General features: G+C 60.7%; 53 protein-coding genes (1 of these 53 only partly in view). 30 read left to right on the plus strand and 23 right to left on the minus strand.

What is annotated here, in order from left to right:
* Positions 1-190: 190 nt before the first annotated feature.
* From ppa to exaC, 8 genes are all read right to left on the minus strand, one after another.
* A complete protein-coding gene (ppa, locus tag LUB09_RS10785; RefSeq protein WP_003237090.1) occupies positions 191-718 on the minus strand; it encodes an inorganic diphosphatase in 528 nt (175 codons plus the stop codon).
* A 108-nt stretch (positions 719-826) separates the two neighbouring features.
* Entirely contained in the window at positions 827-1,642 is an 816-nt protein-coding gene (locus tag LUB09_RS10790) for a zinc-dependent peptidase (RefSeq protein ID WP_231422550.1), read from the minus strand.
* Positions 1,643-1,648: 6 nt separating this feature from the next.
* Entirely contained in the window at positions 1,649-2,305 is a 657-nt protein-coding gene (locus tag LUB09_RS10795) for a DedA family protein (protein WP_003237086.1), read from the minus strand.
* A 211-nt stretch (positions 2,306-2,516) separates the two neighbouring features.
* Positions 2,517-2,975, minus strand: a complete 459-nt coding sequence (locus tag LUB09_RS10800; RefSeq protein WP_231422551.1) for a GNAT family N-acetyltransferase — start codon at positions 2,973-2,975, stop codon at positions 2,517-2,519.
* 90 nt (positions 2,976-3,065) lie between these two features.
* The gene (eutC, locus tag LUB09_RS10805; RefSeq protein ID WP_231422552.1) at positions 3,066-3,899 is read right to left on the minus strand and encodes an ethanolamine ammonia-lyase subunit EutC; all 834 of its coding nucleotides are present in this window, start codon (positions 3,897-3,899) and stop codon (positions 3,066-3,068) included.
* The gene (locus LUB09_RS10810; protein ID WP_231422553.1) at positions 3,896-5,290 is read right to left on the minus strand and encodes an ethanolamine ammonia-lyase subunit EutB; all 1,395 of its coding nucleotides are present in this window, start codon (positions 5,288-5,290) and stop codon (positions 3,896-3,898) included. Before LUB09_RS10810 ends, eutC begins: the two co-directional genes overlap by 4 nt.
* A gap of 52 nt (positions 5,291-5,342) precedes the next feature.
* Positions 5,343-6,776 (minus strand): ethanolamine permease, encoded by a 1,434-nt coding sequence (eat, locus tag LUB09_RS10815; RefSeq protein ID WP_057010148.1) that lies wholly within the window; start codon positions 6,774-6,776, stop codon positions 5,343-5,345.
* A gap of 196 nt (positions 6,777-6,972) precedes the next feature.
* Positions 6,973-8,493: an acetaldehyde dehydrogenase ExaC gene (exaC, locus tag LUB09_RS10820; protein ID WP_209985236.1), complete on the minus strand. Its 1,521-nt coding sequence runs from the start codon at positions 8,491-8,493 to the stop codon at positions 6,973-6,975.
* Between the two features lie 260 nt (positions 8,494-8,753).
* Here exaC and LUB09_RS10825 point away from each other — a divergent pair, with 260 nt between their 5' ends.
* The 7 genes from LUB09_RS10825 to LUB09_RS10855 all read left to right on the plus strand — a co-directional run bounded on the left by LUB09_RS10825 (position 8,754) and on the right by LUB09_RS10855 (position 19,268).
* The gene (locus LUB09_RS10825; RefSeq protein WP_231422554.1) at positions 8,754-10,649 is read left to right on the plus strand and encodes a sigma-54-dependent Fis family transcriptional regulator; all 1,896 of its coding nucleotides are present in this window, start codon (positions 8,754-8,756) and stop codon (positions 10,647-10,649) included.
* Positions 10,650-10,895: 246 nt separating this feature from the next.
* Positions 10,896-14,228, plus strand: a complete 3,333-nt coding sequence (locus tag LUB09_RS10830; protein ID WP_231422555.1) for a hypothetical protein — start codon at positions 10,896-10,898, stop codon at positions 14,226-14,228.
* A 192-nt stretch (positions 14,229-14,420) separates the two neighbouring features.
* Positions 14,421-15,506 carry a hypothetical protein gene (locus LUB09_RS10835; RefSeq protein WP_231422556.1) on the plus strand — a complete coding sequence of 362 codons (1,086 nt, stop codon included), beginning with the start codon at positions 14,421-14,423 and terminating at the stop codon, positions 15,504-15,506.
* A 343-nt stretch (positions 15,507-15,849) separates the two neighbouring features.
* Positions 15,850-16,902 carry a hypothetical protein gene (locus tag LUB09_RS10840; protein WP_231422557.1) on the plus strand — a complete coding sequence of 351 codons (1,053 nt, stop codon included), beginning with the start codon at positions 15,850-15,852 and terminating at the stop codon, positions 16,900-16,902.
* Positions 16,903-17,015: 113 nt separating this feature from the next.
* Positions 17,016-18,365, plus strand: a complete 1,350-nt coding sequence (mpl, locus tag LUB09_RS10845; RefSeq protein WP_231422558.1) for a UDP-N-acetylmuramate:L-alanyl-gamma-D-glutamyl-meso-diaminopimelate ligase — start codon at positions 17,016-17,018, stop codon at positions 18,363-18,365.
* Positions 18,362-18,991: a flavin prenyltransferase UbiX gene (ubiX, locus tag LUB09_RS10850; protein WP_209985229.1), complete on the plus strand. Its 630-nt coding sequence runs from the start codon at positions 18,362-18,364 to the stop codon at positions 18,989-18,991. The genes mpl and ubiX overlap by 4 nt, the downstream gene beginning before the upstream one ends.
* The gene (locus LUB09_RS10855; RefSeq protein WP_209985226.1) at positions 18,984-19,268 is read left to right on the plus strand and encodes a YceK/YidQ family lipoprotein; all 285 of its coding nucleotides are present in this window, start codon (positions 18,984-18,986) and stop codon (positions 19,266-19,268) included. Before ubiX ends, LUB09_RS10855 begins: the two co-directional genes overlap by 8 nt.
* A 279-nt stretch (positions 19,269-19,547) precedes the next feature.
* On the opposite strand, the gene LUB09_RS10860 is transcribed toward LUB09_RS10855, so the two are convergent.
* The 3 genes from LUB09_RS10860 to LUB09_RS10870 form a co-directional block, all read right to left on the minus strand.
* Entirely contained in the window at positions 19,548-20,189 is a 642-nt protein-coding gene (locus LUB09_RS10860) for an oxidoreductase (protein WP_209985224.1), read from the minus strand.
* Between the two features lie 29 nt (positions 20,190-20,218).
* Positions 20,219-21,937, minus strand: a complete 1,719-nt coding sequence (locus LUB09_RS10865) for a C13 family peptidase (RefSeq protein WP_231422559.1) — start codon at positions 21,935-21,937, stop codon at positions 20,219-20,221.
* A 105-nt stretch (positions 21,938-22,042) separates the two neighbouring features.
* The gene (locus LUB09_RS10870) at positions 22,043-22,498 is read right to left on the minus strand and encodes a MaoC family dehydratase (RefSeq protein WP_209985218.1); all 456 of its coding nucleotides are present in this window, start codon (positions 22,496-22,498) and stop codon (positions 22,043-22,045) included.
* Between the two features lie 186 nt (positions 22,499-22,684).
* Here LUB09_RS10870 and LUB09_RS10875 point away from each other — a divergent pair, with 186 nt between their 5' ends.
* From LUB09_RS10875 to LUB09_RS10885, 3 genes are read left to right on the plus strand one after another with little or no spacing between them, the layout of a single operon-like run.
* Positions 22,685-23,038 carry a CidA/LrgA family protein gene (locus tag LUB09_RS10875; RefSeq protein ID WP_231422560.1) on the plus strand — a complete coding sequence of 118 codons (354 nt, stop codon included), beginning with the start codon at positions 22,685-22,687 and terminating at the stop codon, positions 23,036-23,038.
* The gene (locus LUB09_RS10880; protein ID WP_209985213.1) at positions 23,035-23,751 is read left to right on the plus strand and encodes an LrgB family protein; all 717 of its coding nucleotides are present in this window, start codon (positions 23,035-23,037) and stop codon (positions 23,749-23,751) included. The genes LUB09_RS10875 and LUB09_RS10880 overlap by 4 nt, the downstream gene beginning before the upstream one ends.
* Positions 23,752-23,774: 23 nt before the next feature.
* The gene (locus LUB09_RS10885) at positions 23,775-24,368 is read left to right on the plus strand and encodes an LON peptidase substrate-binding domain-containing protein (RefSeq protein WP_209985199.1); all 594 of its coding nucleotides are present in this window, start codon (positions 23,775-23,777) and stop codon (positions 24,366-24,368) included.
* Here LUB09_RS10885 and LUB09_RS10890 read toward each other — a convergent pair.
* Together LUB09_RS10890 and LUB09_RS10895 are read right to left on the minus strand one after the other, a co-directional pair.
* Positions 24,362-25,678, minus strand: a complete 1,317-nt coding sequence (locus tag LUB09_RS10890; RefSeq protein ID WP_231422561.1) for a bifunctional DedA family/phosphatase PAP2 family protein — start codon at positions 25,676-25,678, stop codon at positions 24,362-24,364. The genes LUB09_RS10885 and LUB09_RS10890 overlap by 7 nt on opposite strands.
* A gap of 162 nt (positions 25,679-25,840) precedes the next feature.
* Entirely contained in the window at positions 25,841-26,539 is a 699-nt protein-coding gene (locus LUB09_RS10895) for a DNA-3-methyladenine glycosylase (RefSeq protein WP_231422562.1), read from the minus strand.
* Positions 26,540-26,714: 175 nt separating this feature from the next.
* On the opposite strand from LUB09_RS10895, the gene LUB09_RS10900 reads away from it, so the two are divergent.
* The 13 genes from LUB09_RS10900 to LUB09_RS10960 all read left to right on the plus strand — a co-directional run bounded on the left by LUB09_RS10900 (position 26,715) and on the right by LUB09_RS10960 (position 39,197).
* The gene (locus tag LUB09_RS10900) at positions 26,715-27,980 is read left to right on the plus strand and encodes a glutamate-5-semialdehyde dehydrogenase (RefSeq protein WP_231422563.1); all 1,266 of its coding nucleotides are present in this window, start codon (positions 26,715-26,717) and stop codon (positions 27,978-27,980) included.
* Positions 27,980-28,624, plus strand: a complete 645-nt coding sequence (gene nadD, locus LUB09_RS10905; protein WP_003237043.1) for a nicotinate-nucleotide adenylyltransferase — start codon at positions 27,980-27,982, stop codon at positions 28,622-28,624. The genes LUB09_RS10900 and nadD overlap by 1 nt, the downstream gene beginning before the upstream one ends.
* A gap of 69 nt (positions 28,625-28,693) precedes the next feature.
* On the plus strand, positions 28,694-29,188 hold the full coding sequence (gene rsfS, locus LUB09_RS10910; protein ID WP_003237041.1) for a ribosome silencing factor: 495 nt from the start codon (positions 28,694-28,696) through the stop codon (positions 29,186-29,188).
* Positions 29,189-29,197: 9 nt separating this feature from the next.
* On the plus strand, positions 29,198-29,665 hold the full coding sequence (gene rlmH, locus LUB09_RS10915; protein WP_003176297.1) for a 23S rRNA (pseudouridine(1915)-N(3))-methyltransferase RlmH: 468 nt from the start codon (positions 29,198-29,200) through the stop codon (positions 29,663-29,665).
* 15 nt (positions 29,666-29,680) lie between these two features.
* Positions 29,681-31,579 carry a penicillin-binding protein 2 gene (gene mrdA / locus LUB09_RS10920; RefSeq protein WP_209985190.1) on the plus strand — a complete coding sequence of 633 codons (1,899 nt, stop codon included), beginning with the start codon at positions 29,681-29,683 and terminating at the stop codon, positions 31,577-31,579.
* A gap of 31 nt (positions 31,580-31,610) precedes the next feature.
* Positions 31,611-32,714 (plus strand): rod shape-determining protein RodA, encoded by a 1,104-nt coding sequence (rodA, locus tag LUB09_RS10925; RefSeq protein WP_057010160.1) that lies wholly within the window; start codon positions 31,611-31,613, stop codon positions 32,712-32,714.
* A 17-nt stretch (positions 32,715-32,731) separates the two neighbouring features.
* The gene (gene mltB / locus LUB09_RS10930; RefSeq protein ID WP_209985187.1) at positions 32,732-33,742 is read left to right on the plus strand and encodes a lytic murein transglycosylase B; all 1,011 of its coding nucleotides are present in this window, start codon (positions 32,732-32,734) and stop codon (positions 33,740-33,742) included.
* Positions 33,742-34,752 carry a septal ring lytic transglycosylase RlpA family protein gene (locus LUB09_RS10935; protein WP_057010129.1) on the plus strand — a complete coding sequence of 337 codons (1,011 nt, stop codon included), beginning with the start codon at positions 33,742-33,744 and terminating at the stop codon, positions 34,750-34,752. The genes mltB and LUB09_RS10935 overlap by 1 nt, the downstream gene beginning before the upstream one ends.
* 178 nt (positions 34,753-34,930) lie before the next feature.
* Complete coding sequence (locus LUB09_RS10940; protein ID WP_065952059.1) at positions 34,931-36,088, plus strand: D-alanyl-D-alanine carboxypeptidase family protein; 1,158 nt, start codon at positions 34,931-34,933, stop codon at positions 36,086-36,088.
* A gap of 85 nt (positions 36,089-36,173) precedes the next feature.
* On the plus strand, positions 36,174-36,449 hold the full coding sequence (locus tag LUB09_RS10945) for a DUF493 domain-containing protein (RefSeq protein WP_003237028.1): 276 nt from the start codon (positions 36,174-36,176) through the stop codon (positions 36,447-36,449).
* A complete protein-coding gene (gene lipB, locus LUB09_RS10950; RefSeq protein ID WP_231422564.1) occupies positions 36,449-37,096 on the plus strand; it encodes a lipoyl(octanoyl) transferase LipB in 648 nt (215 codons plus the stop codon). Before LUB09_RS10945 ends, lipB begins: the two co-directional genes overlap by 1 nt.
* Before the next feature lie 26 nt (positions 37,097-37,122).
* Positions 37,123-38,127 carry a lipoyl synthase gene (gene lipA / locus LUB09_RS10955; RefSeq protein WP_209990517.1) on the plus strand — a complete coding sequence of 335 codons (1,005 nt, stop codon included), beginning with the start codon at positions 37,123-37,125 and terminating at the stop codon, positions 38,125-38,127.
* A 152-nt stretch (positions 38,128-38,279) separates the two neighbouring features.
* Positions 38,280-39,197: a S66 peptidase family protein gene (locus tag LUB09_RS10960; RefSeq protein ID WP_209985181.1), complete on the plus strand. Its 918-nt coding sequence runs from the start codon at positions 38,280-38,282 to the stop codon at positions 39,195-39,197.
* A gap of 115 nt (positions 39,198-39,312) precedes the next feature.
* Here LUB09_RS10960 and LUB09_RS10965 read toward each other — a convergent pair whose 3' ends face one another.
* The 5 genes from LUB09_RS10965 to leuS form a co-directional block, all read right to left on the minus strand.
* Positions 39,313-40,638 carry a lytic murein transglycosylase gene (locus tag LUB09_RS10965; RefSeq protein WP_231422565.1) on the minus strand — a complete coding sequence of 442 codons (1,326 nt, stop codon included), beginning with the start codon at positions 40,636-40,638 and terminating at the stop codon, positions 39,313-39,315.
* Positions 40,639-40,699: 61 nt separating this feature from the next.
* Complete coding sequence (gene arfA / locus LUB09_RS10970) at positions 40,700-40,864, minus strand: alternative ribosome rescue factor ArfA (protein WP_231422566.1); 165 nt, start codon at positions 40,862-40,864, stop codon at positions 40,700-40,702.
* 103 nt (positions 40,865-40,967) lie between these two features.
* Positions 40,968-42,005, minus strand: coding sequence for a DNA polymerase III subunit delta (holA, locus tag LUB09_RS10975; protein WP_003237014.1), 1,038 nt, complete (start codon positions 42,003-42,005; stop codon positions 40,968-40,970).
* Positions 42,006-42,044: 39 nt separating this feature from the next.
* Positions 42,045-42,650: an LPS-assembly lipoprotein LptE gene (locus tag LUB09_RS10980; protein ID WP_209985169.1), complete on the minus strand. Its 606-nt coding sequence runs from the start codon at positions 42,648-42,650 to the stop codon at positions 42,045-42,047.
* Between the two features lie 90 nt (positions 42,651-42,740).
* Positions 42,741-45,347 (minus strand): leucine--tRNA ligase, encoded by a 2,607-nt coding sequence (gene leuS, locus LUB09_RS10985; RefSeq protein ID WP_209985166.1) that lies wholly within the window; start codon positions 45,345-45,347, stop codon positions 42,741-42,743.
* A 262-nt stretch (positions 45,348-45,609) separates the two neighbouring features.
* Here leuS and LUB09_RS10990 point away from each other — a divergent pair, with 262 nt between their 5' ends.
* Entirely contained in the window at positions 45,610-45,927 is a 318-nt protein-coding gene (locus tag LUB09_RS10990; RefSeq protein ID WP_209985163.1) for a hypothetical protein, read from the plus strand.
* Positions 45,928-45,999: 72 nt separating this feature from the next.
* On the plus strand, positions 46,000-46,761 hold the full coding sequence (locus LUB09_RS10995) for a YdcF family protein (RefSeq protein ID WP_209985159.1): 762 nt from the start codon (positions 46,000-46,002) through the stop codon (positions 46,759-46,761).
* Positions 46,762-46,885: 124 nt separating this feature from the next.
* Here LUB09_RS10995 and lnt read toward each other — a convergent pair whose 3' ends face one another.
* From lnt to miaB, 5 genes are all read right to left on the minus strand, one after another.
* Positions 46,886-48,409: an apolipoprotein N-acyltransferase gene (gene lnt / locus LUB09_RS11000; RefSeq protein ID WP_231422567.1), complete on the minus strand. Its 1,524-nt coding sequence runs from the start codon at positions 48,407-48,409 to the stop codon at positions 46,886-46,888.
* Between the two features lie 8 nt (positions 48,410-48,417).
* A complete protein-coding gene (locus LUB09_RS11005) occupies positions 48,418-49,257 on the minus strand; it encodes an HlyC/CorC family transporter (RefSeq protein WP_015373027.1) in 840 nt (279 codons plus the stop codon).
* Positions 49,258-49,302: 45 nt separating this feature from the next.
* On the minus strand, positions 49,303-49,761 hold the full coding sequence (gene ybeY / locus LUB09_RS11010; RefSeq protein WP_209985154.1) for an rRNA maturation RNase YbeY: 459 nt from the start codon (positions 49,759-49,761) through the stop codon (positions 49,303-49,305).
* Positions 49,754-50,758 carry a PhoH family protein gene (locus LUB09_RS11015; RefSeq protein ID WP_231422568.1) on the minus strand — a complete coding sequence of 335 codons (1,005 nt, stop codon included), beginning with the start codon at positions 50,756-50,758 and terminating at the stop codon, positions 49,754-49,756. Before LUB09_RS11015 ends, ybeY begins: the two co-directional genes overlap by 8 nt.
* Positions 50,759-50,975: 217 nt before the next feature.
* Positions 50,976-52,304 carry a tRNA (N6-isopentenyl adenosine(37)-C2)-methylthiotransferase MiaB gene (gene miaB / locus LUB09_RS11020; RefSeq protein ID WP_209985149.1) on the minus strand — a complete coding sequence of 443 codons (1,329 nt, stop codon included), beginning with the start codon at positions 52,302-52,304 and terminating at the stop codon, positions 50,976-50,978.
* A gap of 131 nt (positions 52,305-52,435) precedes the next feature.
* On the opposite strand from miaB, the gene LUB09_RS11025 reads away from it, so the two are divergent.
* The 5 genes from LUB09_RS11025 to LUB09_RS11045 form a co-directional block, all read left to right on the plus strand.
* On the plus strand, positions 52,436-52,762 hold the full coding sequence (locus tag LUB09_RS11025) for a DUF1820 family protein (RefSeq protein WP_003194436.1): 327 nt from the start codon (positions 52,436-52,438) through the stop codon (positions 52,760-52,762).
* Between the two features lie 105 nt (positions 52,763-52,867).
* Positions 52,868-53,722 carry a MurR/RpiR family transcriptional regulator gene (locus LUB09_RS11030; RefSeq protein WP_231422569.1) on the plus strand — a complete coding sequence of 285 codons (855 nt, stop codon included), beginning with the start codon at positions 52,868-52,870 and terminating at the stop codon, positions 53,720-53,722.
* A gap of 74 nt (positions 53,723-53,796) precedes the next feature.
* On the plus strand, positions 53,797-55,074 hold the full coding sequence (locus tag LUB09_RS11035; protein WP_231422570.1) for an oxidoreductase: 1,278 nt from the start codon (positions 53,797-53,799) through the stop codon (positions 55,072-55,074).
* Complete coding sequence (locus tag LUB09_RS11040) at positions 55,019-55,852, plus strand: hypothetical protein (protein WP_231422571.1); 834 nt, start codon at positions 55,019-55,021, stop codon at positions 55,850-55,852. Before LUB09_RS11035 ends, LUB09_RS11040 begins: the two co-directional genes overlap by 56 nt.
* 36 nt (positions 55,853-55,888) lie before the next feature.
* Positions 55,889-56,415 carry the 5' portion of a transporter substrate-binding domain-containing protein gene (locus LUB09_RS11045; protein ID WP_231422572.1) on the plus strand. Its footprint extends 244 nt past the window's final position, so only the first 527 of its 771 coding nucleotides appear in the window; its start codon is at positions 55,889-55,891; its stop codon lies off the right edge, out of view.

Here is a 56,415-nt window from a genome sequence, read left to right on the forward strand (position 1 = left end):
TCGACTTGGTCTACGACCGACAATTTAAAAGCTAGCGTGTAATCGCGTTGGCTGCGCCTTTTTCCCGTATCCATTGAGTCCTCCTGAAGAAAGGTCAGAAGGTGTAAACCTTATTCAGGACGGGACAGCGCTCACAAAAAAGCCCCAAGTGATCGGGGCTTTTTATGGGCGAGGCAATGAAGATCAGGGATCAGCCTTTGTAGGCAGCCACCGACTTCATGATCTCGGCGCGGGCGGCGTCTGCGTTGCCCCAGCCTTCGATCTTCACCCATTTGCCTTTTTCGAGGTCTTTGTAGTTCTCGAAGAAGTGTTTGATCTGCTCCAGCAACAGCGGTGGCAGGTCGGTGTATTCCTTCACGTCCACGTACAGCTGGGACAGCTTGTCGTGTGGCACCGCGATCACCTTGGCGTCGCCGCCGCCGTCGTCGGTCATGTTCAGGATGCCGACCGGGCGGGCGCGGATTACCGAGCCTGGCGTAACCGGGTAAGGGGTCACGACCAGCACGTCGAGGGGATCACCGTCGTCGGCCAGGGTGTTGGGGATGAAACCGTAGTTGGCCGGGTAGAACATCGGGGTGGCCATGAAACGGTCAACGAACAGGCAGTCGCTGTCTTTGTCGATTTCGTATTTGATCGGCGCGTGGTTGGCCGGAATTTCGATGGCGACGTAGATGTCGTTCGGCAGGTCTTTGCCAGCCGGAATCTTGCTGTAGCTCATTGGGCGTTGCCCCCGTAGTTGGCCATTGAACATGGCCGGATTGGCCTAAAAGTGGCGGCGATTATAGGCATATTCTGACGCCGATGCCATGCGCCAGACGTCGTACGGTCATTCAACCGGCGGCTGGTAGCGCGGGTCGTGGGCTTGCAGGTGGCGCAGGCGGGCCAGGGGATCCTGGCGATAAAAGCGGCTGAGTTGGGTGTACACCTGTGGATAACTGTCGACCAGCAAATCCGGGGCACTGAAAAAATATTCGCTGGTGACGGCAAAGAACTCCGCCGGGTTTTCCGCTGCATAGGGATCAATGACCGTCTCGATGTCGGGATCGGCATCCAGTTGGTGATTGAGGTCATCGAAGGCGTCTTGCATCACGCTGGCCCATTCCTGCACGCGCATATTCTTGTGCAGCGGCGGCAGGCCGTTGGCGTCGCCGGTGAGCATATCGAGCTTGTGGGCGAGCTCGTGAATCACCAGGTTGTAGCCTTCCCAATTGCCGCTGGCCAGCACCCCGGGCCAGGCGAGAATCACCGGGCCCTGTTGCCAGGCTTCGCCGCTGTGCTCGCCGTCCCACTCATGCTCCACGCCGCTGGCATCGCGATGGCGCTGGGGGCTGAGGAAGTCGTCGGGGTACAGCACGATTTCGTGGAAGCCTTGATACCAGTCGAGATCGCCCAGGTTCATCAGCGGCAACTGCGCCTGGGCGGCGAGCAGCAGGCGTTGCTCCTGGTGCAGGTCGACGCCGGGCAGGGCGGTGAGGTGTTTGTCGGCAAGGAAGAGGATGCAGGCTTCGCGCAACCACTGATCCTGTTCGGCGGTGAGGCCGTCGAGGAAGGTCAGGTGGCTGCGCACCCGCTGCCAGGTGTCATCGGCGATCGGGTGCCGGGCCAGCAGGCGCCGGCGACGCCAGGCGCTGAGGGACCACATGGCCGGTTACTGCGGCTTGGCTTCGGAGGAAGCGCGACCGAAACGGCTGCGGAACACGCCAATGATCATCGGCACCAGCGACAGCAGGATGATGAACACCACCAGCAGCGACAGGTTCTTCTTGATAAACGGCACGTTGCCGAAGAAGTAGCCCAGGGTCACCAGGCCACCGACCCAGAGAATGGTGCCCAGCACGCTGAACCCGAAGAAACGCGGGTAGGGCATTTTGGCGATGCCGGCCACAAACGGCGCAAAGGTGCGCAGGATCGGCAGGAAGCGCGCCAGGGTCACGGTTTTGCCGCCGTGCTTGTCGTAGAAGTCATGGGTTTTTTGCAGGTAGTCGCGGCGGAAGATCTTCGAGTTCGGGTTGCTGAACAGGCGTTCTCCGGCGGTTCGCCCGATGACATAGTTGGTGCTGTCGCCGAGGATCGCGGCCAGCATCAACAGGCCGCCGAGCAGTACCGGGTCCATGCCGCCACCGGCGGCGACGGCGCCAGCGATAAACAGCAGGGAATCACCCGGCAGGAAGGGCATGACCACCAGGCCCGTTTCGCAAAAAATGACCAGGAACAGAATGGCGTAAATCCACGGACCGTAGTTGGTTACCAGCATGTCGAGGTAAACGTCGAGATGCAGGATCAGGTCAAGCGGGTTGAAATCCATGGATGGCACCTGTGTGAACGGCCCGACTCGGCAGGCCTCTGCGGAGGCTCGGGCAATAAGGCTACAAGTGACTGTCGCATTTCTTACAACCCTGGAAAGGTCCGCATTATACGGATTGAGCGTTGAAAAGCGTGCTGCTTTTGTAGCGGGGCGTGTCGTGGTTGCCAATGTGGGATAGGCACCCACATTGAAGCTGCGAGAGGCTTTGGCGTCAGTCTTGGTTGATCGGCAGAACGTAATTCTTGAACTCGGTGTCTTCGCGAAAGCCGATCGACTCATAGGTTTTCTGCGCCACTTCATTGTCACTGCTGGTCGACACCCGCAGCCGCACCGCGTGGGTTTCCCTGGCCATTTTCTTCGCGGTGCGCATGAGGTTGTCGGCCACCAGTTGCCGGCGCGCATCCTCGGCCACATAGATGTCGTTGAGGATCCACACGCGCTTGAGCGACAGAGAGGAAAAGCTCGGGTACAGCTGGCAGAACCCCAGCAACCGCTTGTCGTCGTCATCGGCCAGCGCCAGGTAAATCACCGACTCTTTACGGCGCAGGCGCTTTTCCAGAAAGTCCCGCGACGAATCCGGAAACGGCAGCGCGCCGTAGAATTCACGGTATTTGACGAACAGCGGGGTCAACAGGTCCAGGTGTTCCAGGGTCGCTTGAGTAATCCGCATGCCAGGCCTCAACTTCCAAAGGATATGACCACAGGAGCGGCCGTGACTTGATGCTGCCTAACGACGCGAAAAAGCGCAATCGTGCCGCGATCAGTCCGTGGGTGGGCTAAGCAGGAAGTTTCCTTTCATCAGGTCGGGATCGTCGGATTCGAGGGTTTGCACTTGCGCCTCGTCCTTGAGATTGACCCCCGACAGCTGCCGGCGACACGCCTCTCGCATCAAGTAAAGCAGGCGATGGGCCGCCATGCCGTAGCTGAGGCCTTCCAGGCGCACGTTGGAAATGCAGTTGCGATTGGCGTCGTTGAGGCCCACCTTGGGGTTGTAGGTGAAATACAGGCCCAGGCTGTCCGGCGAGCTGAGCCCTGGCCGCTCGCCGATCAGGATCACCGTCATTTTGGCGCCGAGCAGCTGGCCGATTTCATCCGCCACGGCCACGCGGCCCTGCTCCACCAGAATAACCGGCGACAGGGACCACCCCTCGGCGTGGGTCTGTTCTTCCATGCGCGTCAGAAACGGCAGCGTATGTTTATGCACCGCCAGCGCCGACAAGCCATCGGCCACCACCACCGCCAGGTCCACGCCGCCGGGATTCGCTGCGGCGTAGTCGCGAAGGTGTTGGGCCGACTCATCACTTAAACGTCGACCCAGGTCCGGCCGTTGCAGGTAGCTGTGGCGGTCGGCGGCGGCGCTGTGCAGTAACAGGCTGTCGCGGCCGCGTTCGGCCAGTTGGCTGCTCAAGCCTGCGTGATCGAAGGGCAGGTGCACCGCATCCCGCGCCTGGGCGTGGGCGAATTGGAAGTCCAGTTGCGCACTGGTGGGCAGGCTGGTGCCGGTGCGGCCCAGAGCGATGCGTGCCGGGGTGAGGCGGCGCAATTGCAGCCACGGGTTGTCAGGCAGGTCGAGTGACACGGGTGGCTCCTTCATCCGAGTTGCGCCAGGGCGTGGCGGAACGCCGGTGGCAGGCTGTTGCCAAACTGCACCTTGCCATCGGCCTGGGTAAAGATGCCCATTTTGGCCAGCCACTGTTCGAATTCCGGCGCTGGCTTTAAACCTAATGTTTGGCGTGCGTACAAGGCATCGTGGAACGAGGTGGTCTGGTAGTTGAGCATGATGTCGTCGGAGCCGGGGATGCCCATGATGAAGTTGATCCCGGCCACGCCCAGCAGGGTCAGCAGGGTGTCCATGTCATCCTGGTCGGCTTCGGCGTGGTTGGTGTAGCAGATGTCGCAGCCCATGGGCACGCCGAGCAACTTGCCGCAGAAGTGGTCTTCAAGGCCGGCGCGGATGATCTGCTTGCCGTTGTACAGGTACTCGGGCCCGATAAAGCCGACCACGGTGTTGACCAGAAACGGCTTGAAATGCCGCGCCACCGCATAAGCGCGGGTTTCGCAGGTTTGCTGGTCGACGCCAAAGTGCGCGTTGGCGGACAAGGCACTGCCCTGGCCGGTTTCGAAATACATCAGGTTCTGGCCCAGGGTGCCGCGCTTGAGGCTCAAGCCTGCGTCGTAACCTTCCTGCAGCACGCTCAGGCTGATGCCGAAGCTGGCGTTGGCCGCCTCGGTGCCGGCAATCGACTGAAACACCAGGTCCAGCGGTACGCCACGGTTGATCGCCTCGATGGAGGTGGTGACGTGGGTCAGCACGCAGGCCTGGGTGGGGATTTCGTAGCGCTGGATGATTGCGTCGAGCATCTCCAGCATGGCGCAGATCGAGGCGGTGCTGTCGGTGGCCGGATTGATGCCGATCATGGCGTCGCCGTTGCCGTAGAGCAGGCCGTCGAGGATGCTCGCGGCGATGCCCGCCGGTTCGTCGGTGGGGTGGTTGGGTTGCAGGCGCGTCGACAGGCGCCCGCGCAGGCCCATGGTGCCGCGAAAGCGGGTGACCACGCGGATCTTCTGCGCCACCAGCACCAGGTCCTGCACGCGCATGATCTTGGAGACCGCCGCGGCCATTTCCGGTGTCAGCCCGGGCGCCAGGGCGCGTAGGGAATGTTCGTCGGCTGCATCGCTGAGCAGCCAGTCGCGCAGGCCGCCCACGGTCAGGTGGCTGACCACGGCAAAGGCTTGTTTGTCGTGGGTGTCGATGATCAGCCGGGTGACTTCGTCGCGTTCATACGGGATCAGCGCTTCTTCGAGAAAGTGCTTGAGCGGGATGTTCGCCAGGGCCATTTGCGCCGCGACCCGTTCACCGTCGTTCTGCGCGGCGACGCCTGCGAGGACGTCACCGGAACGGGCCGGGCTGGCCTTGGCCATCACGTCCTTGAGGCTGTCGAAGCGGTAGGTTTGCGCACCCACCGCGTGGGAAAAACTTGCCATACAGTGTCTCCTTGGCGACGCAGGCAGCGCCCGCGTCGAGGTTTACGGCAGTTCAGTGCAAGGCGGCCTCTGCGGCCTGGATCGCCGCGAATTCTTCTTCGGGCGTGCCTGCTACCAAGTGATGCCGGCTGTAGAAAGCAAAGTAAGCAATTAATACTCCATAGATGATCGCGGCGCCAATCACCACCCGTGGATCCACCAGAAAGCCCGCCACCACGGCCACGCAGGCCAGTACCAGCGCCACGCCCGAGGTGAAGATGCCGCCCGGCGTGCGGTACGGACGGTCCATTTTGGGGCGGCGAATGCGCAGGGTGATGTGTGCGGCCATCATCAGCACGTAGGAAATGGTCGCGCCAAACACGGCCACCAGGATCAGCAAGTCGCCCTGGCCGGTCAGCGACAGGCCAAAGCCGATGATGCCGGGGATCACCAGCGCCAGTACCGGCGCCTTGCTCTTGTTGGTCTCGGACAACTTGCGCGGCAGGTAGCCGGCACGGGACAAGGCAAAAATCTGCCGGGAATAGGCATAGATGATCGAGAAAAAGCTCGCGATCAGTCCTGCCAGCCCGACCAGGTTGACGAAGCTGCCCATCCAGGTCGAACCGCCGTACGCCAGGGCCAGCGCCTCAACCAGCGGGTTGCCGGATTTGACCAGCGCATAGGTGCCGGCGCCGCCCGGCGCAATCACCAGAATCAACAAGGCAAAACTGGTGAGCACCACAATGGCGCCGATCAGGCCGCGCGGCAGGTCGCGCTTGGGGTTGCGGGTTTCTTCGGCGGCCAGCGGCACGCCTTCCACCGCAAGGAAAAACCAGATGGCATAAGGGATCGCAGCCCACACGCCGACGTAGCCGAACGGCAGGAAGCTGCTGGCGCCTCGCGCTTCGGTCACCGGCATGTCCAGCAGGTTGGCGACACTGAAGTGCGGCACCATCGATACCAGAAACACGCCCAGGGCAATGGCGGCGACGGCGGTGATCACAAACATCAGCTTCAGCGCTTCGCCCACGCCGAAGATATGGATGCCGATAAAGAGGATGTAGAACGCCAGATAAATCATCCAGCCGCCAATGCCGAACAGCGACTCGCAATAGGCGCCAATAAACACCGCGATGGCGGCGGGGGCAATGGCGTATTCGATAAGGATGGCGGTGCCGGTAAGGAACCCGCCCCAGGGTCCGAAGGCGCTGCGGGCAAAGCCGTAGCCGCCACCGGCGGTAGGAATCATGGAAGACAGCTCGGCCAGGGAAAAACACATGCACAGGTACATGGTGGCCATCAGCAACGTGGCGAGAAACATGCCGCCCCAGCCACCCTGGGCCAGGCCGAAATTCCAGCCGGCGTAGTCGCCGGAAATCACGTAGGCAACGCCCAGGCCGACCAGCAGCACCCAGCCGGCGGCGCCTTTTTTCAGTTCGCGTTGTTGGAAGTAGTCGCTGTCGACGTTTTCGAAGTCGACGGAGGAGCGAGTGGGTTCGCTGGACATGAGGAAGTACCTTCCATTCTTATTGTTTTTAACTCGGCCTATATAGGCCGAATACACATCGCAAGTACCTGTGGAGATCCAAATGTGGGAGGGGGCTTGCTCCCGATAGCGGTGGGTCAGTGGCACACAGAGTGGCTGACACACTGCAATCGGGAGCAAATCCCCTCCCACAGGGACTTGCATTGCAGTCAGAAAATCAGAAGAAGCCCAGCGGATTAATGTCGTAGCTCACCAGCAAGTTCTTGGTCTGCTGGTAGTGATCCAACATCATCTTGTGGGTCTCACGGCCCACGCCGGACTTTTTGTAACCACCGAATGCCGCATGCGCCGGGTACAGGTGGTAGCAGTTGGTCCACACACGGCCCGCCTTGATCGCGCGGCCCATGCGATACGCGCGGTTGATATCGCGAGTCCACAGACCAGCGCCCAGGCCAAACTCGGTGTCGTTGGCAATGGCCAGGGCTTCGGCTTCGTCCTTGAAGGTGGTGATGCTCACCACCGGGCCGAAGATTTCTTCCTGGAACACACGCATCTTGTTGGTGCCCTTGAGCAGGGTCGGCTGGATGTAATAGCCGCCGGCCATGTCCCCCGCCAGTTTCTCCACCTTGCCACCGGTCAGCAGCTCGGCGCCTTCGCCCTTGGCGATTTCCAGGTAGGACAGAATCTTGTCGAACTGTTGCTCGGATGCCTGGGCGCCGACCATGGTGTCGGTGTCCAGCGGGTCGCCACGTTTGATCGACTCGACCTTTTTCATCACCACTTTCATGAAGTCGTCGTAGATCGACTCTTCCACCAGCGCGCGCGATGGGCAGGTGCACACCTCGCCCTGGTTGAAGAACGCCAGCACCAGGCCTTCAGCGGCTTTCTCGATGAATTGTGGCTCGGCCTTCATGATGTCGGCAAAGAAGATATTCGGCGACTTGCCACCCAGCTCGACGGTGGACGGAATGATGTTCTCGGCCGCCGCATGCATGATGTGCGAGCCCACCGGCGTGGAGCCGGTAAAGGCAATCTTGGCGATGCGCTTGCTGGTGGCCAGGGCTTCGCCGGCTTCCTTGCCGAAACCGTGCACCACGTTCAGCACGCCCGGCGGCAGCAGGTCGCCGATCAGCTCCATCAGCACGTTGATGCCCAGCGGTGTTTGTTCGGCGGGCTTGAGCACCACGCAGTTACCGGCGGCCAGGGCCGGCGCGAGTTTCCAGGCGGCCATCAGCAGCGGGAAGTTCCACGGGATGATCTGCCCGACCACGCCCAACGGTTCATGGAAGTGATAGGCGGCGGTGTGTTCGTTGATTTCGGCGCTGCTGCCTTCCTGGGCGCGGATGCAGCCGGCGAAGTAGCGGAAGTGGTCGGCGGCCAGCGGAATGTCGGCGTTGAGGGTTTCACGCACGGCCTTGCCGTTGTCCCAGGTTTCAGTGATGGCCAGCAGTTCAAGGTTCTGTTCGATGCGGTCGGCGATTTTCAGCAGCACCAGCGAGCGGTCCTGGGCCGAGGTCTTGCCCCAGGCGTCAGCGGCGGCATGGGCGGCGTCCAGCGCCTTGTCGATGTCTTTGGCGGTGGAGCGCGGAAAGTCGGCGATCGGTTTGCCGTTGACCGGCGAGGTGTTGGTGAAATAGTTGCCGTCGACCGGCGCCACGAATTCGCCGCCGATGTAGTTGCCGTATTTGGCCTTGAACGAAACGATGGCGCCTTCGGTGCCGGGGTGTGCGTAACGCATGGTGGGTATCTCCTGACTTTTATGTTTATTGGAGTACAGCGATGTTGCGCGTGATAAAGCGTAGAGCAAAGGTCGGGCCAGCGCGTGGCAGGTCAGGTAAATCAAGGGGTTGGCGTTTGTTGCAAACCGTTGCTGTCACGCAGGCGGTACAGTCGAAGTGACAGTTTGTGCCATAAACGGTACACCCCATGGGCGCGCGATTGCATTGGCTGGATGGCTGGGGGATGCTGGCCGTTCTCACGCAGGGAGAACAATAAAAAATGCGCAACGATCATTTCAGCCGCCATGCCCGACAAGTCATCACCGTGGCCCATGGCCGCGACCCGTCCAGCGATCCTTCCATCGCGCGCTCCTGGCTGCGCTGCCTGGAGGACTACCACCTCGACCCTGCTCAGACTATCGCCCCCACCGTGCTCGAACACGGCCGCTTGCAGGAAAGCCGCGAGCGCCTGCAACAGGTGCTGCACATCGCCGGCAGTGAGATGAACAGCCTGCACCAGCAACTCTCCGGCGCCGGTCACGCGGTGCTGCTCACCGATGCGCGCGGGGTGATCCTCAACTGTGTCACTGCGCCGTCCGAGCGCAGGATTTTCGAGCGCGCCGGACTGTGGCTCGGTGCTGATTGGAGCGAGGCGTGCGAAGGCACCAATGGCATCGGCACTTGCCTGGTGGAGCGCCAGTCCGTAACGATTCACCGCGATGAGCATTTTCGTGGCCGTCACACCGGCCTGACCTGCTCGGCGAGCCCGGTGTTCGACCCCCATGGCGAATTGCTCGCGGTGCTGGATGTGTCATCGGCGCGTGAAGCCGTGTCGCGTCAGAGCCAGTTTCACACGATGGCGCTGGTGAACCTGTCGGCCAAGATGATCGAGAGCTGTTACTTCCTGCGTCATTTTGAGCATCACTGGTTGCTGCGCTTTCATCTGCAGGCCGAGTCAGTGGGCCTGTTCAGTGAGGGGCTGTTGGCGTTCGATGGCGATGGGCGTATCTGCGCGGCCAATCAAAGTGCCCTGAACCTGCTGGGGCATGCTCGCGGCGGTTTGCTCGGGCACCCTGTGGAAGCGCTGTTCGACTGTACGCTTGACCAATTGCTTGGGCGCGCAAGCGCCAATGCCACTGCGAGCTGGCCACTGCGTACCCGTGAGGGTCGTCATCTATTTGCTGCATTGCGTGGTCAACAGCGCAGCGTGCCGACACACGCTGCCAGTCCAGAAGTGCCAAGCCTGCCGGGTATTTGTCTGAGCGATCCCGCGCTGCAGGCGGACTTTGGCAGGGCGCTCAAAGTATTCGAGCGCGATGTACCGCTGCTGATCAATGGCGAAACCGGCTGCGGCAAGGAAGCCTTCGCCAAGGCCGTGCACCAGGCCAGTCGAAGGGCCGATAAGGCGTTTGTCGCCATCAACTGCGGCGCTATCCCGGAAAGCCTGATTGAAAGCGAACTGTTTGGCTACCGAGGCGGCAGCTTCACCGGCGCGCGCAAGGAAGGCATGCCGGGCAAACTGCAAGAGGCCGATGGTGGGACGCTGTTTCTGGATGAAATCGGCGATATGCCCCTTGCTCTGCAGACCCGCCTGTTAAGAGTGCTGGAGGACCGTATCGTGGTGCCCATCGGCGGTGAGCCTCAGGCCGTGGATGTCAGAATCATCAGCGCCACCCACCGCAATCTGCTGGAGCGTGTGCAAGAAGGCAGTTTCCGCGAGGACTTGTATTACCGGCTAAATGGTCTGGAGGTGGCGCTGCCGGCGTTGCGTGATCGTGCTGACAAGTCACAGGTGTTGGATTTTTTGTTGATGCAGGAAGCAGGCGGCCAATCGGTGGAGCTCAGTGCTGCTGCACGTGAGGCATTGTTGACGTTCGCCTGGCCTGGAAACCTGCGTCAGTTACGTACAGTCCTGCGCACACTGTGTGCTCTCTGCGACGATGGGAGGGTGTGTGTAGAAGATCTGCCCATGATTATCCGGCAGGTTCAGCCCGAGGGCGTTGCTGAGGCGAGCACGCAGCGCGCCTTGGGTAACGCAGAGCGCCTTGCTCTGCTGGATGTTCTGGAGCGTCAATGCTGGCACATGACTCATACCGCTGCCTGTTTAGGCGTGAGTAGAAATACGCTTTACAGAAAATTACGAAAGCACGGAATTACCAGGTATTTGGTAACTTAAGCTACAGGTTTTTTAGAATGATCGGCATGTTACTAAGTCATTGAGGTTCATAATGACGTCATCAGCGATTCAGTCACTTTTTGTTATGCCTTGGTAAGCTATTGAATTTATAGTGTGTTAGGCAAATAGGTGCCATCGCTTGAAACTTCAAGGTACATTTGTAGGGCGCGTAGCGTGTAAATTGTAGGTCAAGCGACCACTCAGTGTATGAACGGGGAACTACCGTTTCTACAGCGGAGCAGTCAAATGATTTATAACGAGAATATCGCGGTACCAGTTGTTGCTGTTTATGGTGCTCCTCTTATTGAAACGTGCGCCTCGAATGCTGAAAATAAAATATCGTCGTGGTCATTTTCGAGTGTTCGAAGCGCGGATGACGGCGTTATTCGTAAGAAACGCGGTGCCGAGCAGGATGACACTCTTGGTGCCCGCGCCGTAGCTGATGTCGCAGTGGCAAAAGCATTCGCACGCGGGTCGGCTAACTATGTCTTTCAGACGTCGATAAACCCACCTTATGTTTCAGTTGCTCCGGAGTCCACACTGGGACGCTGGCGTACGACGCTGGAGAGTGCATTAAGCGGCGCTGCTTTCTCGGCATGGGCGAAGGAGCAAGGTCTGGATACGACGAAACTGAGGTTGAGTCCTTTCACTGGAGAGCTTGCAGGCGGCGTCGGCGATAAAGAACATACCTTTTCTCTCACGGACAACTCGGGATGGTCTGAAATCTGCGGAACGCTGTTGTCTATCGCGAACGTCATCGCACCTGAACCTGGCCAAACCCTTGATCTACCCTGGCCTGCGGGCAAGGTACCTATGTTCCTGGTGGGGAAATTCTATAACGAGCCTATTGACCTTTCGCCTGCACAGGCTCAGCAGAAACTCGCTGGATTACAGGCACGTTCAAGCTTTTCATTCAAGCAAATGTCCCATGCGTCACAACGATCTCCAGAGTCGCTGGAGCAAAAGCAAACAGCATTGGGTGATGACGCTAACAATCATGCGCTCATTGCTGCGCTGAAGTTACAAGCCAACGATGCCACTGGGAGAATTAACCTGAACAAGGTTTTCATCCCTGTTGATCCCCGCTCCACCTATTCCATCATTGACGGTGAACCGTGCAGCGAGCTCAGTGTGGCCGACATACTGGAGGGCAATGAGCTTTATGTGCCGAAGAACGCCAGAGAAGCCGAAAATCTGGCGAACACGTTGTTCTTTGACCTTGCTGCCAGGGCGCCTCAGTCAAATACAGGTGGCGCGCGGCCTTTGACCCGCTCATCGGACTACGCAGCGCTGAATGACCACGCGAAAAAGCAGATTCTGAGTGTCGTAGAGCAATGGAAAGCTCAGTCGGAAAATAGGGTATCAAAGACTGACGTCGGACCGGGTGTAGAAAGTTTGATGGGTCGGCTGGTCCGCAACCTTCCTGAAAGTACAAGGAAAGCGATAAAAAATAATCCAGCAAAGGTACTGGATGAGCTTATTCGATTGCCGGCCGCAAAAGCCTTGGGCAAAAAAATACAGGAAGAGGTACTGGGAGTTGAAACTGAAACCAGTGCCCTTGAGTTTGCCAGCGCAGCACTGGCACTCGACCTGGATCCTGCTGCCGGTGTATCCCGTCACAACTTGATGGGGTGCAACGTGTATGCACCAGAAAACATCGGTTTATCGCCCGCCGACATTACGCAACGTCTTATTCGTCATCTTGAAGGTAAGGTAGGCCGTGAGATAGCGCCTGTCGCGGCGCATTTGTTGTTGTCGATTTCAGCGCCAGAGTTTCTGGCGAAAAATCAGCTGCCTAATGTTGTTTATGGTTCCCATACGTGGGCGTTTTATTCCATTGATGCATTGCGCATTGAAAAACAGGTCCCGGGTGCCGTAGCCAATATGACACAGGCTCAGGTCACGCTTTTTGGCGCTACTGATCCGATTTCGAGCGAAGGTGATGAGCAGTTGAAGGACGTCCGGCGGGGGGCTGTCACGGATTGGGGTGTTGCAAACGGGGTAATCAGCGCGCGTGCACATAATGATTATTCTGCACAGGATTATAATCTGGCAGTGACCGCCTTGGTAAAACAGAAAAAGGAGTTGAATTGGGCGTCTGACGCTTTGAAGGCGTCGCCTCCTACCCGTAAGGACGTTGCAATTTTAGAGTTGGAGCGGGTTTTTGGTGAGGGGGTGGATTTCGAGAGTAAGGTCATCAAAGATGATAACGAATATTGGCCGCTGAACTTCAGTTATTCGCTGGTTGATATTTATATGTCTGGAGAGCTTAATACAAGAGTTTGGGTGTCAAGTGATGAAAAGGCCGTGCCGTATAATAGTATGCGACGACAGTTTCATAAATTAAATCCAGATATTAATGAAGCGTTTGACACGGCATTTTCGAAGTATCTGGCAAAAAAAGAGACGGCTGTTAGCACGTTGTTCAGGTATCACATGTCCTTGCTGCCTCTGGCTGATAGGGAGATTTTTAATACGTCACCTATCAGCTTTTACGCTGTGCGTAGAAATTACGATGGTACAAATTATGTCAAGGTGCGTGGTCGAGAGCGCCTCGTTCCTAATGGCAAGCCCAGCCCTCAGGAGGTTGAAGCACTGACAGGGCGTCATGGCGTGCTTATACAGGCCGATCGCGGTAACGGGCTTTTTGACTACTACAGTTATTTCCCCGCTCAGGCAAAGATAGTCAAAGAGCCAGGTTTATCGGGACCTCTCGTGAGCAGGCCACAAAAGCCTTGGGCTGGGCCTTTGCGCAACGATAGAGGTGACGTGCTGCGCATTGACGATAACCCCTATCATGGTGTACCGGCAAAAAATCATGTCAGGTCACGGGTACTGGTCGAGCGATTGGCGCCACCGGATACGGATTTTTCTGGCGTGCATGTGCCATCTGATATCGCAGATGGTCTGAAGGGCAGTTATTTTTCCAGAAGAGGTCGCGTACTGGGTTCAACGGTTAGTCATCACTTTTTGCCTGCGGATGACCAAGAGAAAGAGTTGGCAAGGGCCGTGACAGACAGAGAGCAGGAAAGAATAACCAATAGAAAGCTGGACAGTTTTTTTCTCAGCCTTGCCCCTTTTCATGATGGGATCAAGGCGGCCATTGATGGGAATGCGTCAGAGGCTGTCTTAGAGCTTGGTATGGATATCTTCGGCTTTCTTATACCCACCGCCGGGCATGTTCGAAAGTCCCTTAAAGCGGGGCGCGGCTTAATAAAGTCTGCCGCTTCGGGAGCAGTGAAAGGAATCGCTTCATCTTTCTCGATAGACGATTTTTTAGAAGCACCAAAAAATATAAGAAGTGGGCTAAATGCGTTGCAGAAGGAGACGCGGAATCTGGGTGCTCTCGTGCCGCAAAGATTGTCAAAATCCGTTAAAAATGTTGATTCCAGAAAAACGTATCAACACAATGATATTGTCAGAAACTTTCATCGGAGAGTAACGGGTAAGGCCGAGGATATAAAGCCTGCAACAGCGATCTTTCTCAATGGGGGCTGGTATGCTTATAACGTTATAACTAAAACCCCCTATGGCGTGCAGCTGACCCAGGATGCGTTAGTTGGCGCGGCCACAGCGTAAGTATTTAGAACGTTGCAACGTCTTTTAGTGAATGCCTTGTTGCCGGTGGCGCGTGCCATTTTTACAAACTGTAATAATAAGATAGATGGCAGTTGTTTATTGTTTTTTTGGAACTTTATGGGTGGGTTTGCCACTTAATTTGTGGAGGAAATGGATGGCTTCCTAATGTAAGTTAATCATTAGGTGAATCATATGAACGTTATAAGCTCAACAGTATCGCAGTTGTCTTTCGCTCAGCAGCAGTTGGCGCCTGAGGCAGCGAGCAAACCATCAGCAGCACCTGTATCACCAGACAACCACGTTACTGCAACAAACGCTAAACGTGCTGGCGATGCTATCGAATATGAGATGTTTGCTGATGAGGGTGACCGCTTCACCAGACCTGCTCGTGGGCGACTCTCCAGGCTTTTTAAGAAAAAAACTGCACCTGCTCCGGCAGATATCAAGGCGCCGGACTCGATAAAGGCATCAGGGAGCGCAGTCAGTACTTCCGAAGCGTCGGGGATTACTCGATTCGATCAGGATTTCGCCAAACAGCAAGCCGAAATCAAGCTGGATGATAATACTGTCAGCAAACTTGGACGGGAAGACGTCGTCATCGTAGAGCCTACTTCCGTACACTTGGCGGTGGCCAGTGCAAATGTTAACGGCAAGGCGGTATCGCCCTTTTCCTCAGACACGTTGAAGAAAGCAAAAAAGGAATTTGAAGAGGCTACAGGGGCATCGGATACCGATACACGTCTCAAGGCAGACGTTGAGGACGTCGATGCTAAGTCCGAGGCGATCGCGGAGCCCGAGAAAAAGAAAATTTCGGACACTAAGAAGGCTTTGATCGTTATAGGCGTCGGTGCGGTGGTGACACCCGCGGTTGCCGGTATTGTCGAGGCCTTAAAAAAGGCATTAGCCGACGATCCCGCCGTTAAATTCGCTGCTTCCCTGAAAGATACAAAAATTATCGATAAGACTCAGGAGGAAGTTTTTGCTGTAGCGAATATGTTGACTAAACTTGTTGGGGAGAAAGAAATTAAGGCAGATCTGCAATGGGCTCTTAAAAGCGACGAACAGCGGATGACTTCACTTGAGTCGATCATTATCGAGGCTGAGAAAGGTTTCATTAAACTGGCTGAAAAGTTCAATGTCCCCTTTGCGCTTCCTGAGTACTTTCGCATCGAAGATCCACTTATCGAGTCGCGCGCAAAAGTGATTGAGTCCAGGCTGGCTGTTATCATCGCTCTCAGTGAGGCCGTCACGAATGAAATTAAAGTCAAGACGGCGTAAGGCTGGGGCATCGCTTATTAAAACCTGAGGGGACACAGTGCTGTTAACGGCACTAGAAAAACCTTGACCACCAATCGCCGTGTTGTTCGAAGAGGTAGTGTGCACGCTTCCTTATCGAGCCCCACGGCGCTTTTTTTCAGCCAGCAATTGCCTGAGATGGCAGGTTTTCATTCCTGTAGGTGGGCAGCGTTGAAAATGTCGGTTAAAAACTCTTTTTATGAATTACCTGAAACTTTCATACAGGTTGCGTAGGCCTATTCGCAGGAACTGCTCCAGCCCGGCTGCCCACTCAAACAGGGCAGCTGTAAGAGCGATTCACACAATAAAACTCACGCGAGCTAACATGATGATAATTATAAATCCACCTATCCCGATCATTACTTTACAACCTGATGGCGTCGATCATCCCCCTGTGCAATCCAGCCCCCACGAGACTGATCATTTGGATCAACCTTTGGCGCGCAGCAAGCGAGGTATTAAAAGCATAGGCTTTGGCGGGCTTTTCGGACGAAGGTCAACCAGACCAGCCGGTCTTCCAGACACGGTACCGGTCTCCACGCCCAGGCCCAAGCCTGCACCCCCGCTCAAGTCTCAACCCGGCCCCGCTCCGAAGCTTTCGGGAAGCGGTTTCAGGGATGCCGGAAAGACGGTCATTATTGCCAATAAAATCAAGGCAAATGACGAAGTGATGATGACGAACTTGCGTAGGCAGGCGCCGCTCAGTGTGGCTGAGGCCGCCAAGCGGGTTATCGACGCCGAGAGCCTGATCAAGGCCGGTGTGGTGTCGACCGGGCCCAACGCCAGCCGAGTGGCGCGTGATGCGTTTATCAGTGCCGGGATCACCGGCGTTGTCAGTGCGCCTATCAATGTAGCGGCCTATGCCGGTTCCGTGGCCACCGGGGAGACAATCAAGTCTTCATACGCCCCTGGGGTGCTGCCGCCGCCTTTCCTGCCGGGGGCCTCAAGTCAGCCCAAAACTGGCACACCTCTTCAGTCTGAGGCTGAGCACTCGACTACAACAGACTCTGTCAAGGCACGCCTGGAAGACTTCGAGGTAAAGCTGCTCGGCATGGCCTCGGCCGTCATGTTCATGCTGGGCGACACCAGCAGCGTGTTCACCAAAAATGCGAGTTGGCCAAGTGATGACGTCGGGCGCCTGAGCAACCTCGAAAAGTTATTGGGCCTTTCCGAGCAACATTTCAAAAAAGCCGCGCGGCAGAACGGGCTTGTTTTCAAACCGTATAAACCCGGAGAAAAAATACCTGAAGATCCAAAAGAGCGTCTTGATCTGATCGAAAGGAAGTTCAACCCTCTGGCCGCAGCTTATGAAAAACTGCGCTTCCTCGCTGCGATGAAAGCGCAGGAGCGTAAAGCCGAGGCTTCAACTACCGTCTGACGCAGGCCAGCCGGGCGACGTGCGCCAGCATTCATCGTTCGGCGACCCGCCGCATAACAGGTGCGATTTCCCCCTCCCTGCGCTAACCTGCCTCGATGTTCAAGAGGTCAACCATGCACATTCATATTCTTGGTATTTGCGGCACATTCATGGGCTCGATGGCGGTACTCGCCAAAGAACTGGGCCATCACGTCACCGGCTCCGATGCCAACGTCTATCCGCCCATGAGCACGCAACTGCAAGCCCAGGGCATTGAATTGACCCAAGGCTACGACCCCTCACAATTCGACCCCGTTCCGGACCTGGTAGTGATCGGCAATGCCATGTCCCGTGGCAACCCGGCGGTCGAGTATGTGCTCAATAAAGGTCTGCCGTATGTCAGCGGCCCGCAGTGGCTGGCCGACCATGTGCTGCAAGGTCGCTGGGTACTCGCGGTGGCCGGCACCCACGGCAAGACCACCACCAGCAGCATGCTCGCCTGGGTGCTGGAGCATGCCGGCATGAGTCCGGGTTTTTTGATCGGCGGTGTGCCGCAGAACTTTTCGGTGTCGGCCCGTCTGGGCAACACGCCATTTTTTGTAATCGAAGCCGACGAATACGACAGCGCCTTTTTCGACAAGCGCTCCAAGTTTGTCCATTACCGTCCGCGTACAGCGATTCTCAATAACCTCGAGTTCGATCACGCCGACATTTTCCCCGACTTGCCGGCCATTGAGCGGCAATTCCACCACTTGGTACGCACCATCCCCAGCGAAGGCCTGGTGATCCACCCGACCACAGAGCCTGCGCTGCAGCGCGTGATCGACATGGGCTGCTGGACCCCGGTGCAGACCACCGGCGCTGGCGGGCAGTGGCAGGCCAGGCTGCTGAGCGAAGACGGTTCGCGCTTTGAAGTGCTGTTTGAAGGCGAGGCGCAGGGCATCATTGCGTGGGACATGACCGGCCAGCATAACGTCGCCAATGCCTTGGTCACCCTGGCTGCCGCACGGCATGTGGGTGTGGTGCCCGCTATGGGTATCGCTGCGTTGAGCGCGTTCAAAAGTGTGAAGCGTCGTATGGAAAAGGTCGCTGACGTGAATGGGATTACCATTTACGACGACTTTGCCCATCACCCCACGGCGATTGCCACCACCCTGGATGGCCTGCGCAAGCAGGTCGGTGATGCCCGGGTTATCGCGATTGTCGAGCCTCGTTCAAACTCCATGAAGCTCGGCGCGCACCGTGATGGCTTGCCGCAGAGCGTCAACGATGCCGACGAGGTGGTCTGGTATGCCCCTGCCAATCTCGGCTGGGACCTGCCGGCGATTGCCGCGCTGTGCACCGTCCCGTCGACGGTGTGCGATTCCATCGACGGCATCATTGAGCACGTCAAACAGCAGGCCGGGCCAGGCACCCACGTGGTGGTCATGAGCAATGGCGGCTTCGGCGGCCTGCACGGCAAGCTGGCCGAGGCGCTCAAATGAGCGGCCCGGAACGCGTTACGCTGGCAATGACCGGCGCTTCGGGCGCGCCCTACGGCCTGCGCCTGCTCGATTGCCTGGTGCGTGAAGAGCGCGAGGTGCACTTTTTGATCTCCAAGGCCGCGCAGTTGGTAATGGCCACCGAAACCGACGTGGCGCTGCCGCCCAAGGTGCAGACGATGCAAGCGTTCCTCACCGAATACACCGGTGCGGCGGCGGGGCAGATCAAGGTGTACGGCAAAGAGGACTGGATGTCGCCGGTGGCCTCGGGCTCCGGCGCACCTGCGGCGATGGTGGTGGTGCCGTGCTCCACCGGTACGTTGTCGGCGATTGCCACCGGTGCCTGCAACAACCTGATCGAGCGGGCGGCGGATGTGACACTCAAGGAGCGTCGCCAGTTGATTCTGGTGCCGCGTGAAGCGCCGTACTCGAGCATTCACCTGGAGCACATGCTCAAGTTGTCGAACATGGGCGTGACCATCCTGCCCGCGTCGCCGGGCTTCTACCACCAGCCGCAGACCATCGACGACCTGGTGGATTTCGTGGTGGCGCGCATTCTCAACCTGCTCAATATTCCCCAGGACATGCTGCCGCGCTGGGGCGAGCACCATTTGAGCAGTGATGAATAAGGCGTTGCTGGTGGTGTTGGCGCTGCAACTGGCCGGCTGCGCCACGGCACGCACGCTGGATGCCGCGCAGCCCGGCGCGCCGGTGGTGTATGCCGGTACACGGTTGGACCTGTACGCGATTGACGGCGGCTGCTGTGCCAAGGACAAGTTCGGGGCTGAGGCGCCGCGCTACCCACATGCAGACCTGCCGGCCAGCGCACTGCTCGATACGCTGTTGTTGCCGCTGTCGGTGTTGACAGTGCTGGGCGTAGGCTTTAACGCGACGGGCGGTCTCTAACAATTGGCGCCTCTGTGGCGAGCCGGTCTGTTGTGGCGAGCGGGCTTGCCCTAATGCCGTTCAGTTAAGTGCAGATTCCCTGTGGCGAGCAGGCTTGTCCTGCGTTGGGCTGCGCAGCAGCCCCAAAGCCAGGCGCTGAGCCGTATCAGGTACACCGCGTTTTGCTCGATTGGGGGCGCTTCGCACCCCAACGCGGGGCAAGCCCGCTCCCCACAGGCATGTGGCTGCCTGAACTTCAGGCTTTAAAATCAACGCGCTATTTTGTGTTGATAAGAGCGGTTACTTGCCGAGTTTGCGCAACTCATCCGACTCCACCACCCGCACCCCATTCTGTTCCTCCAGAGCCAGGCGCCACATGGCCCGAGCCAGGTCGCACACTTCGATGCCGTGGTACTTGCCTGGAATCAAGCGCGACAACGGCCCGGCCAGTTGTTCGGCCAGACGCGGTTCCAGTCGGTCACCCAGCAGCAGCGAAGGCCGCACGATGGTCAATTGCGGCCAGTCCTGCGCCTTCAATGCCTGTTCCATTTCGCCTTTGACCCGGTTGTAGAACACCGAGGATTTCGGGTCGGCGCCAATCGCGCTGATCACGATCAGGTGTCGCGCGCCCAGTTCCCGCGCGCGTTTGGCAAAGGCCACGACCATGTCCAGGTCGACGGCGCGAAAGGCCGCTTCGGAGCCGGCTTTCTTGATGGTGGTGCCCAGGCAGCAGAAGGCGATATCCACCTGGCCGCTCAGCTGTGGCAGAACTACTGCCGGTTCGCCCACCGGGTTTTCCAGGTGGGGGTGTTCGGCAAGTGGTTTACGGCTCGGCGCCAGTACGCGGCTGACGGTAGGTTCGTTGAGCAGGCGGTCCAGCAGGTGTTCGCCGGTAAGGCCTGAGGCGCCTGCGAGCAGGATATGCTGAGGTGTCAGGTACATGGTGTTTCCCCCTTATTACACGTTACAGCTTAGTTGCCTTTGGCTTCCTTGCTATTCATTGAGACGCTTTCGAGCGCCTTTCGTGCCTGCTGTTTGCGTAAGAGTTGCCAGTGGGCGATCACCCCCTTGGGCGCCCAGATCTGCGGTTCGGAGGCTTCGAAGTTGTCCGCCTGCTCGCGCTCGGTCACGTGCAGTTGCGCCAGTTTGAAGGCTTGCTGCAAATCGTCGGTCTGGTTAAAAGCCTGTGCGAAAAGGGCATCGCCGAAGTAGGTGAAGTCGGCTTCCTCGGAACAACCGAACGACACGCGATCGGCCCGCGAAGCGGTCATGATAAGCGTGTGTTCGTCTTTCAGCGCCGGAATGAAGCCGCCGGAATAGCAGGCGGAAATCACGATGATCTTGTCGCGGTTTTGCAGCGGGGTGAGCACGGCGGCCAGCTCGTCGGCGGGCAGGTCGGCCAGCTCCATGCGCGGCTGGTCGAGCACCAGTTCATGTTCGTGAGTGCCGTGGCTGGTCAGGTAGATAAACACCAGGTCTTCCGGCCCGCTGCGTTCGGCCAGGGTCTGCACCGCGCGGCGCAGGCTTTCGCGGGTGGCCAGGGGGCGGTCGGTGATGTGGTCGCGATGGTTGACCAGGCGAATCTGCCCACGGGCGCCGAAGCGCGTGGCGAGCATGTTGCTGACGTAATCGGCTTCGCGCAGGAACACGCTTTGCTTGCCGTCGCCGGCCACGGCCAGGGTATACAGCTCCACGGCAGGGGTGGAGGCGGGCACCGCGGCAAGCGCCTCGTTGAGCAAACGGCCCTGGGCGAGCACGCCGATTTCCAGCGGGTCGGGCAGCAGTTTGCCGTCGGCGTCTCGCACGCGCAGGCCATTGACCCAGGTGCCGCCCTGCACGGCGCCATCGGCGAGCACCAGTGTGCCGCGACCTTGATAATTGTCGCTGTCGAAACCGCCGATATAGAAGCTGCCGTCCGTGAGGTTCAGACGGCCCTCGCCGGTAAAGCGCCAATCGCTGAACTGGCCCACGTAGTGGCTGCCGTCCACGCCGATCAACTCGCCCTTACCGCTCAAGGCGCCTTCCTTGAATTCGCCGATCCACACATCGCCGTCAGCGTTTTCGTAGCGGCCCTTGCCGTTGAGCTGGTTCTGTTTGAACTGGCCTACGTAGATGTCGCCGTCGGCGCTGTTGAACGTGCCGTTGCCTTCCAACTGGCCATCGACGAAACGGCCGCTGAACTGGTTGCCGCTGTCGTCGTTGCGCTGGCCTTCGCCGTTCGGCTTGCCGTGGGCGAACTGACCCTGATACTGGCTGCCGTCGGCCAGCTCCAGGCGACCGAGGCCTGAATACTGGTCGTCGAGGAACTCGCCGCGATAGGTCATCTGCCCCTCTTTGAGGGTGCCTTCGCCGTTGCGGCGACCGTTCTTGAAACCGCCCACGTATTGGCTGCCGGCAGTGGTCAGGCTGCCCTGGCCATCGAACAGGCCCTGCTGGAACTCGCCCTTATAGACTTCGCCGTTGCTGCCATGCCATTCGCCCTGGCCGTGCCACTGGCCCTTGTCGAACGCGCCGGCATACCAGCTGCCGTTGGGGTAGTCGACACGGCCCTGGCCTTGCAACAGGCCATTGACCACATCGCCACGGTAACGACCCCCATCGGGCAGACGCGCATCGGGCGGCAACAGCGATTCGCCGTCTCCGCAGGCGGTGAGCAACAGGGCAAGGGCAAGGGGGGCGAGTGGGCGCATAGCGGGATCCGGATAATTGAGCGCCGAGTATGCCGCAGCCGAGAGTTTGATACATAAATTTACATACGCTGTGGAAAGGTTTAGCGCCTCACCACAGGCAGGGCCTTACACGAAGCAGAGCGACAGCGACTCGGCAATGTAGGCAGGTTTTTCCTGGCCATCGATTTCCAGGGTGCAGGTGGCCTTGAGCAGCCACTGGCCGGGCTTTTTCTCGGTGACATCGGTCAGGGTGACCGCCAGGCGCACCCTGGAGTCGACCTTCACCGGCTGGATGAAGCGCACGCTGTCCAGGCCATAATTGACCGCCATTTTCAGGCCTTCGGGCACGATCAGGATGTCTTCGATCAGTTTGGGAATCAGCGACAACGACAGAAAGCCGTGGGCGATGGTGCTGCCGAACGGGGTCTGCGCGGCCTTGACCGGGTCGACGTGGATGAACTGATGATCGCCCGTGGCCTCTGCGAACAGGTTGATGCGTGCCTGGTCGATGGTGAGCCATTCGGAACGTCCCAGTTCCTTGCCGACATGATCATTGAGCTGCGCTACAGGTACATAGGGCATTGCGTCTCTCCTTGGTTCAGCAGTTTTTATCCGCCCGGTAATCGGGGCTTTTTTGCGGATTGCAGACAACCAATGTAGATCATCACGGCCCTTGCGCCCGGTCAATCCACCATGCTTATGGCGAATGCCGGTGTATAGACCTGACGTGCTTATAATGCGGGCGAGCTTTGACGGGGGAGAAAGTGGATGTTGTTACGGGGCCTGACCTGGCTGGTGCTGTTCCAATTGATCGGCACCGCGCTCAATCATTTGCTGTTGCCGGTATTGCCGGGGCCGATTATTGGCCTGTTGCTGATGCTGGGCTTCCTGATCTGGCGCGGCGAAGTCGGCGAGCCCTTGAACCTGGCGGCCAGCAGCCTGTTGCGCTACCTGCCGCTGCTGCTGGTGCCGCCCGCCGTGGGCGTGATGGTGTACACCGGGGAGATTGCCGCCGACTTCTGGGCCATCATCGGCGCGCTGGTGTTGTCGCTGGTGATCGCCATGGGCTTTGTCGGGGTGTTGATGCAGCAGATGGTCAAGCGCAAGGAGAAGGGTCAATGACTGTCGACTGGCACGGCGCATGGACGTCCGTCATCCATCACCCGCTGTTCGGCATCGGCATTACCTTGGGCGCTTATCAACTGGTGCTGGCCGGGTTCGAGAAAACCCGCTGGATCTTTCTGCAACCGGTGCTGGTCTCCATGCTGCTGGTGATCGGCGTGCTGCTCACCTGTGGCCTCAGCTACGCCGAATACCGCAAGAGCACCGAGATCATGGGCATCCTGCTGGGCCCGGCAACGGTAGCCCTGGCGGTGCCGCTCTACCTTAACCTGCGCCGCATTCGCCAATTGTTCTGGCCGATTGTTACGGTGCTGGTGTTGGGCGGGGTGCTGGTCACCGGCCTGTGTCTGTTGCTGGGCGAGTGGTTCGGTGCCGAACACCGGATGCTGATGACCATGGCGCCCAAGTCGGTGACCTCGCCGATTGCCATGCTGGTGGCCGAGCAGATCGGCGGCGTGGCGGCGCTGGCGGCAGTATTTGTGCTGATTACCGGCGTGGTCGGCGCCATGATCGGCCCGGCCTACCTGACGCGCCTGGGTGTGCACAGCCCCGAAGCGCGCGGCATGGCGCTGGGCATGACCGCCCACGCCGTGGGCACCTCGGTGGCCTTGCAGGAAAGCGAAGAGTGCGGCGCGTTTGCGGCGCTGGCCATGAGTCTGATGGGCGTGGCCACGGCGGTGTTTTTGCCGTTGGCCGTGTCGGTGATTGTTTAAACCCAGGTATGAAGGAAACCTTTATGAGTCTGGCGCTGTTCCCGCTCAACACCGTGCTGTTCCCCGGCTGCACCCTCGACCTGCAGCTGTTCGAGGCGCGCTACCTGGACATGATCAGCCGCTGCATGAAAAAGGGCGAAAGTTTCGGCGTGGTGTGCATCCTCGACGGCCGGGAAGTCGGCATGGCGCCTGACGGCTACGCGCTGATCGGCTGCGAGGCGTTGATTCGCGACTTCAAGCAGCAGGACAACGGCCTGCTGGGGATTCGCGTCGAAGGCGGGCGCAGGTTTCGCGTACGTGAAGCGGGGGTACAGAAAGACCAGTTGCTGGTGGCCGACGTGCAATGGCTGGACGAGCAACCGGACCTGCCGCTCGAAGAAGAGGACGCCGACCTGCTGGCCCTGCTCCAGGCCCTGGCCGAGCACCCGATGGTCGCCTCCCTGGACATGGGCGGCAATGCCGGGGGCCAGCAGGCACTGGGTCATCAGCTCGCGTATTTATTGCCGTTCACCGAGGCGGACAAGATCGACCTGCTGCAAATCGACGACCCGCAACAGCGCCTGGATGCGATCCAGATACTGCTCGACGAGTTGCAGGGCGAACTGTTCACTCAATAGGCATAGCGCAGCAAGGCGTGGGACGTGCCGGTGAGGGCGATAAAGCCCATCACCGCCACCAGCGCCGGCAGCAGCAGCCACCAGGTCCTGCGCGACATGGCCGGCAGCGGGCTGCGGTATTCGCTGGCCGTGAGGCTGAATGCGCAGACGGTCATGGCCAGCAGCGTGCCGGCGAGGATGTCCGAGGGCCAGTGAGCGCCAAGGTATACCCGTGACAGCGCGATGAAGGCGGCCGGAATGCAGCCCATCAGCATCCAGGTGAGGCGCAGCCGCGTTGGCTGGCCGCGCCCTGCCAGCACCGCCAGCGCGAGGAAAAACGCGAAGGCGCCGGACGCGTGGCCGCTGGGCATGCTGAAGCTGGTGAGCGGGTCGGTGAGAATTTCCGGGCGGCCACGGGCGAAAAACAGCTTGGTGCCGGTATTGATCACCGCCGCGCCGGCCAGTGTGGCGCCGACAAACAGCGCATGGCGCCACTGCCGCAGCAGCAACAGCAGGCCGGTGAACACGGCGCTGGCGACGAACATCTTTTTGAACTCGCCCAACTGCGTGACCCGCACCATGACCTCGTCCAGCCACGCGCTGCGATGCTCCTGCACCAGCGCGCTCAGGCCCTGATCGAAGTGATTGAGGTGTGGGTAACCGATAAACACTGCGATCAGCAGCACCAGGCTCGCGCAGCCGATCCACAGCGTTGCGCGACGATGGCCGCGCAGGCTGCTGTTCAAGCTCAGGCCCAGCAAAACGGCCAGGCACCCGGCCACGACTGCCGCCTCCGGCCAGAAGCCTTCCGGCAGTGGCAGACGGAATGCGGCACCGGTCGCCCAGCCCGGCAGCAGGTAGGCCACCGACCAGCCGGCCGCCGCGACAACACTCACGGCGGCGAAGCGCGGGAAGGGCATGTCGCACATGCCGGCGACCATTGGCAGCATCGGGCGCAATGGGCCGATGAAACGTCCGACCAGCAGGCTGGCGATACCGTATTTGTGGAAGTAGGTTTCGGCGCCGTTCATCCATTCCGGGTGGTGACGCAAGCCGGGCAGGCGCCGGATGTTCTGGTGGAAATGTCGGCCCAGAAAGTAGGAGACGCCGTCGCCCAGCAGCCCGCCGAGGAAGCCCAGTAACAACGTCTCGCTCAGCGACAGCGCGCCGCTGCCGGCCAGCGCGGCAATGGCGAACAGCAATACCGTGCCCGGCACGATCAGCCCGGCAATCGCCAGGCACTCCACGCACGCGACGATAAACACCGCCACGGCCAGCCACTGCGGGTTCACGGTCAGCCAGCCGGTAATACTATCGAGCCATTGGCCCATACACTCCACTCCCTCTCTGCACTACGTAATCCGGAACACTGAAGGTCAACTGTGGGAGCGGGCTTGCCCGCGAAAGCGGTGGGTCAGTCAACATCAATGTTTGCTGGATACCGCCTTCGCAGGCAAGCCAGCTCCCACAAAGGGCTGCGGCGATATAAGCGCTCATGCCCGGTCGGCTCGAATCAAAAAATAATCCCGGCCTTCGACCTGGCCACGTCGCAGCGGGTTCCGCGTGCAATAAGGCGCATAGCCTGCATCGACGAAACGGTACATCAAGTGCTCATCGCGCCCGCTCGGGATGCCCAGGCGGGTGGTCTGGATAATCTGCGTGGGCGTCTGCCCCACGTCCTGCACATAGAGCAATTCCTGGTCGAACCGCTTGGCGTCCCACATCGGCACCTTCAGCCCCAGGGCTGTGCACAGCAGCGTTTGGCCGGCGCAGAGTTTTTGCGAGGCGCGTGGGCTGCCGTCGGGGTTCGGGTTGTTGAGCAGCATTTGCGCCAGGCTGGCGGGGCCGGAGATTTCATCCACCCACGGATAGGCTGATTTGATCAGCACCGCGTTGCCCGGGCCATGGGCGCTGAAGTTCAGCGAATCGCCGCCCCGGGCGTAATACATGTAGATATGGCCACCATCCAGAAACAAAGCCTTACGCTTTTCTGTGTAGCCAAGTGACGCGTGACTGCCTTTTTCGGCCACGTAATAGGCTTCGGTTTCAATAATTCGCGCAGAAAGCCAGAGATCACCCACGCGATGGCGTATGACTTTTCCGAGCAGATCCCGTGCGAGCACTTGCGCGTCACGGTCGAAGAAGCGGTCGGGCAGGGCGCTGGCGGGGAGTTGCGGGGTCACACTGGGCATAGGAGATCAGGGGAGTGCAGGTAAATGTGACCGAATAATAACAACTCCCCGCTTAATTACCGCTGAACACCCGTTTTTTACAGTTCATTTCGACCATCCGCCCCTCACCGCTGTCAGTCGGGCGGCGTCACAGCTATAATCTGCCGCTTTCCTCTTTGGCCAAGTCTCTCTGACCATGACTGAGTCCGTTCTCGACTACATGACCCGCCTGGGTCGCGCAGCCCGCCAGGCCTCGCGGTTGATCGCCCGTGCGAGCACTGCGCAGAAGAACCGTGCCCTGCTGGCCGCCGCCGATGCGCTGGATGCCGCGCGCGCAGAACTTGCCGCCGCCAATGAACAGGATTTGGCCAACGGCCGCGCCAATGGCCTGGAACCGGCCCTGCTGGACCGCCTGGCGCTGACCCCGGCACGTATCGACGACATGATCGAAGGTCTGCGTCAGGTGGCGAAGCTGCCTGACCCCATCGGTGAAATCCGCGATATGCGCTACCTGCCGTCCGGCATCCAGGTTGGCAAGATGCGCGTGCCCCTGGGCGTGATCGGCATCATCTACGAGTCGCGCCCGAACGTGACCATTGACGCCGCGAGCCTGTGCCTCAAGTCCGGCAACGCCACGATCCTGCGTGGCGGTTCCGAGGCGATCCATTCCAACCGTGCCATTGCCGCGTGCATCCAGCAGGGCCTGGCCGTGGCCGAGCTGCCCGCCGAAGTGGTGCAGGTGGTGGAAACCACCGACCGCGCGGCCGTCGGCGCGTTGATCACCATGCCGGAGTTTGTCGACGTGATCGTGCCACGCGGTGGCAAGAGCCTGATCGAGCGCGTCAGCCGCGAGGCCAAGGTGCCGGTGATCAAGCACCTGGACGGCGTGTGCCACGTGTTCATCGACGTGGCCGCCGACCTCGACAAGGCGATCCGCATCGCCGACAACGCCAAGACCCATCGCTACGCCCCGTGCAACACCATGGAGACGCTGCTGGTGCACGCCGGCATTGCCGAGCGCGTGCTGCCGCCGCTGGCTGCCATCTACCGCGACAAGGGCGTGGAGCTGCGCGGTTGCGAGCGCACCCGTGCGCTGCTGGGCGCGGACGTGATCGAGGCCACCGAAGAAGATTGGTACACCGAGTACACGGCGCCCATCCTGTCGATCCGCATCGTCGACGACCTGGACCAGGCCATCGAACACATCAATAAATACGGCTCCAAGCACACCGACGCGATTGTCTCCGAGCATTTCAGCGATGCCCGGCGTTTCCTCACCGAAGTGGATTCCGCGTCGGTTATGATCAACGCCTCGACGCGCTTTGCCGATGGCTTCGAATATGGCCTGGGCGCGGAGATCGGCATCTCCACCGACAAACTCCACGCACGCGGCCCGGTCGGCCTGGAAGGCCTGACCAGCGAGAAGTACGTAGTGTTCGGCGACGGTCACGTGCGCACTTGATGGCTAAACGCATCGGGCTGCTCGGTGGCACCTTCGACCCCGTGCACATCGGCCATTTGCGCAGTGCACTTGAGGTTGCCGATGCGCTCGGGCTGGACGAGATGCGGGTGATGCCCAACGCGCGGCCGCCCCATCGCGACATGCCGCAGGTGTCGCCGCAGCAGCGTCTGGAAATGGTGCGCGTGGCAGTGGAGGGCATCGCACCGCTGGTGGTGGACGACCGCGAACTCAAGCGCGATAAACCGTCCTACACTGTCGACACCCTGGAGCTGATGCGCGCCGAGCTGGCCGCTGATGACCAGTTGTTTCTGCTTTTGGGCTGGGACGCATTTTGCGGCCTGCCCTCTTGGCATCGCTGGGAGGAACTCCTCCAGCATTGCCACATCCTGGTGCTGCAACGCCCGGATGCCGACAGCGAACCGCCGGATGCCCTGCGCAACCTGCTGGCCGCGCGGTCGGTAAGTGACCCCTTGGCCCTGACCGGGCCGAACGGGAATATTGCATTCGTCTGGCAGACCCCGCTTGCGGTGTCTGCCACCCAGATCCGTCAACTGCTGGCCAGCGGGAAGTCGGTACGTTTCCTGGTGCCTGACGCGGTCCTGGCCTACATCGATGCGCACGGGCTTTACCGTGCGTCGAACTGAAAAGGCGCGCTTGACCGCACGAACCGTCGTGCAGCAAGCGCCCGAACATATGAGCAAAACGAGTTTTTTATGACGAACAAAGACGTAAGCAAAGTTAAGCGTAAAGGCACCTTCAAAAGCGCCCCGCTGCCGGTTGAAGCCCACGTTGGCCCGGAGCTGGCTGGCGAAGAGCTGGTGAAAGTCGCGGTTGCCGCGCTTGAAGACGTGAAGGCCCAGGATATCCAGGTGCTGGACGTGCGCGACAAGCAGAGCATCACCGACTACATGATCATCGCCACCGGTACCTCCAACCGCCAGATCGGCGCGATGCTCGACAAGGTCCGCGAAGCCGTCAAAGCCCAGGGAGTCAAGCCATTGGGTGAAGAAGGCAAGGGCGACAGCGACTGGGTGCTGCTGGACATGGACGACGTGATCGTTCACATGATGACCAGCAACGCCCGTCAGTTCTACGACCTTGAGCGTCTGTGGAAAGGCGCCGAGCAGAGCCGTGCCGCCGATGGCAAGCACCACAGCCCGGAAGTGGGCCACGCGCACTTCGACAAGCTCAACAAAGACCAGGAATAAGGAACGGCTGTGCGCCTGCGTCTGATCGCTGTCGGTTCACGCATGCCCAAGTGGGTGGAAGAAGGCTGGCATGAGTATGCCAAGCGTCTGCCGGCCGAGCTGTCGCTTGAGCTGGTGGAAATCCCGCTCAACACCCGGGGCAAGAATGCCGACGTGGCGCGCTTTATCCGTCAGGAAGGCGAGGCCATGCTAGCCAAGGTCGGCCCCAACGAGCGCATCGTCACCCTCGAAGTGCACGGCAAGCCCTGGAGTACCGAGCAACTGGCGGTGGAACTGGACCGCTGGCGTCTGGATTCGCGCACGGTCAACTTCATGGTCGGTGGCCCTGAAGGGCTGGCGCCGGAAGTCTGTGCGCGGGCCGATCAGCGCTGGTCGCTGTCGGCGCTGACGTTGCCGCACCCGTTGGTAAGGATTCTGATCGGTGAACAGCTGTATCGCGCCTGGACAGTCCTGTCCGGGCACCCTTACCACAAATAATCTGCGCCGCGCCCGATGACTCAGCCGATCCGCATCAAGGACCACGAGAAAGACGCACGTCTGGTACGCGCTCGGGTCGTGTTTGGTGCTTTTCTGGTGGTGGGGCTGATCGGCGTGCTGGTCGCGCGCCTGTATTTCCTGCAGGTGATCCAGTACGACTATCACTCCACGCTGTCGGAAAACAACCGCGTGCACGTGCAGCCGATCCCGCCGACCCGTGGGCTGATTTTCGACCGCAACGGCGTGGTGGTTGCCGATAACCGCCCCAGCTTCAGCCTGAGCATGACCCGCGAACGCTCCGGCGACTGGCAGCAGGTGCTCGATGTGATCGTCGAGGTGCTGCAACTGACGCCGGAAGACCGGGTGATCTTCGAAAAACGCATGAGGCAGGGGCGCCGGCCGTTCGAGCCGGTGCCGATTCTGTTCGAGCTGACCGAAGAGCAGATCGCGCGCATCGCGGTGAACCAGTTCCGCCTGCCCGGCGTGGAAGTGGTGGCGCAGTTGGTGCGTCATTACCCTCAGGGGCCGCACTTTGCCCACTCGGTCGGCTATATGGGGCGCATCAACGAGAAAGAGCTCAAAAGCCTCGATCCGGTCAATTACAGCGGCACGCATCACATCGGCAAAACCGGCATCGAGCGCTTCTACGAGCCCGAGCTGCACGGCCAAGTGGGTTACGAAGAAGTCGAAACCAACGCGCGAGGCCGCGTGCTGCGCGTGCTCAAGCGCACCGACCCGGTGCCCGGCAAGGACATCGTGCTGAGCCTGGACATCAAGCTGCAGGAAGCCGCCGAAATGGCCCTGGGCGGTCGGCGCGGCGCGGTAGTGGCCCTCGACCCGAACACTGGCGAGGTGCTGGCGATGGTCAGCCAGCCGAGCTTCGACCCCAACCTGTTCGTGACCGGCATCAGCTTCAAGGCCTACGCCGAGTTGCGTGATTCCATCGACCGACCGCTGTTCAACCGCGTGCTGCGCGGCCTGTACCCGCCTGGCTCGACCATCAAGCCGGCGGTGGCGATTGCCGGCCTGGACGCGGGCGTGGTCACCGCTTCCAGCCGTGTGTACGACCCGGGCTACTACATGCTGCCCAACTACGACCACAAATACCGCAACTGGAACCGCACCGGTGACGGCTATGTCGACCTGGACACCGCGATCATGCGCTCCAACGACACCTATTTTTACGACCTGGCCCACAAGCTGGGGATCGACCGTCTGGCGGCCTACATGGGCAAGTTCGGCCTCGGTCAGAAAGTCTCCCTGGACATGTTCGAAGAATCCCCCGGTCTGATGCCATCACGTGAATGGAAGCGCGCGACCCGTCGCCAGGCGTGGTTCCCGGGTGAAACCCTGATTCTCGGCATCGGCCAGGGCTACATGCAGGCCACCCCGCTGCAACTGGCCCAGGCCACCGCGTTGGTGGCCAACAAAGGCATCTGGAACCGCCCGCACCTGGCCCGGACCATCGAAGGCGAAAAACCGGTGGATGAAAACCCGATTCCCGACATCGTGCTGCGCGACCCGTCCGACTGGGCCAAGGTCAATCACGGCATGCAGCAGGTGATGCACGGCGCCCGGGGCACCGCGCGCAAGGCCGCGCTTGGCGCGCAGTACCGCATTGCCGGCAAGAGCGGCACGGCGCAGGTGGTGGCGATCAAGCAGGGCGAAAAGTATGACCGCAGCAAGGTTCAGGAGCGTCACCGTGACCACGCCTTGTTTGTCGGCTTTGCCCCGGCCGACGCGCCAAAAATCGTGGTGGCGGTGATGGTCGAGAACGGCGAATCCGGCTCCGGTGTGGCTGCGCCGGTGGTGCGCCAGATCATGGACGCCTGGCTGCTGGCCGACGACGGCAGGCTTAAGCCCGAGTATGGCGGCCCCCCTTCAACCCCCGAGGTGACGGCCCGTGAAGAGTAATTTTGACCGCATCCTCTCCAGCGAGGACGTGATGCGTCGTCGCGCGACGTTGCTGCAACGCATGCACATTGATGGCCCGCTGCTGATCCTGCTGCTGACCCTGGCGGCCGGCAGCCTGTTTGTGCTGTATTCGGCCAGCGGCAAGGACTGGGACCTGCTGATCAAGCAGGCGTCGTCGTTCGGCCTGGGCCTGTTGTCGATGGTGGTGATCGCGCAGTTGGAGCCACGCTTCATGGCGCGCTGGGTGCCGCTGGGGTATGTCGCCGGGGTGTTGCTGCTGGTGGTGGTGGATGTGATGGGCCACAACGCCATGGGCGCGACACGCTGGATCAACATTCCCGGGGTGATTCGCTTCCAGCCGTCGGAATTCATGAAGATCCTGATGCCGGCCACCATTGCCTGGTACCTGTCCAAACGCACCTTGCCGCCGCAGCTCAAGCACGTGGGCATCAGCCTGATCCTGATCGGCATCCCGTTCATCCTGATCGTGCGCCAGCCCGACCTCGGCACCTCGTTGCTGATCCTCGCCGGCGGCGCCTTCGTGCTGTTCATGGGTGGCCTGCGCTGGCGCTGGATCCTCAGCGTGCTGGCGGCTGCGGTGCCGGTGGCGGTGGCGATGTGGTTCTTCTTTATGCACGACTATCAGAAGCAGCGGATCCTCACGTTCCTCGACCCGGAAAGCGATCCGCTGGGCACCGGCTGGAACATTATCCAGTCGAAGGCCGCGATCGGTTCGGGTGGTGTGTTCGGCAAGGGCTGGTTGCTGGGCACCCAGTCGCATCTGGACTTTTTGCCCGAAAGCCACACCGACTTCATTATCGCGGTGCTGGGCGAAGAGTTCGGCCTGGTGGGCATCTGTGCGCTGCTGCTGATCTATTTGCTGCTGATCGGGCGGGGCCTGGTGATCACCGCGCAGGCGCAGACGCTGTTCGGCAAATTGCTCGCCGGCGCCTTGACCATGACTTTTTTTGTTTACGTTTTCGTCAACATCGGTATGGTCAGTGGCCTGCTGCCGGTGGTAGGGGTGCCGTTGCCGTTCATTAGCTACGGCGGAACTTCGCTGGTGACATTGCTGTCAGCGTTTGGGGTTTTGATGTCGATTCATACGCATCGCAAATGGATCGCACAGGTTTGAATAAGGTGAAGATGTCAATGCAAGTAATGCGCGGCTGGGCGACTCGGCATGCATCCTGGATGGGCCTGATCGGGCTGCTCGGTGCATCGCAGGAGACGCAGGCCGGTGACTACGATGGCTCTCCCCAGGTCGCCGAATTTGTCGGCGAAATGACCCGCGACTACGGTTTCGCCGGTGAACAGCTGATGGGCGTGTTCCGGGAGGCGCAGAAGAAGCAGGCGATCCTCGACGCCATCTCGCGCCCGGCCGAACGCGTGAAGCAGTGGAAGGAATATCGCCCGATGTTTCTCACCGATGCCCGCGTGGCCCGCGGCGTGGACTTCTGGCGTCAGCACGAGGCGGTGCTGGCTCGCGCCGAGCAGGAGTACGGCGTGCCGGCCCAGGTGATTGTTTCGATCATCGGCATCGAAACCTTCTACGGGCGCAATACCGGCAATTATCGGGTGATCGATGCCTTGTCGACCCTGGGCTTCGATTACCCGCCGCGCGCCGACTTCTTCCGCAAGGAGCTGCGCGAATTTCTCCTGCTGGCCCGCGAAGAGCAGGTCGACCCGCTGACCCTCAAGGGCTCCTACGCCGGTGCCATGGGCCTGCCGCAATTCATGCCGAGCAGCTTTCGCGCCTATGCGGTGGATTTTGACGGCGACGGCCACATCAATATCTGGAGCAACCCGGACGACGCCATCGGCAGCGTCGCCAGCTACTTCAAGCGCCATGGCTGGGTGGCTGGCGAACCGGTGGTGGTGCGCGCTGACGTCAGCGGCGAACGCGCCGACGAAGGTTTGACTCAAGGCATCGAACCGGTCAAGACCGTTGGGGAGTTGCGGGCGCTGGGCTGGTCGAGTCAGAATGCGCCCGGCGACGATCTGCCGGTAACGGCGTTCCGCCTTGAAGGCGAAAAGGGTCCTGAATACTGGATGGGCCTGCAGAATTTTTACGCAATCACGCGTTATAACCGCAGTGTGATGTACGCCATGGCCGTGCATCAGCTGTCAGACATGCTGGTCCAAGCACGGGGCACCAAGTAATGCGGGCATCGCCGTTCCATAAACCGCTCAAGCTGGTGGCGTTTGCCGCGTTGTCCTTGCTGGTTGTCAGTTGTTCCACGTCCACTCCCACCAGCCGTGGGCCGGTGCCCAAGGCCGGTGGCGCAATCGTCCGTGCCCAGCCGGGCCTGGACATCAACCGCGCGCACAAGGACGGCGCGCCGTGGTGGGACGTGGATGTGTCGAAGATCCCGGATGCCACGCCGACCCTGCACACCGGCCCCTACAAGGCCAACCCCTACACCGTGCTGGGCAAGAATTACTTCCCGCTGCAGGACTCCAAAACCTACGTCCAGTCGGGCACGGCGTCCTGGTACGGCACCAAGTTCCACGGTCAGAACACCGCCAATGGCGAGGTCTATGACCTGTACGGCATGAGCGCGGCCCACAAGACATTGCCGCTGCCCAGCTATGTGCGGGTGACCAACCTGGATAACAACCGCACGGTGATCCTGCGGGTCAACGACCGTGGGCCGTTCTATTCCGACCGTATCATCGACTTGTCCTATGCCGCCGCGAAGAAACTCGGTTATGCCGAAACCGGCACCGCGCGGGTCAAGGTCGAAGGCATCGACCCGGCCCAATACTGGGCCCAGCGTGGCAAACCGGCACCGTTGATGCTCAACGAGCCGCGCACCGTGCAGCCGCAAGTGACCGCCTCCACCGGCAAGATCGAACAATGGACACCACCGCCTGCGCAGCATGCCCCGGACACCGTGGTCGTGCCCCATGCCGCACCTGGCGCGTCCATGGCCGGCGGGCAATTCCTGCAGGTGGGCGCTTTCGCCAACCCGGATGCGGCAGAACTGTTAAGGTCCAAGCTCAGCGGCATGGTCAACGCGCCGGTATTCATCAGCTCCATCGTGCGTAACCAGCAGACCCTGCACCGTGTACGCATGGGCCCGATCGGCTCGCCAAGCGAGGTCGCGCAGGTGCAGAACAGCGTACGCCTGGCCAACCTGGGGCAGCCCAAGCTGGTCACCGCCGAATAAACCCGATTGAAGGTTCAGGCTCCTGCGGGGCTCGAACCCTGGTTGCTGGCTCGTTGAACAACAAAAACCCAGGGGCAAGGGGTGAGCGGGCAATCGAACACGCGACAGTCTGGCAACGGGCTGTCTGAATAAGTTTTGCCCGCGAGGGCAAGTTTCCATACGCAATTTCGAGAGACGGATGAACATCACCACCTTAGCCAAACGCACGTGCCTGCTTATCTCGCTGATCATCACCCCGGCCGCCTGGGCGGTTGAAATGGTGCCGGCTTCCCCGCAACTGGCCGCCAAGGCCTGGGTCCTCATGGATGCCGCCAGCGGCAACGTGCTGGTCGAGAACGGCGGTGACGTGCGCCTGCCGCCCGCCAGCCTGACCAAGCTGATGACCGCCTACATCGCGACCCTGGAAATCCGTCGCGGCCAGATCGGCGAGAACGATCCGGTCACCGTCAGCGAAAACGCCTGGCGTACCGGCGGTTCGCGGATGTTCATCAAGGTCGGCTCGCAGGTCACCGTGAGCGACCTGCTGCACGGCATCATCATCCAGTCGGGTAACGACGCCAGCGTGGCCCTGGCCGAACACATCGCCGGCAGCGAAGACGCGTTCGCCGACATGATGAACAAGACCGCCGGCGACCTGGGCATGACCAACAGCCACTTCATGAACCCGACCGGCCTGCCGAACCCTGAGCACTATTCGTCGGCTCACGACATGGCGATCCTGGCCCGCGCGATCATCCGCGTCGACCCGGTGCACTATGCGATCTACTCCCAGAAGGAATTCTTCTGGAACAACATCAAGCAGCCCAACCGCAACCTGTTGCTGTGGCGTGACAAGACCGTTGATGGCCTGAAAACCGGCCACACCGACGAAGCCGGTTACTGCATGGTGTCGTCCGCTGTACGTGATGGCCAGCGCCTGATCGCCGTGGTATTCGGCACCAACAGCGAGCAGGCCCGTGCGGCCGAGACGCAAAAGCTGCTGACCTACGGCTTCCGTTTCTTCGAAACCCAGACCTTCTACCAGAAGGGCACCGAGCTTGCGACCGCACCGGTATGGAAGGGCGCGACCTCCCAGGTCAAGGCCGGCCTGGCCGACGATCTGACCCTGACCATGCCTAAAGGCCAGCTGAAGAAGCTGGCTGCCAGCATGACCCTGAACCCGCAACTGGTTGCGCCTATCGCCAAGGGCGATGTGATCGGTAAAGTCGAAGTGAAGCTGGACGACAAGGTGGTGCACAGCGCCGACCTGATCGCGCTCGACGCCGTCGACGAAGGTGGTATCTTCCGCCGCGTGTGGGATAGCATCCGTCTGTTCTTCTACGGCTTGTTCAACTGATTGTGTGCACCTGCAAAGCCCCGCGTTGATCCGACGCGGGGCTTTGCCCGTCGCCACGGCTTACCGCTTACGAGGCTGTTCTGCCATGACCGATAAAGAAGTGAAGGCGCCAAAGATCGAGTTCCCGGTGACGGACTATCCCGTCAAGGTGATCAGCGATACCGGTGCAGGCAACAAGGACAAGATCCTCGAGATCGTGCGTAAACACGCGACGATCAACGACAACCGGGTGGACGAGCGTTCGAGCACCAACGGTAAATACACCACGATCCAGTTGCACATCGTTGCGACCGGTCAGGAACAGCTCTACGACATCAACAGTGAACTGCGGGCCACCGGCTTCGTGCACATGGTGTTGTGATGCCCGCAGTCCTGGGCTTTCGCGAGCTTGGCCAGATGGCCTATGAGCCCGTGTGGCATGCCATGCAGCGCTTCACCAACGAGCGCGGCACTTCGGCCCCGGATGAAATCTGGCTGGTGGAGCATCCGCCGGTGTTCACCCAGGGCCAGGCCGGCAAAGCTGAGCACCTGCTGGTGCCGGGTGATATTCCAGTGGTGCAGGTCGACCGAGGTGGCCAAGTGACTTACCATGGTCCCGGCCAACTGGTGGCTTACCTGCTGCTGGATGTGCGCAAGCTGGGGTTTGGCGTGCGCGACCTGGTGAGCCGCATGGAGGCGTGCCTGATCGAGCTGCTGGCCAGTTATGGCGTGAGCGCCGCAGCCAAGCCCGATGCACCCGGCGTGTACGTGGACGGTGCGAAAATCGCCTCGCTGGGGTTGCGCATCCGCCATGGCTGTTCCTTTCATGGCCTGGCCCTGAATGTGGACATGGACCTGGCGCCATTTCGTCGCATCAACCCCTGTGGTTATGCGGGGCTTGCGATGACGCAACTGAGCGAACACGCCACACCGATTAAATTTGCCGAGGTAAGTGCCCGGCTGCGCGCGCAGCTCGTCAAACACCTCGACTATGCTGAGCAGACGACCCTCACGGGCGGAATCGACTGATTATGACTACTGATGCAGTGCAAACCATGATCCCGACGCTGGACATCACCGAGCGTCCGGCCCCGGCCCCGCGTGCCAAGGTGGAAGCCGGCGTCAAGCTGCGTGGCGCCGAGAAGGTTGCACGCATCCCGGTCAAGATCATTCCCACCACCGAACTGCCGAAGAAACCCGACTGGATCCGCGTGCGCATCCCGGTTTCGCCGGAAGTCGACCGTATCAAGGCCCTGCTGCGCAAACACAAGCTGCACAGCGTGTGCGAAGAGGCGTCCTGCCCGAACCTGGGCGAATGCTTCTCCGGCGGCACCGCCACCTTCATGATCATGGGTGACATCTGCACCCGTCGCTGTCCGTTCTGCGACGTCGGCCATGGCCGTCCGAAGCCGCTGGACGTGAACGAGCCGCAAAGCCTGGCCATCGCCATCGCCGACCTCAAACTCAAATACGTGGTGATCACCTCAGTGGACCGCGACGACCTGCGTGACGGCGGTGCCCAGCACTTTGCCGACTGCATCCGCGAAATCCGCAAGCTGTCGCCGAACGTGATGCTTGAAACCCTGGTGCCGGACTACCGTGGCCGCATGGACGTGGCGCTGGAAATCACCGCTGCCGAGCCGCCGGATGTGTTCAACCACAACCTGGAAACCGTGCCGCGCCTGTACAAGGCCGCGCGTCCGGGTTCGGACTACCAGTGGTCGCTGACCCTGCTGCAGAAATTCAAGCAGATGATGCCGCACATCCCGACCAAATCCGGCCTGATGCTGGGCCTGGGCGAAACCGACGAAGAAGTGATCGACGTCATGAAGCGCATGCGCGAACACGACATCGACATGCTGACCCTCGGCCAATACCTGCAGCCGTCGCGCAGCCACTTGCCAGTGCAGCGTTTCGTGCACCCGGACGTCTTCGCCTGGTTCGCCGAGGAAGGCTACAAGATGGGCTTCAAGAACGTGGCGTCTGGCCCGTTGGTACGTTCGTCGTACCACGCCGACGAGCAGGCAAAACTGGTCAAGGCCAGCCTGGTTTCCGCCTAGAGCGCTGAGTAACACCGCAGGCCTGAAGTGCAGGAAGGGCCAATGTGGGAGGGGGCTTGCTCCCGATAGCGGTGTTTCAGTCACCTGATGTATTGACTGTCACACCGCCATTGGGAGCAGGCCCCCTCCCACTTTTTGCATGGAGAACATGGATGAACGCCGCCGTACCCGCATTGCGCCCCGAAGGCACCATCGCCCTGATCGCCCCGGCCGGCCCCGCCGCGCTGGACGTGGAAAAAGCCGAGCAATGGATGCGCAATCGCGGCTATGACCTGCGCATCTACCCCGGTGTGTATGAACGCGACGGCTACCTTGCCGGCAGCGATAAAACCCGCCTCGCCGACCTCCATGCCGCCTTCGCTGATCCCGATATCGATGCCATCTTCTGCCTGCGCGGCGGCTACGGCACGCCACGTCTGCTCGACAGCCTGGATTTCGGCCTGCTGCGCGCCAACCCCAAACCCTTTGTCGGCTACAGCGACATCACCGCCTTGCACCTGGCGATCAACCGCTATGCGGGCTTTGTGACCTTCCACGGGCCGATGCTCAACGCCGATCTGCTGGGCGACAAGCAGCCACCCACCGAGTCCTCGTTGTTCAGCCTGCTGCGTGGCCAACTGGGCACTGGCAGCGAGTTGGCGCACCCTGTCGCCTTCCCGCTGACCACCCTTGAGCCGGGCATCGCCCGTGGGCGCTTGCAGGGTGGAAACCTGTCGATGATCGCCGCAGTGATGGGCACGCCGTTTGAAATCGACGCGCAAGGCATCATCCTGTTTATCGAGGACATCAACGAGCCGATCTACCGCATCGACCGCCTGCTTACGCACTTGCGCCTGGCCGGCAAGCTGGCGCAGGTCGCCGGTGTGTTGGTGGGGGATGTAGCAGGGGTGGACGGCATGGCGTTGGAACGGCTATTGAAGCAGACCTTCGAACCGCTCGGCATTCCGGTACTGGCCGGCTGGCGCAGCGGGCACTGCGATCCCAACCTGACGTTGCCGCTGGGCGCAGTGGTTCGCCTGGATGCGGGGGAGCAGCGGGTGGTGCTGGAGCAGGATGTGGTCTTTAAATAATGGTTGCCTGGCATGCCGTCATCGGGAGCAAGCCCCCTCCCACACGTTGAATGTATTCACAGTTCAAAGGTGGGAGGGGACTTGCTCCCGATGACGGTAGTCGCCATAAGCGAATCTAGCGGTTCTGCAGAGATTCCAGCAACTTCACCGTCGCATACCCGTCCGCCGGCCAGCCCAGCGCCTGCTGCGCCGCGCGAATCGCCTTGCGCGTATTCGCGCCGATAATCCCGTCCGGGTTGCCCGCGTCATAGCCCTTGGCGGTCAGCGCTGCCTGCAGGTCGATGCGTTGGGAGCGGCTCAGCGGCAATTCATCCTTGGGCCAGTCTCCACGAATCACACCCCCGCCACCAAACCGCTCCGACAGCAGGCCAACCGCCAGTGCGTAGGAAGAGGAGTTGTTGTACTTGAGGATCGCGCGGAAGTTATCCAGCACCAGGAACGCCGGGCCACGGTAACCGGCTGGCAGCAGCAGGGCGGCGGACAGTTGGTCGACGTTGGGCGGCATGCTTGCCCCCGGTGGCAGCTGAATGCCGAGTTTCAGCCACTCGGCCACGCTCTTGCGCACGCTGCCGTCGGCCAGGGCGTAATCGAAGTGGGTCGGCAGTTGTTTCACCTCAAAGCCCCACGGCTGGCCTTTCTGCCAGCCGGAGCTTTGCAGGTAATGCGCGGTGGAGGCGAGGGCGTCGGCCGGGCTGTTCCAGATATCGCGGCGGCCGTCGCCATCGAAGTCCACGGCGTGGGTGTTGTAGGTGGTCGGGATAAATTGGGTCTGACCCATGGCGCCGGCCCACGAGCCTTTCATCTGGTCGGCCTGGATATCGCCATGCTGGATGATCTGCAGCGCGGCGAGCAATTGCGCCTGGGCAAAGGCTGGGCGGCGGCCCTCATAGGCCAGGGTGGCCAGAGAGCGGATGACCGAGTTATTGCCTTGGAACGCGCCAAAATTACTCTCCATGCCCCACACCGAGACCAGCGCCTGGCGGTCGACGCCATAGCGTTGCTCGATGCTCTGCAGGGTATCGGCGTACTTGATCAGCAGCGCCTGGCCATTGCGCACGCGCACCGCCGACAAGGCGCCGTCGAGGTACTCCCACACCGGGCGGGAAAACTCCGGCTGGCTGCGGTCGGCGCGAATCACCGCCATGTCGGGGGTGACGTTGGCGAAGGCGTTATCAAAGACGGCGGGTGTGATCCCGGCTTTCAGCGCGTCCGCGCGGAACCCGGCCTGCCATTCGGCAAAAGTCTGGGTGGGCTGGATATCAAGATTGTCCACCGCCAAAGGTGCAACCACGGCAGGCGCGACGGCCGGCACGGTCTGGATTTTCGGCAGAGGCTGGGCGTCGGCGGCGGTGGGTTTCTCGGCGCAGGCGACAAGCAGAATAAGGCTGGAGGCAGCAATCAATTGGCGCAGGTGCCAACGACGGGAAAGACTAGAGGGCATGCACAGGTCCAGGGGTTACAAATCAAGTGCAGACCTTATCATGCCGGAGGGGCGCTTGCCTTCAGGCAGCCAGAAAGTAAGAAGCCTCCCAGCTGTCAGACTGGAAGGCTTCGCGGCGGTAGCTGCCTTTGCCCTTGCCGGCGCGTTCCTGGCGGCTGCGGAACAGTGGCTGGGCGATGATGGATTTGGCCTTGTTGGGGCCATTCCTGGATGGCTTTTTGCTCATGATGAGTACTCTTGATGGATGAGTGGAACGGCGCAAATAATCGGCCGAATCGGCGGGGCTGTAAAGCCTGAGAATTGTAAATACAGATCAAAATGCGGCGGGGTTATTCGGCGGGCAGTGTGAGGCGCTGGCCAGCCATCAACAGCGACAAACGGCTCAGACTCATCCACGGCGAGCCCGCCGCCTGGCCCTTGATCTGTGCATCGATACGCTGCGCCTCCAGCAACAATTGCGCCCAGCGTTGCGCCGTGTGCCGTTGCAGGGCTTTGCTCATCAGCGGCTTGCGCTTGTCCCACACCGGTGGGCGGGCCTGGCTGAAGCATTTGTCCAGTGGCGTGCCCTGGCTGTATTGCAGTGCGATATTGGCCAGTACCCGCAGCTCGCGGGCCAGGGCCCATAGAATCACCGGCGGCTCCACCCCTTCGCCGCGCAAGCCTTCGAGCATGCGCAGGGCATGGGCCGGCTCACCGTTGAGGATAGCGTCCACCAGCCCGAACACGTCAAAGCGCGCACTGTCGGCCACCGCACCTTGCACGGTTTCGACGGTGATCTGTCCGTCTTCAGCCATCAACTTGAGCTTTTCGATCTCCTGAGCGGCGGCCAGCAGGTTGCCCTCGACCCGCGCGGCAATCAGCTCCACAGCGTCTTGTGTCGCCGACAACCCTGACTGGGAAAGGCGTTGACGAATCCACTGCGGCAACTGGTTGCTGTCCACCGGCCAGATCTGGATGAACTGCGTCTGCGCGCCTTCCACCAGCGCCTTGCCCCACTTGGTTTTCTGCGCGCTGCCGTCGAGCTTGGGCAGGCTGATCAGCAGGACCGTGTCCTCGGCCGGCCGTGCGCAGTATTCCATCAGCGCCGCCGCGCCCTTGTCGCCGGGCTTGCCCGAGGGCAGGCGAAGTTCCAGCAGGCGCTTTTCGGCAAACAGCGACATGCTGGCGCCGGCTTGCAGCAACGTACCCCAGTCGAAACTGGCGTCGGCGCTGAACACCTGGCGTTCGTCGAAACCTTGCTGGCGCGCGGCGCTGCGAATGGCGTCTGCCGCTTCCTGGCACAGCAGCGGGTCATCGCCGCTGACGATGTACACAGGCGCAAGGCCACCTTGCAGGTGTTTGGCGAGTTGGGCGGGGGCGAGTTTCATAGGCGGGGCGAACGGGGCGCCTGGGGCGCCCCGTCTGGCTTACTCGACAGGGACTTCAACAGGCGATTGTTTCGGCGTGTTGTTTTCGTACTCTTGCGCAGCTTTCAAGGCATCGGCGTCAGCCTTGGCCTTGTCGTCAGCGCGTTGCTGCAATGTCTCAAGTTGTTGCGGGGTCAGAAGCGACAGGCGCAGGACCATGCGCTGGACCAGATCACGCCGCATTTCCTTGCGCACCTGAATGATTTGCGAGTCAGAACCTACCAGGTTATTGCCGTCGTGGCTGACGACCTTCTGTACCTGGATCTTGTCACCCATCAATGGCAGCTTGTCACGGCCCTGGATCTCGAAGGTCAGCTCGGTGCTCAGCTCGATGTCCGAGGCACGGCCGGCGCTGGCGTAGCTCAGGTTGCGCTGGGTGTCTCGCTCGTCGGCCAGGAACAGCTTGTAGGGCGCGCCGGTGTAGATGTGCACGCCGCTGCTTTCCATGACCTGACGCAATTGCGTCACAGTTTCGCCGTAGGCGTTGCGGGCGCTGACGTCCCATTCCTTGATCGCCAGTTCATTGGTGCCGGTGCCGCGCAACTGGAAGCCGCATGCGCTCAGCAGCACGGCAAGGCCCATCACCAGCAAATTGCGTTTGATCATTTTTGTTGCTCCCCTTGAAACCAGGCGGGCCTTATCGAGGCCCTGAAGGTTTAGTTCGGCGCAAGGCTCAAGCCTTGCGCCCGATCCGATTTAGCTGGCGACGATATTGACCAGTTTGCCCGGCACCACGATCACTTTGCGGATCGTCAGGCCTTCGGTAAAGCGCAGCACGTTCTCGTTGACCCGCGCCGCCGCTTCAACCTCTTCGCGACTCGCACTGGCGGGCATGTCGATCTGCCCGCGCAGTTTGCCATTGACCTGGATCACCAGTTGCAACGTGTCCTGCACCAGCGCGCTGTCATCCTGCACCGGCCACCGCGCATCGATGACTGCCTCGTTGTGGCCCAACCGGCTCCACAATTCATGGCTGATGTGCGGCGTGATCGGGGCGAGCAACAGGGTAACCGTTTCCAGGCCCTCCTGAATCAGTGCGCGATCCTGCTCGGTGGCTTGCGGGGCTTTTTCCAGCACGTTCATCAGTGTCATCACCTGAGCGATGGCGGTGTTGAACTTGTGGTTCTGGCCCACGTCCTGGCCGGCTTGCTTGATGGCCAGGTGGGTGCTGCGGCGAATGGCTTTCTGCTCGTCGCTCAGCGCGGCCACGTCCAGTTTGCCGGGCAGGCCCTGGCTGACATGGGCGTGGGCCAGGCGCCAGACGCGTTTGAGGAAGCGGTGCGAGCCTTCGACGCCGGAGTCGGACCATTCGGCGCTCATGTCCGGTGGCGATGCGAACATCATGAACAGGCGGCAGGTGTCGGCGCCGAACTGATCGATCATCGACTGCGGGTCGACGCCGTTGTTCTTGGACTTGGCCATTTTCTCGGTGCCGCCGATTTCCACCGGCAGGCCGTCGGATTTCAGTTTGGCGCTGATCACCTTGGCCTTGCTGTCACGCTCCAGTTCCACGTCCGCCGGGTTGAACCAGGTGTAGGCGCCATTGGCTTCGCGGCGATAGTAGGTGTCGGCGATCACCATGCCCTGGGTGAGCAGGTTCTTGAACGGCTCATCGGAACTCACCAGGCCTTCGTCACGCATCAGCTTGTGGAAGAAGCGCGCGTAGAGCAGGTGCAGGATGGCGTGTTCGATACCGCCGATGTACTGGTCCACCGGCAACCAATGGTCGGCTGCGGATTTTTCCACCAGGCCGCCTTCATAGTGCGGCGAGGCGTAGCGGGCGTAGTACCACGAGGACTCGACGAAGGTGTCCATGGTGTCGGTTTCACGCTTGGCCGGCGCGCCGCATTTGGGGCAGGCGCACTCGTAGAACTCGGGCATGCGGGCCAGTGGGGAACCGGCGCCATCGGGCACTACGTCTTCAGGCAGCACGACCGGCAACTGGTCTTCCGGTACCGGCACGTCGCCGCAGGTGTCGCAGTGGATGATCGGGATCGGGCAGCCCCAGTAGCGCTGGCGGCTGATGCCCCAGTCGCGCAGGCGGAACTGGGTGCGCGAGGCGCCGAGGTTTTTCTTGATCAGCGCCACTTCAATGGCATCGAAAGCGCCGGCGAAGTCCAGGCCGTCGAATTCGCCGGAGTTGATCAGCTCGCCGTGTTCGCCGTAGGCGTCCTGCCAGGGCGCCGGGTTGGTATCACCCGCGCTGGTGCGCACCACGGATTTGATCGGCAGGCTGTACTGGGTGGCGAATTCGAAATCACGCTCGTCGTGAGCCGGCACGGCCATGACGGCGCCATCGCCGTAGTGCATCAGCACATAGTTGGCGACCCATACCGGCAGCTTTTCACCGGTGAGGGGATGCTCGACGAACAGCCCGGTCGGCAGGCCTTTTTTCTCCTGGGTGGCGACGTCGGCTTCGGCCACGCTGCCGCCCTTGCACTCGGCGATGAACGCCGCAAGCTCGGGATTGTTCTGTGCGGCCTGGGTGGCCAGCGGGTGTTCGGCGGCCACGGCGACGTAGGTCGCGCCCATCAGGGTGTCGGGGCGGGTGGTGAAGACCTTGAGTGCGCCCGCTTCGCCGATGGACTCGACGTGATACGGGAACTGCACTTCCATGCCCTTGGATTTGCCGATCCAGTTGCGCTGCATGGTCTTGACCTGTTCAGGCCAGCCCGGCAGGTCGTCGAGGCTCGACAGCAACTCATCGGCGTAGGCGGTGATCTTGAAGTAGTACATCGGGATCTGGCGCTTTTCGATGACCGCGCCGGAACGCCAGCCGCGACCGTCGATCACCTGCTCGTTGGCCAGTACGGTCTGGTCGACCGGGTCCCAGTTCACGGTACCGTTCTTGCGGTAGATCACGCCTTTTTCGAACAGGCGGGTGAACAGCCATTGTTCCCAGCGGTAGTAGTCCGGCTTGCAGGTGGTCACTTCGCGGGACCAGTCCACCGCCAGGCCCAGGCTGCGCAGCTGGGTCTTCATGTAGGCGATGTTTTCGTAGGTCCACTTGGCGGGCGCCACGTTGTTCTTCATCGCGGCGTTTTCCGCCGGCATGCCGAAGGCGTCCCAACCCATGGGTTGCAGGACGTTCTTGCCGAGCATGCGCTGATAGCGCGAGATCACGTCGCCGATGGTGTAGTTACGCACGTGCCCCATATGTAGCTTGCCGCTGGGGTAAGGGAACATCGACAGGCAATAGTAAGTCTCCTTGCCTGGCTGTTCGCTGACTTCGAAGGACTTTTGCGCGTCCCAGAAGGTTTGTGCGGCATTTTCTATTTCACGGGGCTGGTAATGTTCGTGCATGGCTACTTTTGAACTGAATAGGGGTGGCCTAATCCTCTTCGGTGCAGCGTTAGGGCTGAGCGACACCGATGCGCGGCGCGTGCATGCCCAAACCCTGCGGGAAGTGGAGTTACAGGAAGCGCCGTAGCATACATGACCCCACTCTATCGAGGGAAACCCTGATTGCGCACGCCAGGCCGTCTGTCGCGGCGTCAGGCAGGCCCGGCCACTGGGTCTACGCTGTTGAGTGGGGAGCGAGTCTTATCTTCAATGAGGTGAGGGGATGGTCAAATCGCAGCGAATGTTAACCAAACCGGATGTCTACCAAGGACTGATCGACCGCTTGGGTCGTGCGTTGGATGCCGCCAGCACCGCGGGTCGATTGCGTGATGAACGCCCCGTCGAGCTGGAGCTGCGTGGCCTGAGCCGCGCAGAGCTGGAACTGATCAAGGCTTACCTGGAAAAAAACGAACGCTCGACGCCTGGCCGTGTGGCTTCCCCGCCACCAAGCGCGCCGACACAGTCGGCGAAGGTGGTGTGGCTCAAGGATGCAGCGCGCGAGCGCGGTCCGGCAACCCATCGGGCGGACCGGTTCAAGTGATGCACCCCCCATGTGAAGCTTTGCGCTGAACCCTGATACACCTTAGGCTTCGGGCATCCATGGAGATGCTCGATGCCTATTCGCTATTTCATTAAACAACTGTTGCTGCCGCCTGGCATTCTCTTGCTGCTGCTGGCCCTTGGCTGGTGGTTGCGACGCACACGCCCGCGCCTTGCCGGCTGCTGTTTTGCCCTGGGGTTGGGCGGGCTGTGGCTGATGAGCCTGCCGGTGGTGGTGGAGTGGAGTGCACGGGCGCTGGAGACCGTGCCACCTTTGGCCCGTGAGGACTGGTCTACCCTGGCTCAACGGGCAGATGCCATTGTGATCCTCGGTTCTGGACGCGAACGCGGTGACCCTGCGTGGGGTTCGGACCAGCCGACGGGTATCGGCCTGGAGCGTCAGCGTTATGCGGCGCGATTGGCCAAGGCATCCGGCCTGCCTGTGCTGACAACCGGTGGCCTGCACTACGACACGCCGCCCAGCGAGGCGGAACTGATGGCGGTTTCAATGCAGGATGATTTTGGCGTCACGGTGCGCTGGAAGGAGGAACGCAGCCGAACCACCTGGGAAAACGCGCAGATGAGCGCCGCGATCCTGTTGCCCCAAGGCATCAAGCGCGTGGTGGTGGTCACTCAAGCCTGGCACATGCCGCGCTCGGTGTGGAGCTTTGAAAAGGCGGGCTTTACCGTGGTGCCGGCGCCGGTGGGCTTTCTTGGCGTGGACAATGCGCGGCCACTGGGTGGCTGGATGCCGGAGTTCAAGTCGATATGGCAGAGCGGGTATTTGTTGAATGAGGCGGTGGGGCAGGTGGGGTATCGGTTGTTTTACAAGTAACGCCACCGATCTGAATGTGGGAGGGGGTTTGCTCCCGATAGCGGTGTTTCAGTCAACAGCTACATTGACTGACCCACTGCAATCGGGAGCAAGCCCCCTCCCACATTGGTTTTGGGTGGGTCGGCTAGACGGCTTTGGACATTCGGCCCGCCAGCAACGCCCAGCCAAACAGCACCAGACACACAATGATCAACGGCCACGAGCGCCATTGCAGATAGGGCGTGAGCTGGTGCATCGGCACCACTTCGCCATAGAGAATGCCACGCTCGAACTGTGGAATCTGCGCGGTGATCTGCCCGAACGGATTGATCAGCGCGGTCACGCCGTTGTTGGTGGCGCGGATCATCCAGCGACCTGCCTCCAGAGCACGCATCTGCGCCATTTGCAGGTGCTGCAACGGGCCGATGGAGCGGCCAAACCAGGTGTCATTGCTGATGGTCAGCAGCAAGTCGCTGCGGGCCGACAGGCCGGCGGCAAATTCCGGGTACACCACTTCGTAGCAAATGAACGGTGCAATCTGGTAGCCCTTGGCCTGCAACAGCGGCTGGTCTGCCGGTCCACGGGCGAAGTCCGACATCGGCAGGTCAAAGAACGCAATCAGGCCGCGCAGCATGTCCTGCAGCGGCACGTACTCGCCGAAGGGCACCAGCTTCTGCTTGAGGTAGGTGCCGTCGCCTTCGCCCACCACGGTGATGCCATTGAAATAGCGCTTTTCGTGGCGCACCTCCTGGCGGATCGGTACCCCGGTGATCAGCGCGGTATGCCGGTCGGCGGCAAACTTGCCCATCATGCCCAGGTAATCTTCGACGGATTCCTTGAGCACCGGCACCGCCGTTTCCGGCCATACCAGCAGGTCAACCGGCCTGGAACTCAAGCTCATGTCGCGGTACAGCGCGAGCTGGGCCGTCAGCTGTTGCGGGTCCCACTTCATGCTTTGTTCGATGTTGCCCTGGATCGCGGCCACGCTCAGCGGTGCGCCGGAGGGCGTGGTCCAGGCGTGATGCTTGAGTGCCAGGCCGATTGCCCACGGCGCGACCAGTAACGCCAGGCCTGCGCCGATGAAGGCATTGCGTTTGGTCGCCAGCAGGCGCGGCAGGTTGCACAACAGCGCCGCCGTCAGCGCCAGCGCGAACGAAATCAGCCACATCCCGCCCATAGGCGCCAGGCCGGTGAGCGGGCCGTCCAGTTGGCTGTAGCCGGAGTACAGCCACGGGAAACCGGTGAGGAACCAGCCACGAAACGCTTCCTGGCCGACCCACAATGCGGCAAAGGTCAGCGCGTCCGCCAGCGGCGCTTCATTGCGGCGCAGCCAGCGCGCCCACAGCCAGGCGGGCAGGGCGAAGAACCAGGCGATTGCGGCGGTGAACAGCAGCATCAGGAAACCCGCCAGCAGCACCGAAGCGCCGCCGAAGTGGTGGATGCTGTAGTAGATCCAGCTGGTGCCGGCGCCGAACAGACCGAAGCCGAAACACCAGCCACGGCCCAGGGCCTGGCGTGGGCTCAGGCCCCGCAGCCCGACATAGAACACGCCGACCGCCACCAGTGCAAACGGCCACAGGTCGAACGGCGCCAGCGCCAGAGTAGTGATGGCGCCGGCCACCACGGCCAGCAAGTTACCGGGCCAGCCGGGTGCGATCAAACGGCGCATGTCAGTCCTTAGCGGGCAATCGGAGTCAGGCGGATCAAGTGGATGCGGCGGCTATCGGCATTCAGGATGCGGAAGCGGTACGCGCCAATCTCGGTGGTTTCGTTACGTTTTGGCAGATGCCCGAACGCACTCATCACCAGGCCGCCGACGGTGTCGAATTCATCGTCGGAGAATTCGCTGTCGAAGAACTCGTTGAAGTTCTCGATCGGCGTCAGTGCCTTGACCAGGAAATCACCGCTGGGCAGCGGTTTGATGTAGCTGTCTTCTTCGACGTCGTGTTCGTCTTCGATGTCGCCGACGATCTGCTCGAGCACGTCTTCGATGGTCACCAGGCCCGCAACGCCGCCGTATTCGTCGATCACAATGGCCATGTGATTGTGGTTGGCGCGAAACTCGCGCAGCAGCACATTCAGGCGCTTGGATTCAGGCACGAAGGTGGCCGGCCGCAGCAGGTCCTTGATATTGAAGTTGTCGCCGTTCTCCTTGAGGATCAGCGGCAGCAGGTCCTTGGCCAGCAGGACACCCATGACGTCGTCATGGCTTTCACCGATCACCGGGTAGCGCGAGTGCGCCGAGTCGATCACGGCCGGGAGGAACTCCCGTGGGGTCTGGGTCGCCTTGATGCTGATCATCTGCGAGCGCGGCACCATGATGTCGCGGACCTGCAGGTCAGCCACCTGGATGGCGCCTTCGACGATGGCCAGCGCTTCGCTGTCCAGCAACTTGTTCTGGTGGGCCTCGCGCAGCAGCTCCAGCAGCTCCTGGCGGTTTTTCGGCTCGTGGGCAAAAGCCTGGGTCAATTTACCCAGCCATGACTTCTGCCCGTTGCTCGATCGGTCTTCGCTCATAGCGATTACTCTGAATCCTTTATCGTTACAGTTAGTAGGTGATGTTCAAGCTTCGTCATCTGCATACGGGTCCGGATGGCCCAATTCTGCAAGCAACGTTCGTTCCAGTGCTTCCATTTCTTCGGCTTCGTCATCGTCAATATGGTCGTAACCCAAGAGATGCAAGCAGCCATGAATGACTAGATGGGCCCAGTGGGCCTCAAGTTCCTTGCCTTGCTCCTGCGCCTCACGCTCGACCACCGCGACGCAGATCACCAGGTCGCCCAGCAAGGGGATGTCCAGCAGCTCGTCGGGCACGTCGGCGGGGAAGGACAGCACGTTGGTCGCGTAGTCCTTGTGGCGCCAGGTGTGATTCAGCTCGCGGCCTTCGGCTTCGTCCACCAGGCGGATGGTCAACTCCGAGTCGGCGCTGCGCTGGCGCAGGGCCAGGGCGCACCAGGTGCGAAATTGCGCTTCGCTGGGGGCGGGCGCGTCGGTCGCCAGCTGCAGGTCGAGCTCAAGCATCGCGGCGCGTGTCCCTGGTCAGGCCGTCGTCGCGGTGTTCGAAGCGCTCGTAGGCTTCGACGATGCGCTGCACCAGCGGGTGACGCACCACATCCTTGGGCATGAAATGCGTAAAGCTGATGCCGGGCACGTCCTTGAGCACCTCGATCACCTGGCCCAGGCCTGACTTGGTGCCCTTGGGCAGGTCGACCTGGGTGATGTCGCCGGTGATCACGGCAGTGGAGCCGAAACCGATACGGGTGAGGAACATCTTCATCTGTTCGACGGTGGTGTTCTGGCTTTCGTCGAGGATGATGAAGCTGTTGTTCAAAGTGCGTCCGCGCATGTAGGCGAGCGGGGCGATCTCGATCACCTGGCGTTCGATCAGCTTGGCCACGTATTCGAAGCCGAGCATCTCGTAGAGCGCGTCGTAGAGCGGGCGCAGATAGGGGTCGATCTTCTGGGCGAGGTCGCCGGGCAGGAAGCCGAGCTTTTCGCCGGCCTCGACCGCCGGGCGCACCAGCAGGATGCGGCGCACTTGCTCGCGCTCCAGCGCGTCGACGGCGCAGGCCACGGCCAGGTAAGTCTTGCCGGTGCCGGCCGGGCCGATGCCGAAGTTGATGTCGTTGCCGAGGATTTCCTTGACGTACTTCTGCTGATTCAAGCCGCGCGGGCGAATCATGCCTTTTTTGGTACGCAGGGCCACGCTGGCTTCGGCCACGGGATTGTTGGCCAGGTCTTCCACCGCCGACTCCTGCAGGTACAGGTGCACGGTTTCCGGCGACAGCTCGCTGCCTTTGGTCTCGCGGTAGAGCCGGCGCAGCAGGTTTTCTGCCGAGGTGGTGTGCTGGGGTTCACCAATGAGCTCGAACTGATTGCCGCGATTGCGGATCTCGATGCTCAGGCGTTGTTCGATCAGGCGCAGGTGCTCGTCGAATTGTCCGCACAGATTGGCGAAGCGGCGAGCCTCAAACGGCTCGAGGATAAAACGATGGGGTTCTACTGTAGGTGCGTTCAAGGTCGCTTTTAGCCGCCCTTTGGCTGTTGAGGTGAAGGAGAGGATAGCGCCAGTGACTGGTGTGCGAAAGCACTTACGTCGTCGGAGTGTTGCACGGTTCAAATGTGGGAGGGGCCTTGCCCCCGATGGCTGAGTGTCAGTCAGTAGATTTGAGACTGATGAACTGCCATCGGGGGCAAGCCCCCTCCCGCATTTTGAGCAGCGGTGATTTGACTATTTATTGAATCAGCGACCCGCGCAGCGAGTGCGGCTGCGCCGCATCAATGTGCACATCGGCGAACTGGCCGATCAGCATCGGGTTGTCGCAACGGAAGTTGACGATCCGGTTGTTCTCGGTACGGCCCTGCAATTCGCCCGGGTCTTTTTTCGAGTAATCGGTGACCAGAATCCGCTGGGTGGAGCCGACCATTTGTCGGCTGATCTCGAAACCCTGCTGGTTAAGCCGATGCTGCAGCGCATTCAGCCGTTCCTTTTTCAGCGCTTCCGGTGTTTCGTCCAGCAGGTCGGCGGCCGGTGTGCCGGGGCGTTGGCTGTAGACGAACGAGTAGGAAAAGTCAAAACCCACGTCCTCGATCAGCTTCATGGTCTGCTGGAAGTCTTTCTCGGTTTCGCCGGGGAAACCCACGATAAAGTCCGAGCTGATGCAGATGCCCGGCACCGCCGCGCGCAGTTTGCGCAGTTTGGATTTGTATTCCAGGGCGGTGTGGTTGCGTTTCATCGCCGACAGGATGCGGTCCGAGCCCGATTGCACTGGCAAGTGCAGGTGCTTGACCAGTTCCGGCACCTCGGCATGCGCCTGGATCAGGCTGTCGGAAAATTCCAGCGGGTGCGAGGTGGTGTAGCGAATGCGCTCGATGCCATCCACCGCCGCCACGACGCGGATCAGCTCGGCGAGGTCGGCCAGGCGACCGTCGTGGGTGTGGCCGCGATAGCCGTTGACGTTCTGGCCCAGCAGGGTCACTTCACGCACGCCGTTTTCCGCCAGGTGGATGATTTCCGCCAGCACATCGTCAAACGGTCGGCTGACTTCTTCGCCACGGGTGTAGGGCACCACGCAGAAGGTGCAGTATTTGCTGCAGCCTTCCATCACCGACACGTAGGCGCTCGGCCCATCGATGCGCGGTTCGGGCAGGTGGTCGAATTTTTCGATCTCGGGGAACGACACGTCCACCTGCGGCAGCTTGGTAATGCGCGCGGCGTCGATCATTTCCGGCAGGCGGTGCAGGGTCTGTGGGCCGAATACCACGTCGACATAGGGCGCGCGGTCGCGAATGGCCGCGCCTTCCTGGCTGGCCACGCAACCGCCGACGGCGATCACCATGTCCGGGTTGGCCAGTTTCAGCTCACGCCAGCGGCCCAGCTGCGAGTACACACGGTCCTGTGCGCGTTCGCGGATCGAGCAGGTATTGAGCAGGATCACGTCGGCATCTTCGGCGCGGGCGGTGACTTCCAGGGCCTGGTGTTCGCCCAGCAGGTCGACCATGCGCGAGCTGTCGTACTCGTTCATCTGGCAACCGTGGGTTTCGATATAGAGCTTCTTGGCCATGGGAATCGTCAACTGGTGGTAAAGAACCGCGCATTATAGGGGGCATGCCCATTGGTTCCTAGCGTTGTGCATCGGGTGCCATGCTATAGTTCGCGCCCTCTTTTATATCCGCGATGTGTTGCTCGCCCACCATGACCAAACGTGAAGCTCCAATCTACAAGGTGATTTTCCTCAACCAGGGCCAGGTGTTCGAAATGTACGCCAAGCAGATCTATCAAAGTGATCTGTGGGGCTTCCTGGAGGTGGAAGAGTTCGTCTTTGGCGAGCGCACGCAGTTGGTCGTCGACCCGGGCGAGGAAAAACTCAAGGCGCAGTTTGAAGGCGTGGTGCGCAGCTTTGTGCCGATGCATTCGATTGTGCGCATCGATGAAGTCGAGCGCCTGGGTACGCCGAAGATCAGCGAGGCGCGCGGCACCAGCAATGTGATGCCGTTTCCGATGCCGATGCCGGAGAAGTAACACTGCGCTGGTGATGGGATTTTGTAAGACGCTTCTGAAACTTTTCAGTCGCGGTTGACGGCTTGACAGAAAAATAGCAGTTTGTGCCCATGCAGAGAGGACGCCATGAGCACATCCATAAAAAAATCCCTCGAACAACAATTGTCATCCAGGTCCCAGGCTTATCGGGCGCTGGCGGCCTATATCCTGGCGAACCTCAAAGACCTGCCGTTCGAGAATTCGGCGCAGGTGGCGCACAAGCTCCAAATCAGCGAGTCCACCGTCGGCCGATTCTGCCGGGCGTTGGGCTACAAGCATTTCAAAGACCTTAAACACGAACTCAAAGACGACCTGGGTGACAGCCCGTGGCTGATCGGCGACCGGCTGCGCGTATTCCAGGCAGAAGGCGACGCCAACCCGCTGGCCAACAGCCTGCAACTGGAGATCGCGGCGTTGGTGAGGGTCTACGAGTACACCCGCACCGAGTCTTGGCGCGTGGTGACATCAAGGCTGGCGCAAAGCCGGCAGGTTTTTGTCGCCGGTTTCGGCACCGAGCGGGGCATCGCCTGCTCCATGGCCCACATGTTGCAATACCTGCGCACAGGCGTGCATCTGGTGGACGGTGCGTCAGGGCATTTCGGCGAGGTGTTGCTGGCGCCGTCTGCCGATTCAATGCTGATCGTCTATGAGGCGCGACGCCATTCCCGCCAGTCTTTACTGCTGTGCCAGGCGGCACGCAAACGCGGCATTGCGGTCACGCTGATAACCGACAACTTTTGTGAGTGGGCTGAGCAGAACGCTAACGAAGTGTTTCGGGTGTCGACCGAGTTTGATTTGTTATGGGACTCGACGGCCACCATGTTATCGCTGACTCACTTATTGATTAACGCTATGTCCAAACAACTGGGACCCGAGATGGAAGGGCACTTGAATGCGATCGCTCAGTTGCATCAGGCGTTTGTGGGTTACACCCAGCGTTGACCGCTTAAGCGTTATTTAACTAACGCTTTTTATTTAACTGTCATTAGCGAACTTATTGGTTCGGGAGTAGCCCTGTGCGCGATCCTCGGTATGACATTCTTTTTGAGCCGGTACACATAGGGCCGGTTCGCACCCGTAATCGCTTTTACCAAGTGCCGCACTGTAATGGCATGGGCCATGTGCACCCCTCGGCCATGGCCGCCATGCGTGGGGTCAAAGCCGAGGGGGGTTGGGGGGTGGTGTGTACGGAGGAGTGCGAGATCAGCCCGCTGAGCGAATTTTCGCCCTATATAGAAGCGCGCTTATGGGATGAGCGCGACATCCCGGCGCTGGCGAAAATGTGTGAGGCGGTCCATCTGCATGGCTCATTGGCTGGCGTCGAACTTGCGTTCAATGGCTATTCGGCGCCCAATCGCTATAGCCGCGAAATCCCCTGGGCGCCTTCCAATACACCGGTGCGTGGTTACGACCCGGTGCAAGCCCGGGCCATGAGCCGTGCCGATATCAAGCAACTGCGCCAGATGCATCGCGCTGCTGCGTTACGGGCACGCCAGGCGGGTTTCGACATTATCTACGTGTATGCCGGCCACGACCTTGGCCTGCCGTTCCACTTTCTGACCCCACGCAATAACCGGCGCACCGATGAGTACGGTGGGGTGTTGGAGAATCGTGTACGGCTGTTGCGTGAGTTGATTGAAGATACCCGCGATGCGGTGGGTGATTGTTGCGCAGTCGCCGTGCGGCTGGCAGTGGATGAACAGGTCGCTGGCGGGCTGGCCTGCGAGGGCGAAGGCCGCGAGATTTTTTCGCTGTTGGCAGAGCTGCCGGACCTGTGGGATGTCAACGTTGCCGACTGGTCCAACGACAGCGTGACCTCACGGTTTGCCCCTGAAGGTTTTCAAGAGGCGTTCCTGCTCGGGCTCAAAGCGCTGACCACCAAGCCGGTGGTGGGCGTGGGCCGGTTTACCTCACCGGACACCATGGTCTCATTGGTGCGTCGAGGGGTGTTGGACCTGATCGGCGCTGCCCGTCCCTCGATTGCCGATCCCTTCTTGCCAAAGAAGATAGAGGAAGGGCGTCTGGAGGAGATTCGCGAATGCATCGGCTGCAACGTCTGTGTCAGTGGTGACCACACCAGCACGCCGCTGCGCTGCACGCAAAACCCCACCCTGGGTGAAGAGTGGCGGCGCGGCTGGCACCCCGAGTCGTCACCCCGTGCGCATAACCCTGCGCGCGCTGGTGGTCGGGGCAGGGCCTGCCGGCCTGGAATGCGCGCGGATACTGGGCGCGCGGGGCATGGAGGTGGCGCTGGTCGAAGGCACGCGCACGCTGGGCGGGCGCGTGTCTCTTGAAGCCAGGCTGCCGGGGTTGGCGAGTTGGTCACGGGTGCTCGACTACCGGCTGGACGCCCTCAGCCGATTGCCTTGCGTAGAGATATATCGAGAAAGTCAGCTACAAGCCCAGGACGTGTTGGACTTCGCCGCCGCCCACGTTTTTATCGCCACCGGTTCGCGCTGGCGCACCGATGGTCTGGGGCGTGCATTGCGCCAGGCCTTGCCGGGGTTGGAACATCTGCCGGTATTGACCCCGGATGATCTGCTGGCCGGGACGGTCCCTGCTTCACCGGTGCTGCTGTTCGATGATGACCACTACTACATGGGCAGTGTGTTGGCAGAGCAGTTGGTAGCGCAGGGCGTGGAGGTGATCTTTGTCACCCCGGCGCCGGATGTGGCGACCTGGACCCATAACACGCTTGAACAACACCGCATCCAGCGTCGCCTGCTGGAACTCAATGTCACGATCATCGCCTCCCACTCGCTGGCGGCGGTGACGCCAGAAGGTGCGGTTGCCAGTTGCATGTACACCGGCCGGCCCAGGTTCATTCCCGTGGCGTCGTTGTTGCTGGTCACCTCCCGTGAGCCTGAGCAAGGCCTGTACCAGGCACTCAACGAGGCAACGGAGCAACGTTTTGAGGCGGGGATTGAATCGGTCGCATTGGTGGGGGACTGCCTGGCGCCTGGAACCATTGCGGCTGCCGTGTATTCAGGGCATCGGCTGGCGCGTGAGTTTGATGCGCCCGTCGGCTCGTTGGTCATGCGTCGCGAAATTCCGCATTTAGAGGTGTTGTAACGTCCTGCTGTGCAAACAATAACAAGGAATAAAATAATGAAAAAAATAGTTCTGATGTTATCGGTGTTGGCCTTCGTCGTAGTGAGCAACTCGGTGTTCGCCAACAACTATGAGGTCATACGCTTCGGTGCTGACCCTAACTACGCGCCTTTTGCCTATAAAGACAATACCGGTACTTTGGTCGGTTTCGAGATTGATATTGGTAACGCCATCTGCGCGCATTTGAACGTGCGCTGCCACTGGGTCGAAAGTGATTTTGACGGCCTGGTTCCCAGCCTCAGGGCCGGCAAGATCGACGCCATACTGGCGTCGGTAACCGTGACCGAAGCGCGGCGCAAGATCATCGACTTCTCTTCGGAAGTTTTCTCCAGCCCCTCCGCCATGGTGTTCAAGACCGGCACCGACCTTGGCGACGCCAAGGGCAAGTCCGTGGGGTATTTGCAGGGCAGTACTCAGGAAGCCTACGCCAAGCGCGTGTTGGCCCCTAAGGGCATGAAAGTGGTGGCCTACGCCGATCAGGAACAGGTTTACGCCGACCTCGTGGCGGGTCGGCTTAACGCTTC

Source organism: Pseudomonas sp. Leaf59 (assembly GCF_920984685.1).
GTDB lineage: Bacteria > Pseudomonadota > Gammaproteobacteria > Pseudomonadales > Pseudomonadaceae > Aquipseudomonas.

Coding starts and splice junctions, on each gene's coding strand:
- holA (WP_003237014.1), bottom strand. CDS start 42,005: ATGAAACTCGCCCCCGCCCAACTCGCCAAACACCTGCAAGGTGGCCTT.
- exaC (WP_209985236.1), bottom strand. CDS start 8,493: ATGCGTTACGCACACCCCGGCACCGAAGGCGCCATCGTTTCGTTCAAG.
- mrdA (WP_209985190.1), top strand. CDS start 29,681: ATGACTCAGCCGATCCGCATCAAGGACCACGAGAAAGACGCACGTCTG.
- LUB09_RS10900 (WP_231422563.1), top strand. CDS start 26,715: ATGACTGAGTCCGTTCTCGACTACATGACCCGCCTGGGTCGCGCAGCC.
- lipA (WP_209990517.1), top strand. CDS start 37,123: ATGATCCCGACGCTGGACATCACCGAGCGTCCGGCCCCGGCCCCGCGT.
- mltB (WP_209985187.1), top strand. CDS start 32,732: ATGCAAGTAATGCGCGGCTGGGCGACTCGGCATGCATCCTGGATGGGC.
- LUB09_RS10790 (WP_231422550.1), bottom strand. CDS start 1,642: ATGTGGTCCCTCAGCGCCTGGCGTCGCCGGCGCCTGCTGGCCCGGCAC.
- miaB (WP_209985149.1), bottom strand. CDS start 52,304: ATGGCCAAGAAGCTCTATATCGAAACCCACGGTTGCCAGATGAACGAG.
- LUB09_RS10945 (WP_003237028.1), top strand. CDS start 36,174: ATGACCGATAAAGAAGTGAAGGCGCCAAAGATCGAGTTCCCGGTGACG.
- LUB09_RS10940 (WP_065952059.1), top strand. CDS start 34,931: ATGAACATCACCACCTTAGCCAAACGCACGTGCCTGCTTATCTCGCTG.
- rodA (WP_057010160.1), top strand. CDS start 31,611: ATGCGTCGTCGCGCGACGTTGCTGCAACGCATGCACATTGATGGCCCG.
- LUB09_RS11005 (WP_015373027.1), bottom strand. CDS start 49,257: ATGAGCGAAGACCGATCGAGCAACGGGCAGAAGTCATGGCTGGGTAAA.
- LUB09_RS10855 (WP_209985226.1), top strand. CDS start 18,984: ATGAATAAGGCGTTGCTGGTGGTGTTGGCGCTGCAACTGGCCGGCTGC.
- LUB09_RS10835 (WP_231422556.1), top strand. CDS start 14,421: ATGAACGTTATAAGCTCAACAGTATCGCAGTTGTCTTTCGCTCAGCAG.
- LUB09_RS10860 (WP_209985224.1), bottom strand. CDS start 20,189: ATGTACCTGACACCTCAGCATATCCTGCTCGCAGGCGCCTCAGGCCTT.
- eat (WP_057010148.1), bottom strand. CDS start 6,776: ATGTCCAGCGAACCCACTCGCTCCTCCGTCGACTTCGAAAACGTCGAC.
- LUB09_RS10865 (WP_231422559.1), bottom strand. CDS start 21,937: ATGCGCCCACTCGCCCCCCTTGCCCTTGCCCTGTTGCTCACCGCCTGC.
- LUB09_RS10885 (WP_209985199.1), top strand. CDS start 23,775: ATGAGTCTGGCGCTGTTCCCGCTCAACACCGTGCTGTTCCCCGGCTGC.
- LUB09_RS10960 (WP_209985181.1), top strand. CDS start 38,280: ATGAACGCCGCCGTACCCGCATTGCGCCCCGAAGGCACCATCGCCCTG.
- LUB09_RS10795 (WP_003237086.1), bottom strand. CDS start 2,305: ATGGATTTCAACCCGCTTGACCTGATCCTGCATCTCGACGTTTACCTC.
- LUB09_RS10810 (WP_231422553.1), bottom strand. CDS start 5,290: ATGGCAAGTTTTTCCCACGCGGTGGGTGCGCAAACCTACCGCTTCGAC.
- LUB09_RS10935 (WP_057010129.1), top strand. CDS start 33,742: ATGCGGGCATCGCCGTTCCATAAACCGCTCAAGCTGGTGGCGTTTGCC.
- LUB09_RS11025 (WP_003194436.1), top strand. CDS start 52,436: ATGACCAAACGTGAAGCTCCAATCTACAAGGTGATTTTCCTCAACCAG.
- LUB09_RS10965 (WP_231422565.1), bottom strand. CDS start 40,638: ATGCCCTCTAGTCTTTCCCGTCGTTGGCACCTGCGCCAATTGATTGCT.
- leuS (WP_209985166.1), bottom strand. CDS start 45,347: ATGCACGAACATTACCAGCCCCGTGAAATAGAAAATGCCGCACAAACC.
- eutC (WP_231422552.1), bottom strand. CDS start 3,899: ATGAAGGAGCCACCCGTGTCACTCGACCTGCCTGACAACCCGTGGCTG.
- LUB09_RS10995 (WP_209985159.1), top strand. CDS start 46,000: ATGCCTATTCGCTATTTCATTAAACAACTGTTGCTGCCGCCTGGCATT.
- LUB09_RS10870 (WP_209985218.1), bottom strand. CDS start 22,498: ATGCCCTATGTACCTGTAGCGCAGCTCAATGATCATGTCGGCAAGGAA.
- LUB09_RS10895 (WP_231422562.1), bottom strand. CDS start 26,539: ATGCCCAGTGTGACCCCGCAACTCCCCGCCAGCGCCCTGCCCGACCGC.
- LUB09_RS10840 (WP_231422557.1), top strand. CDS start 15,850: ATGATGATAATTATAAATCCACCTATCCCGATCATTACTTTACAACCT.
- LUB09_RS10980 (WP_209985169.1), bottom strand. CDS start 42,650: ATGATCAAACGCAATTTGCTGGTGATGGGCCTTGCCGTGCTGCTGAGC.
- LUB09_RS10830 (WP_231422555.1), top strand. CDS start 10,896: ATGATTTATAACGAGAATATCGCGGTACCAGTTGTTGCTGTTTATGGT.
- LUB09_RS10990 (WP_209985163.1), top strand. CDS start 45,610: ATGGTCAAATCGCAGCGAATGTTAACCAAACCGGATGTCTACCAAGGA.
- LUB09_RS11030 (WP_231422569.1), top strand. CDS start 52,868: ATGAGCACATCCATAAAAAAATCCCTCGAACAACAATTGTCATCCAGG.
- lipB (WP_231422564.1), top strand. CDS start 36,449: ATGCCCGCAGTCCTGGGCTTTCGCGAGCTTGGCCAGATGGCCTATGAG.
- LUB09_RS11040 (WP_231422571.1), top strand. CDS start 55,019: ATGGAGGTGGCGCTGGTCGAAGGCACGCGCACGCTGGGCGGGCGCGTG.
- ppa (WP_003237090.1), bottom strand. CDS start 718: ATGAGCTACAGCAAGATTCCGGCTGGCAAAGACCTGCCGAACGACATC.
- LUB09_RS10880 (WP_209985213.1), top strand. CDS start 23,035: ATGACTGTCGACTGGCACGGCGCATGGACGTCCGTCATCCATCACCCG.
- arfA (WP_231422566.1), bottom strand. CDS start 40,864: ATGAGCAAAAAGCCATCCAGGAATGGCCCCAACAAGGCCAAATCCATC.
- lnt (WP_231422567.1), bottom strand. CDS start 48,409: ATGCGCCGTTTGATCGCACCCGGCTGGCCCGGTAACTTGCTGGCCGTG.
- LUB09_RS10800 (WP_231422551.1), bottom strand. CDS start 2,975: ATGCGGATTACTCAAGCGACCCTGGAACACCTGGACCTGTTGACCCCG.
- LUB09_RS10875 (WP_231422560.1), top strand. CDS start 22,685: ATGTTGTTACGGGGCCTGACCTGGCTGGTGCTGTTCCAATTGATCGGC.
- ubiX (WP_209985229.1), top strand. CDS start 18,362: ATGAGCGGCCCGGAACGCGTTACGCTGGCAATGACCGGCGCTTCGGGC.
- LUB09_RS10890 (WP_231422561.1), bottom strand. CDS start 25,678: ATGGGCCAATGGCTCGATAGTATTACCGGCTGGCTGACCGTGAACCCG.
- nadD (WP_003237043.1), top strand. CDS start 27,980: ATGGCTAAACGCATCGGGCTGCTCGGTGGCACCTTCGACCCCGTGCAC.
- rsfS (WP_003237041.1), top strand. CDS start 28,694: ATGACGAACAAAGACGTAAGCAAAGTTAAGCGTAAAGGCACCTTCAAA.
- LUB09_RS10825 (WP_231422554.1), top strand. CDS start 8,754: ATGCGCAACGATCATTTCAGCCGCCATGCCCGACAAGTCATCACCGTG.
- ybeY (WP_209985154.1), bottom strand. CDS start 49,761: ATGCTTGAGCTCGACCTGCAGCTGGCGACCGACGCGCCCGCCCCCAGC.
- mpl (WP_231422558.1), top strand. CDS start 17,016: ATGCACATTCATATTCTTGGTATTTGCGGCACATTCATGGGCTCGATG.